Below are 55,173 nucleotides of genomic sequence, written 5' to 3' on the forward strand. Positions count from 1 at the left end.
GGTTGCGGTCCTTGACGTCCGAGTACTTCAGGGGCGCGCTGCCGACGTTCATGCCCAGGAAAATCACGCGGTTTTCTGCCGCCTGGTTGACGCGCAGCTTGGGGTCCGCACGCAGGCGCACGGTGTCCTGGATGGGCAGGTCCTGCACGAAATCGACCTCGCCAGACAGCAATGCGGCCACGCGCGTGGCGGGCGACTTGATCGGCAGGTAGACCAGTTCGTCGATCTCCAGCGGGAACTGGCCGCGGCCCCAGTATTGCGGGAACAGCTTGAGCACGGTGCGCACATCCTGCTCGCGCGAAACCAGCGTGTAGGGGCCCGTGCCATTGACGTGGCGCGTGGCGTAGGTCTCGTCCTTGGCGGAAGCCACCTGCGGTTGTTCCACGTTATGCGCCTTGGCCCATGCGGCGCTGAGGATCTGGATGTTGGTCAGGTTGTCCGGCAACAGCGGGTTGGGGCCGGCGGTCCTGATGCGGATCACGAAGGGCGAGACCTTGGTGACCTCGGTAACGGACACCAGCAGCGACTTCATGTCGGACGTTGCGGACTTGGCGCGCAGGAGCGAGAACACGGCGTCGTCGGCGGTGAACACGCTGCCGTCATGGAACTTCACGCCTTTGCGCAACTGGAATTCCCAAACCGTGGGGTCTTCGGTGCGCTGCCATGAGGTGGCGAGCGTGGGCAGCAGCTTGCCGTCCGCGGTACGGATGATGAGCGGCTCGTAGACCTGATGCAGCAGGTTGTGATTGGGGCCGTTGTTCAGTGCGTGCGGGTCCAGCGTGGAGGCGTCGACGGAGCGTGCCCAACGCACCGTCTCGGCGTGAAGCGCGGGCGCCGCAAGCAGCGTCATGGCAATGCCCGAGGCCAGCAGGGTGGCCAGGGTGACTCGTTTGATCATCGTTTCTCTTCCGTTGTTTATTGTTGTGTTGTGCTGGCGCGCGGGCCTCGCCCCGGCGCGGCGCTCAGGCCGGGGGAAAGCGCGTTGCCAGCAGCGAGAACAGCGCCCGCAATCCCTGCGCTTCGCCGCCGCGCGGACGGCCTGGCCGTTCTTCCTGGTTCCAGGCAAACAGATCTAGGTGTACCCAGGGCGTGCCGTTCGGCACGAAGGCCTCCAGGAACAACGCTGCCGTCAGCGCTCCCGCGAGCGGCGCGGCGCCAGCATTGGCGGTGTCGGCAAAGGTGGACTTCAACATGCCGCGATACGGCTGCCAGAGCGGCAGGCGCCACAGCGGATCCGCCTGCTTGCCGGCTGCGGCCAGCAGTTCCGCGGCAAGCCCGTCGTCGTTACTGAACAGGGCCGGCAGGTCGGGGCCCAGTGCCACCCGGGCGGCGCCGGTCAGCGTGGCGAGGTCGATGGCCAGCGCGGCAGGCTTGTTCCTGTCATGCCGCAACGCATGGTGCAAGGCATCGGCGAGCACCAGGCGGCCTTCGGCGTCGGTGTTCTCGATTTCCACCGTGCTGCCATTGCCGGCCCGCAGGATGTCGCCGGGGCGCAGTGCGCCGGCGCCCACGGCGTTCTCCACCGCCGGCACCACCAGCGTCAGCCGCACCGGCAGCCTGGCCTGCATCACCAGGCGCGCGAGGGCAATGGCATGGGCTGCACCGCCCATGTCCTTCTTCATCCAGCGCATGCCTTGCGCGGGCTTGATGTCCAGGCCGCCCGAATCGAAGCAGACACCCTTGCCGACCAGAACCACGCGCGGCGCGGCAGGGTCGCCCCAGTGCAGCGCGCTCACGCGCGGTGCCTGTTCAGGCGCCGCGGCGCGCCCCACGGCGTGCACCAGCGGAAAGCCGGCGTCCGGAAGCTCGTCACCCACCCATTCCGCGTAGTCCGCATCGTGTTCCAGGGCCAGGGCGCGCACCACGGCCGCCAGTTCGGCCGGGCCGAGCTGGTTGGCTGGCGCATTGACCAGGTTGCGAACCACGCGCACGGCTTCGGCCAGCGGCAGCAGCGCGTCCTGTGCACCTCGTGGCAGCACCAATTGCGCGCCATCGGCCTGCTGTACCGGCTGTTTGTCCCACCCGGGCAGCGCGCCGATGGCCCAGCCCAGCGCTGCCAGCGTGAAGTCGGTGCTGTTCTCTTCGTTCGCGAGGGCATAGCGGCCGGCAGGAAGCTGCCGTGGCAGCGCGGCCAGTTGCCATAGCGGCTGCCCGGCATCGATGCCGACGATGGCGCCGGCCAGGTCGCCGTTCGCATCAGGCAACAGCAGCGTGGTGCCTGGCTCGGCGCCGAAGCGTGTGGCGCGGGCCCAGCGGGCCTGGGCAGGCGGCAGGGAATCGAGCAGTGGTTCGATCTGTTCCGATGTGCACGCGTATAGCGGCAGGGCACCGGCGGCGTCTTCGACAAAAGGGGAAGCGGGCATATCGGATTGGGGCACGCTGGTGCAGTCGGGCACGGCTTGGCGAGATGCCGGAGCCTGCGCAACGATGCATTGGTAGCGGCCGGGAGCGACGAAAAGAGATCTGCTAGGCTACCGCGCCGGCCATGCGCCGCCAACGAAGCTAAACGTGCATCCATATACGCTTCTGCACGTTCGGCGGGATGGCACGGATCGTCGATGCCGATACATAAAGCCGCCCCCATGTATAAAAACCAGTGCAGGGAGGGGCGCTGCCGACATGGGTCCTGGAGCGAAGAGATCGAGGCGCCGACCGTCTGCCGATCCGTAGCCAAGATCTCGCGTCACCCTGACTCCGGCACAGGGCCGCGTCGCCGGGGAGGGCGCGGACAACGCCGCCGTGGCACGGGGCTCCGTAACTCTCCCCGGCGACCGGAGCCCTGGGTCGGCGGGGGACGGCGTCATGGCAATCGCAAACTAAGGCAGATGCTTGCCCGGCAAGGTCGGCTTCACGTAACGCGCGTGCGTTTCGGGCATTCCGGCATCGCGTGCGCGCCTGGCCTTTGCCGATGGCTTCTCCGGCGGATTGCGCCGCGTAAGCCGGCTCTCCGCGCGCGCGTCAAACGCGCCGATATGTACCTGCTCGCCCATGCCCCCTGCCACCTGCTGGGCGGTCGCATTGCTCCCGCCGCTCAATAGCGCCAAAACAGACGCCAGTAGACCCAGTGCCCGGATCTTGCCCATCGATTCTCTCCTCGTGACGCGTCGGCCCCAGCGGCCGCCTGCGCCCGAGAGCATATTGCCAGCACGCGTACGAGGTTGTAATCGTTTGTGAGCACGGGCGGGGACCACGGCGGGCGGCTTTCGACTGCGGCTTCAGCCGGCCGATGCAACACAGCCTGCCTGCAATCCACCCGTGTCCGCTATCGCCGCCGGTAGGTTCCGGGCGTGCTCCGCGTCCATACCTTGAACGCACGATTGAACGCCGTGGCGTCCGCGAAGCCGAGCTGCACGGCAAGCTGGGATACCGGTGTGACAGTGGTGATCAACCGCTCAATGGCGCGCAGGGCCTCTTCGTCGCGCCGCACGGGCGCCTGCAGCGCAGTGGCGTCGAACCATGCGGCGGTGCGCGGCTGGCCAAAGCGGATCGGCGCCGGAAACACCATGGGGTAGATGGCAGCGTAGGCTGGTTCCGGAAAGCTGAAATCGATGCGACGCAGCGGCAGCCGCGACGCGTTCAGCCAGGCCAGCATCTGCCAGAACACCCGGACGAGCATCTCATGCAGAAAGTTCTGCGCACCGATCGCCTTGCGCGCGAAGGACATGCCGAATCCGCAGAGCTCACCATCCTGCACGGCTTCCATGGTCACGTCATGCTGCAGCAGTGTGAACGTGTGCGCGGCACGCCGCAAGGCAACCTGCAAAGAGGGGCACCCCCAGCGTGCTCCGGCCAATCAGCAGGAAGCTGCCGCGCCGGACGGGCAGTGACAGGAAGCCTATGCATTCATCGCCGAGTTTCTCGATCAGCAGCGCGAAGGCCGCAGCGTAGCTGCCTACCGGTATGCGTGGCGCCCCTCCATAATGGAGGGATGCCCGGTGAAGGCGGCTTGCGCACCATACGACGTGGCGCGACGGTCCGACCCGGGACGGTTGCCCGCTTTTTTCCACGTTGGAGCCGCTGCGGCGGTCGCCGGCAAGGTCGGCCCGCCATGCGTTGCACGCCGCCCCGCTCTTGATAAAAGGTACTGCCATGACTGCTCGCCTGCGCGCTTGGATTCCAGTGCTGTCGCTCGCGCTTGCCGCGAATGCATCCGTGGGGGCCGAGCCCGCCACGGATGCGCTCAGCGACACCGAGATCAGCGATGCCTACATCTATCTGCTGGGCCGCCTGCTGGTGACGCGTCAGCAGCAACTCGACTTCCGGGAGGGCTTCCAATGGAACCAGTTCATGCACCGGAAGCCCGGCGCGGTGGACTGGCCCAATCCCAATCTCGACGTGGCCTATTCCGAAGCGTGGCTTGCCGTCGACGACGCGAGCTGCACGGTGGTCGGTGTGCCGCCGGTGAAGAATCGCTACTACACGGTGCAGATCCTGAACGGCTGGGGCGAGACGCTGGCCAATATCAATGAGCGGCTGTTTCCGGCGCGCCCGGCCGGGGATTTCGCAGTGTGCCTGAGGGGCGCGAAGGCGCCGGTTCCGCCCGGCGCGATCCGGATCGATCTGCCGGTCAAGTCCGCGCGCGTGCTGGCGCGCGTGGCGCTGGGCAACGACCCCGATGCCGCGATCGCGCTGCAACGGCAGTTCACGCTGACGCAGACCGGCAAGCCCGCCGTGCCGGCGATTCCTGCCACGCTGATGTTCGAACCGGAGAAACTGCCCGGTGTGGAGGCGTTCGATGCGGCGGCCCTGGCGCTGGACAGCGGCCCCGACTTGAACGCGGGGCTGGAGCCGATGCAGGCGCTCACGCGCCGCGTAGCGGCGGCAGCCGCCGACCCGTCGTCGCGTGCCCGGATCGATCAGGTGATACGGACGCAGGCGCTGCCGGCGTTTGGAAAGGCCGGTACGATCATCGGTCACGGCTCGGTGCATAACGGGTGGGCACGCCCGGGCGTCGTGGGGGAGTACGGCATCGACTACGTGACCCGCGCACTGGTGAACTACGGCGGCATCTGGGCGAATATCAAACCGGAGGTGCTGTACTACCGCGGCGGCAACGATGCCAGCGGCGCGGTTCTGAATGGCGACCACGTCTACACGCTGACCTTCCCCAAGGACGCCCTGCCGTCGCGCTTCGCGAAGTATTTCTGGTCCGTGATCGCGGTGGACAGCGCCCGCTTCCGCGTCTTGCCGAATCCGCAGCAGAAGTACCTGGTCAATGAGCAGTCCGGGCTGAGCTATGGCGCCGATGGCTCGCTGACGCTGTTCTTCGCCGCGGAGAAGCCGGCCAATGCGCCGGCAGGCAACTGGCTGCCGACGCCGCGCGGCACGCAATACCGCCTGACCTTCCGCTACTACGGCCCGCTCGACGGTGTTGCCAACGGCACCTACTATCCGCCGGCGCTCGTCAAGGTCAAATAGCGCACGTGCGAAGCGCGCATCCCACACATCCAGACTGAACACGCGTAAGGACAACCGAGGCGCGTGAAGGGGGACATATGGAAAAGGGAATCGAGCTCGATGGCGCGCTGACCAGGAGGCTCGCGGGCTGGCGTGAGCCCGTTGCTTTCATCGCGATATCCCATGCCTGATTCGCTGTCGAAAATGGCCTGGCGACAAATCGTGTCAGATTTTTCTCTATTTCTCCCGGCAACTCTCTTTTGGACACCGCATCGCTATAGTCGGGCCTGGTGAGCGCTTTGGCGGCGCCAACGACAAGGCAGGAGGAAGAGATGGATGTCACGCCGATTGGTTCACGAGCTGCAACGTCGCGGATAGCACAGCAAGGACGGGCACGACACGAAGCCATCCGCCACCGGGGTATTGCGGAGCTGTTGCTAGGTGTCGTGATGGAATCAACATGCGGTGCAGCGAGCCCGCTCATGCTGACCGTGCATGTCGGCGGGCCATTGCTTGATGGCCGGTTCGACCTCGATGCACGCCTGGTGCATGCGGATGCCCGGCAGCAGCGCTGGCTGGCCGAGCTCAGGCAGGCGGGGATGCTTGTGGGTCGCGCGCACGTTGTGCTGGAGGGCGAGCTACCTTCATCGAGCTATGTGCCATGGCGTAGCGGGATCGGGCCCGCCGCGATAAGGAGTGGCGATGACATTGCGCTGTGCTTGCGGGTAGCGCGACTGGGTGACAGGGATTCACAGTTGCGTGCCGACGGAGAAGCCTTGATTCCACTATGGTCCACCATCCGCTATTTCGGCGACATGGGACAGCCTGCACGGGAGCGGGGATCTCTGACTGTATCGCCAATGTGCGAGCGCCGGCTTGGCGCGCTTGCCCAGTACGAATTCGAAGTGTTCGAGGCCGGGACGCGGGTCGCTACGCTAACCGCCGTCTACGGCCACGAGCATGCCTAGACGCGAGAATCGGTCGGCGCGACCTGCGGTCCTGGCCGCAGCCATTGGTCTTGCCCGGCGCGGGGGGCTTCATGGCTTTTCCATCAGCGATCTCGGTGAAGCGCTCGGGGTGTCCAAGAGTTGCGTCTACCGGCATTTCGAGTCCCGCAACGACATCGTGGCGCAAGCTGTGTTGGCCTATGGGGGGGCGCTTGCAAGCCACGCGACCAGCGCTGCCGCCCGGGCGCCCGCAGGGGTGCGTCGACTGTTAAGCATGCTGGACGTCTGGCTTGGCGAATACGTGCTGCGGGGTGGCTGTCTTATCCTGCGTGCGGGGAGCGAATGCACCAATCGGGCCGAGGACGAAGTCAGCCGCAGCACTGCGCGGGCGGTGACCACGTGGCGTGGTTTGCTTGTGTCGCAACTGAAGGATGCCAGGCGGATTGGCGAGATCGCTCCGGAAGTCGACCCTCAGCGCGTCGTGTTCGAGATCTTCAGTTTTGCCCTGGGTATCCAGCATGACCACCTGTTCCTTGGTGATCCGGTGGCATTCCGGCATGCGGTGCTCAGCAGCATGCTTGGCCGTCATGGCATCCGGATGCCCGGCGAAGCGACATTGCGCATGACCGGTCCGCGTGCCATTGTGCTCAGCTGACCCGCCGGGCTGCCTTGGCGACGGCGGTTCTGCTCATTCCCGCTCGCGCAACGCCAGCAGTTCGCGCTTGGCCGCGGCCAGCACCGCGTCGGATCGCTTCTCGTCGGCCATCACGCGGGACACCACCAGGGCGCCGATCAGCGCGCTGACCGCGAACATTGCCTTGTCGGGATCTTCACCGCCCAGTGCTTCGTCCATCCGGCCGATAAACCGTTCGATGTGGGCCGACATGGCCTCGCGCGCCGGTTCGTCAGCCCGAGCCACATCGCCGGCGAGCGCGGCGATCGCGCAGCCGGTCGTGCGCGAGTCCCGGTGCGTGCGGCTCAGGTAGCTGCGTACCGTCGAGCCGAAGTCTGGCGCCGCCTTGGTGCTCTTCGCTTCGAATGCGGCTTTGCCATCATCCAGCGCGCGCTCCAGCGCTTGTGTCAGCAACGCCGAGCGCGACGCGAAGTGACCATAAAAGCCTCCGTGGGTCAGCTCGGCGCTGCGCATCAGTTTCCCGACGCTGACGGACTCCAGTCCGGCATTCCGGATCTGCTCTGCTGCCTGGCTCAGGATGCGCTCCCTGCTGCGCGCCTTATCCGCCTGGGAGTGGCCCATGATTCATATCCCCGGTTTGTTGTCTTGACATTCTGCATTGTGATGGTCATCCTCCAGAATGACAACCATCATGCAGATTGCGAGCCGCCGCCATGGCAGAATTCGACGCACTCAACGCGGACCTGGACGATTACGAGGTTCCCTTCAAGGGCATCGTCGAGCAGTCGGTCGCCGGCATCTACATCCTGCAGGACGGCCGCTTCCGCTATGTCAACGAGACCTTCGCGCGTATGTGCGGGCTGAGGCGCGAGCGACTGGTCGGCGCCAGGTTGCGCGACGTCGCCCATCCCTCGCAGCGCGTGGCACTGCTGAACCAGTACCAGCGGAGGATCAGGGGATACGCTGCCCCCGAGATGTTCGTCATTCGAAGGACATCGTCGCGAAACCCCGGCTGCTTCGAAATCCACGGCACGCGCGTGATGTTCCACGGGCGCCCGGCCATCGTCGGCGTCGGCATCGACATCACCGAGCGAGAGCGGCAGCGCGCCGAGCTGATCGAGGCCAGCGAGCGCCTGCAGGAACTGGTGGCCAGCGCCAACAGCGTGCGCGAGAACGAGCGCAACCGCGTCGCGCGAGAACTGCACGATGTCATCGGCGGCATGCTGACGGCGATCAAATTCGACCTGTCGCGGCTGTCGCGCGGCATCGAGGCGCTGGACCGCTCGCGCGCGCCGCGCGCAAGGCAGGGCGGGGCGGCGGCGCCAGCGCTAGCCTCGCTGGCGCTCACAGCGGCGCAGACCCTTCAGCTCACGCAGGAAACGATTGAAGCCGTGCGCACGATATCCGAAGGGCTGCGGCCTGGCGCCCTCGACCATCTCGGACTGTGCGACACCCTGTGCCTCGATCTCGGACGCTTTGACAGGCGCTACGGCATTGCCACCCGCTTGCTGACTTCCGGTGCGCCGCGCGCACTGGACCGCTCCCGTGAGATGGGCATCTACCGGATTTTCCAGGAAGCGCTGACCAATGTCGCGCGCCATTCCATGGCCACCGAAGTGACGGTCCGCCTCGACTGGGCGGCGGACCGGCTGGAACTGGAGATTTCGGACAACGGCCTCGGCTTCGACTCCGACCGCACCGCGTCCTGTGGGCATCTTGGCCTGCTGGGCATGCAGGAACGCGCGCGCGAGCTGGACGGCACGCTGGTGCTGGACACCGGCCCCCGCTCCGGCGCGCGCGTGCGGTTGAGCGTGCCGGTTCCGCCTTGCACTGACGAACAAACCAACGAACAAACCGACGAACAAACCAACGAACAAGCAAACGAATACGCCACCAACCCGGCGCATATCGACGGAGAGAGACATGATTCGCCTGCTGCTGATCGACGATCACACCATTTTCCGCCAGGGGCTCAAGCGGCTGCTGGCCGAGCACGATGAGTTTGACGTTGTCGCCGAAGCCGGCGACGCGTCCGAGGCACTTGGCCGCCTGCGCGAGCAGTCGTTCGACGTGGCGCTGCTCGACGTCAACCTGCCGGGGCGCAGCGGCCTGGAGATGCTGCCCTCGCTGCGCGCCGAGCGACCCGCGATGCCGGTGGTGGTGCTGAGCATGTACCCGGCCGAGCAGTACGCGCTGCGTGCCTTCCAGGCCGGGGCGTCGGGCTATGTCACCAAGGACATGGACGCGATGGAGCTGGTCGATTCGATCCGCAACGTGGCCAAGGGCAAGCGCTACATGACGCCCGCCGTGGCCAACTGCCTGCTCGACGGTTTTGGGCGTGTCGCCGACAGCGCGCCGCACCAGCAACTGTCGTCGCGCGAGTACGAGATCATGCTGCTGATCGTGCGCGGCATCCGGCTGACGGAGATCGGGCGTCAGATGTTCCTGAGCGTGAAGACCGTCAGCACCTATCGCTCGCGCGTCCTGAAGAAGCTCGGCGTTGCCAGCAACGCCGAGCTGGCGCGCTATGCCGTCGAGCATCGCCTGATCGACTGATTCCCGAAACCTCCACCACCTTCAGAAAACGCTGACAGCGCGCAGAGCCAGTTCCGACAGCGGGATTCGCGCCTGGCATCCACACTCTCCTTAACGACATGACTCCACCGGAGTCGGAACCGAAGGAGAGAAAGATGGCCACGGACGTGCTGCTGCACCTGGACGACGGCGTGCTGGTCGTGACGATCAGCCGGCCGGCGAAGAAGAACGCGATCACCGCGCAGATGTACCGCGCGCTGGCCGACGCCATCATCGAGGCCGATCGCCGCGATGACGTGCGTGCCGTGCTGCTCCAGGGCGAGGGCGGCAACTTCAGCAGCGGCAATGACATCGGCCTGTTCGTGAACGCACAGGCGTCCGAACACAAGGCGTCGCCCGCTGTCCCTTTCCTGCAGGCGGTCATCGCGCTGCGCAAGCCGATGGTGGCTTGCGTGTGCGGTCACGCGGTCGGCATCGGCGCCACCGTCCTGCTGCATTGCGACTACGTCGTCGCCTCCGACGATGCGCGCATCCGCTTCCCGTTTGTCGATCTCGGCCTGTGCCCGGAATTCGCCTCCACGCTGCTGCTCCAGCAGGTGGTGGGCCGCAACAAGGCCGCCGAATGGCTGCTGCTCGGCGCCACCATCCCCGCCGCCGAAGCGCATCGCGCGGGACTGGTCAATCGCGTCATGCCGCAGCAAGCGGCCGGCGAAGAGGCGCTGCTCGTCGCCAAATGCCTCGCCGCCAAGCCGCGCCAGGCCTTGATGGCGACGCGCGGCCTGGTGCGCGAGGCGACCGAGGCCCTGGTGCAGGACAGCCTCCGGCGGGAGACGGTCACCTTCGACACCCTGCGCCAGTCCCCGGAGGCGCAGGAAATCTTCCGGCGCTTCCTGCAGCGCACGCCGGCCCCGACGCCTGTCCGCGCCTGAGCGGGGCATCCGGACCATTTCCACTTCCAAAAGCCAGTGCCGGGCAAAGCCGCCCGTCAGCAAAGGACCTTCCATGAGCACCCAATACGAAGTCTTCGACGACATCGCGGTCATCACGATCGCCAATCCGCCGGTCAATGGCCTGGGCTACGCCGTGCGCGTGGGCATCATCGCAGGCATCGACCGCGCCGCGGCCGATACCAGCGTCAGGGCCATCGTGCTGACCGGCGCCGGCAAGGCCTTCTCCGGCGGCGCCGACATGCGCGAATTCAATGCGCCGAAGACTGGCGGCGAGCCGGGCCTGAACACGGTGCTGGCGGCGATCGAAAACAGCGCCAAGCCGGTAGTTGCCGCCGTGCACTCGGTGGCAATGGGCGGCGGCCTCGAACTGGCGCTTGCGTGCCACTACCGCGTGGCCGTGCCGAAGGCGCGCATCGCGCTGTCGGAGGTGACCATGGGATTGTTGCCTGGCGCCGGCGGCACGCAGCGGCTGCCGCGGCTGATCGGCCTGGAGGCGGCCACCAACATGATCGTGCACGGCACGTCGATCCCGTCCGAGGCGCTGGCCGACTCCGGGCTGTTCGACCGGTTTGCGCAAGGCGACGTGGTTGCTGCCGCGCTCGCTTTCGCGCGGGAGGTCTCCGCGCGTCCGGGGCCGCATCCGCGCGTGCGCGACCTCGCGGTCCGCCATCCCAATCCCGAGGGCTACCTGGCGGTGGCGCGTGCTGCCATTGCCGCCCGCTACAAGAACCTGCCGGCGCCGTTGCGCTGCCTCGACGCCATCGAGGCAAGCTTCACGCTGCCCTTCGACGAAGGCCTGGCGCTCGAACGCCGCTTCTTTCTCGAACTGATGAATGGCGCCGTGTCGAAGTCGCTGCGCCACGCCTTCTTCTCGGAACGCGCGGCGGCCAAGCTGGCGGACGTGCCGGACTCGGTGGCCGAGCGGACGATCGGCAAGGTGGCCGTCGTCGGCGCCGGGCTGATGGGTAGCGGCATCGCGATGAACTTCCTCGGCGCCGGCCTGCGGGTCGTGCTGCTGGATGTGTCGGAAGAGGCGGTGCAGAAGGGCGCCGCCACCATCCGCCGCAACTACGAGGCGAGCGTAAAGAAGGGCAAGCTGGCCGCGGAGGCCGTCGAAGCGCGCATGGCGCTGCTGCAGCCGACCGTCGACCTGGGCCGGGTCGGCGATTGCGACCTCGTGATCGAGGCGGTCTACGAAGACATGGACGTCAAGCTGCGCACCTTCCGCGCGCTCGATGAAGTGGCCCGCCCCGGCGCGATCCTGGCCACCAATACCTCGACGCTCGACGTCGACCGCATCGCCGCCGAAACCGCTCGCCCGCAGGACGTGGTGGGCCTGCACTTCTTCAGCCCCGCCAACGTGATGCGCCTGCTGGAAGTGGTGCGCGGCGCGCAGACCGCGCCTGATGTGCTGCAGACCGCGATGCGCCTGGCCCGCCGGATCGGCAAGGTGGCGGTGGTGTCCGGCGTGTGCGACGGCTTTATCGGCAACCGCATGCTGGCGAAATACACGCGGCGCGCCGGCGAGCTGCTGGAGCAGGGTGCGCTGCCCGAACAGGTCGACCGCGCCATCGAGGAATTCGGGCTCGCCATGGGGCCGTTCCGGATGGCCGACCTTGCCGGCAACGACATCGGCTGGGCTATCCGCAAGCGCCGCTATGCCGAAGCCCCGTCGCTGCCGCGCTTCGCGCTGGGCGACCAGCTGTGCGAGGCGGGCCATTTTGGCCAGAAGACCGGGGCAGGCTGGTACGACTACGAGGCCGGCCAGCGCAAGGCACTGCCGTCGGCGCGCACGCGCGCCATGCTGGAGGCGTACTGGCAGCAGCACGGCGTGACGCCGAAGCGCTTTAGCAACGAGGAGATCGTCGACCGGCTGATCTACGCGCTGGTGAATGAAGGTGCCGCGATCCTTGAGGAAGGCATCGCCGCGCGCGCATCCGATATCGACGCCGTCTACCTGCACGGCTATGGCTTCCCGGCCTGGCGCGGCGGCCCGATGTTCTACGCCGATACGGTCGGCGTGACCAATGTCCGCCGCACGCTGCGCGCGCTGTCTGCGCAAGACACGAGCTGGACGCCGGCCGCGCTGGTCGATCAGATCGCTGACGAAGGCGGCGCCTTCAACGCCTGAATTCCCCAACCCAACGGAAAACCATCATGAATGAGGCTGTCATCGTTTCGACCGCCCGCACCGGCCTGGCAAAGAGCTGGAAGGGCGCCTTCAACATGACCCATGGCGCCACGCTCGGCGCGCATGCGGTGCGCCATGCGGTGGCTCGCTCGGGCCTGGACCCGGCCGAGTTCGAGGACTGCGTGATCGGCGGGACCTTCGGCGAAGGCACCACCGGCGGCAATATCGCCCGCGCCATTGCCCTGCGAGCGGGCCTGCCGGTGACGACGGGCGGGGTCAGCGTCAACCGTTTCTGTTCGTCCGGCCTGCAGACCATTGCGATGGCCGCGCAGCGCGTGATCCTGGAAGGCGCGCCGGCCATCGTGGCGGGCGGCGTCGAATCGATCTCGTGCGTGCAGAACCAGGCCAACACGCACATGCGGCGCGATCCGTGGCTGGTCGAGCACAAGCCGGAGTTGTACTGGAACATGCTGCAGACCGCCGAGCAGGTCGCCAAGCGCTACGGCATCAGCAAGGAGGCGCAGGACGCCTACGGCGCGCGCAGCCAGCAGCGCGCCGCGGCGGCGCAGGCCGCCGGCAGGTTCGACCACGAGATCGTGCCGATGACGACCACCATGGGCGTGGTCGACGCAGGCGGCCGTGTCACCACCCGCGAAGTCACGATCTCGCACGATGAAGGCATCCGCGCCGATACCACGCTGGAGGCGGTGTCGCGCATCCGTCCCGCGCTGCCGGGTGGCGTCGTCACGGCGGGCAATGCGAGCCAGTTCTCCGACGGCGCGTCGGCCTGCGTGGTGATGAACGCAAGGCTGGCGCAGCAGCGGGGCATCGAGCCGCTGGGCCTGTTCCGCGGCTTCGCGGTCGCCGGCTGCGAGCCGGACGAGATGGGCATCGGTCCTGTCTTTGCCGTACCGCGCCTGCTGGAGCGCGCCGGCGTGAAACTGGAAGACATCGACCTGTGGGAGCTGAACGAGGCGTTCGCCTGCCAGGTGCTCTATTGCCGCGACAAGCTCGGCATTCCTGATGAGCGTCTCAATGTCAACGGCGGCGCGATCGCGGTCGGCCATCCCTATGGCGTCAGCGGTTCACGGCTGACGGGCCATGCGCTGATCGAGGGCAAGCGCCGCGGCGCGAAGTATGTCGTGGTGACCATGTGTATTGGCGGCGGGCAGGGTGCCGCCGGTTTGTTCGAAGTGCTCTGACGAAATCCATCCATCAACAAGGAGACGGCAATGACTGCTGTGGCAAATCTTTTCGACCTGAAGGGCCGCACCGCCCTCGTCACCGGCGGGTCCAGCGGCCTGGGCCTGCAGATCGCCGAGGCGCTCGGCACGCAGGGCGCGCGCGTGGTGATCTCGGCGCGCAAGGCGGATGCGCTGGAGTCTGCCCAGGCACACCTGGCCAGCCTGGGCGTGGACGCAAGCTGGATCGCCGCGGACAACGCCGCCGAGGACGATATCGAGCGCCTCGCCGTTGAGGCGATGGCACGCCTGGGCAAGGTCGACATCCTGGTCAACAACGCCGGCGCCACGTGGGGCGCGACCACCGCCGACCATCCGCTGGCCGCCTGGGACAAGGTCATGAACCTGAATGTGCGGGCGATCTTCCTGCTGACGCAGAAGATCGGCAAGCTGTCGATGATCCCGAACCGCTACGGCCGCGTGATCAACCTGGCCTCGATTGCCGGACTCAAGGGTAACGGCCCCAAGGGCCAGCCGACCATCGCCTACAACACCAGCAAGGGCGCCGTCGTCAATTTCACGCGCGCGCTCGCCGGCGAATGGGGCCCGCACGGCATCACCGTCAATGCGCTCGCACCGGGATTCTTCCCGTCGAAGATGACAAAGGGAACGATCGAGAAGCTCGGCGTCGAGAAGCTGTCGGAGCGCGCGCCCCTGCAGCGCATCGGTGATGACGACGACCTCAAGGGCGCAGCCCTGCTGTTTGCCAGCGACGCCGGCAAGCACATTACCGGCCAGATTCTCGCCGTCGACGGCGGCCTGACCGCCGTCTGAAGCTGTCCAGCCGCAATCCAATCCAACGCAAGCGAAGGAAACCATCATGAGCAACGCAGCAGCGACGCCCGAAGTCCGCATGACGATCGAGGACCATATCGCCATCATCTCGCTCGACAACGCCGGCAAGAAGAACGCCATCACCCCGGAACTGATGCAGCAGCTCTCGCAGCGGCTGACCGAGTTCGACAATGACGACAACCTGTGGGTGGCGGTGCTCGACCCGGCGGGCGAGCACACCACGGCCGGCCTCGACATGCCGAAGTTCTTCGGCCCGACCGCCACGGCCAAGCCGATTCCCGACGACCAGGTCGATCCCTTCGGCCTCAGGAAGCGCTGCCGCAAGCCGGTGATCTCGGTGGTCCACGGCATCACCTACACCATCGGCATCGAGCAGATGCTGGCTTCGGACATCGTGATCGCCGCCGATACGGCACGTTTCTGCCAGATGGAATCGAAGCGCGGCATCGCCCCGCTCGGTGGCGCGCACTACCGTTACCTCACGCGCACGGGCTGGGGCAATGCGATGTACCACCTGTTCCTCTGCGATGAATTCTCTGCCGAAGAGGCTTACCGCTGCGGTTTTGTCCAGGAAGTCCATCCGTACGGACGGCACCGCGAGCGCGCCATGGAAATCGCGCGGGCAATCAGCAAGGTCGCGCCGATCGGCCTGCGCGCGACCAAGGCGGCCGCGCTGACCTATATCGAACACGGCGAGCAGGCAGCCATCGCGGTCATCCCGCAGGTGCGCGAGGAGGTCTTCGCATCGGAAGACTTCAGGGAAGGGATCCAGTCCTTCGTCGAGCGTCGCGAGGCCCGCTTCACGGGGCGCTGAGAGGCGGCCGAATCTCCTTCACCACGGACACGGAAACCACCATGCAAACCTTCACGTCGATCGAAGCCCTGAAAGCGTTCCAGGGCAAGGAGGCCGGGCCAGGAAACTGGCACCAGGTCACGCAGCACGAGGTGAACCTGTTCGCCGAGGCCACCGGCGACCACCAGTGGATCCATGTCGATCCAGAGCGGGCCAGGCGTGAGTCGCCGTTTGGTGGCCCCGTTGCCCACGGATTGCTGACGCTGTCGTTGCTGCCGATGCTGATGGCGCAGGTGACGGGCTTCGAGGGCGTGCGGGCGCGGGTCAACTACGGCCTGAACCGCGTCCGCTTTACCGCGCCCGTGCCGGTCGGCGCGAAGGTGCGCGTCCGCGCGGTCCTGCAAGCGGTGGATGACGAAGGCGACGGTGGCGTGAAGGTGACGTGGAACGTCACGTTCGAGATGGAAGGATCGGCCAGGCCGGTCTGCATCGCGGAATCGCTGGCCAAGCTTTACTTCTAGGCAACTCCCGCACCGACGCGCCATGCCACCCGGCGCCGCGCGACGCATGCCGTCGCGCGGCGTGGCTTCCTTCGCCCTGGCGATGGCGGCCCCCCCAAGAAAGAAAAAGACTGGAGACAACAAGATGATCACTACTGCATGCGGCGGCGGCCGCGCGCGGATTGCGGCCGTGGCGCTGCTGATGCTCGGCGCGGCGCCCGCAGGCGGCGCGCTTGCGCAAGGCCGCACGCCCGCCTCGCTGATCGTTCCCTACCCGGCGGGCAGTTCGTTCGACATTGTCGCGCGGCGGATTCAGCCGGACCTCGGCACGCGCCTGGGCCGTACGGTGGTTGTCGAGAATTTCGGCGGTGCGTCAGGGTCGCTTGGCGCACAGCGCTTACTTAAGGCCGACAGCGAAACACTGACCATGGTCGTGGCGTCGCCGAACGAACTGACGCTGCCGCCGCTGGCGATGACGAGCGTGCGCTACAAGCCGGAAGACTTCCGCATGGTCGCGCTGCTGACGTCGGGCGTGCTGGCCGTGATGGCGAGGCCCAACTACCCGGCGAACAGCCTGGGAGAACTGGCCGGGAAGGCCCGCCTGCCCGGGGCGCAGCCGCTGTCGTTTGCCAGCACGGGCGTGGGTTCGATCTTTCACATGGTTGGCGTCGATTTCGGCAGGCGCCTCGGTATCCCGGTCAACCACGTGCCTTACAAGGGCGGTGCGCCAGCGGTGCAGGACGTGATGAGCGGGCAGGTGGACATCACCTTCATGCCGTTGATTCCTGCCTACATCCAGGCCGCCAAAGCGGGAAAGATCAAGGTGCTGGGCGTCCTGTCCGCGGACCGGCACGCCGCGCTGCCGGAGGTTCCGTCCGTCGACGACATCGCGGCATTGCGCGGCTTCCACTATTCGATGTGGACCGGGCTCTTCGTGTCCGCCAGGCTGCCACGGACCACCGCCGATGCCATCGGAAAGGCGGCCAACGACATCGTGGGCCAGGCGGCATTCCGCGATTGGGTGGCGGAGCGAGGCAATTTGCCAGGGACCGCGATGGATCTCGACCAGGCCGCCTCGTACTACCGCCAGGAGTCCGGCCGCTTCGCGCGCCTGGCACGCGACATCAACCTTGAACGCGAATGAGCACTGCAACGGAGTCATCCATGACCGCCCCCATGCCTGAGTACTGGACCGACGAGGTCCTGTTTAGCGAAGCCGACGTGGCCTGCTTCGAGCGCGTCCCGCTCGCCGAGCGCAAGCTGCCGGCCTCTACCTACGAGATGCTGATGGACGGCTGCGCCGTCGAGCCGTCGAAGGTCGCCATCCACTATTTCACCGACGGCGCGCGTCCTCTTGAGAGCGCGCGGCAGGTCACCTATGCCGAGCTGCGCGACAAGGTGCACCAGACGGCCAACCTGCTGGGCGACCTCGGCGTGGGCAAGGACGATGTCGTATCGGTGCTGTTGCCGGCCATCCCCGAATCGCAGTTCGTGCTGTGGGGCGCGCAGGCCGCCGGCATCGTCAACCCGGCCAACTGGATGCTGGAGCCCGACATCCTGGTGCAGATGTTCCGCTCGGCCGGGACCAAGGTACTGGTCGCCTACGGCGGCGAGGACAACGCCGAGATCTGGGCCAAGGCCGAGGCGGTTGCCCATGGCTTGCCGTCGCTGGCGGCGGTGATCCGCGTGGGCGGGACCGGGACTGCCCCGGCGGCGGTCGCAGGCATACCCGTGATCGACTTCGCCCTGGCCGTGGAGCGCTATCCCGCCGACCGGCTGCTGTCGGGGCGCGTCTTCTCGCCCGACGACACCGCCTCCCTCTTTCACACCGGCGGCACCACGGGCGCGCCCAAGCTGGCGCGCCACCTGCACCGCAACCAGGTGTTCTGGGTGTGGGCGTCGAAATACCTGACGGGGTTCGATTCGGCCGAGGTGCGGCTGGTCGGCGTGCCGATCTTTCACGTCGCCGGCGCCGTGGTCGGCTGCTTCGGCCCGCTGGCCAAGGGCGCGACCGTGATCCTGATGACCGCGGCGGGCTTCCGTCATCCGTCGGTGCTGCCCAATATCTGGCACATCGTCGAGGTCATGCGGGCCAACATGCTGACGCTGGTGCCGACGCTGGTCAACCAGGTGCTGTCGATCCCGCTCAACGGCGCGGACATCTCGACGCTCACCTACGTCGCCTCCTCGACGGCGCCGCTGTCGACGACTGTCGCGCAAGCCTTCTACCGGATGACCGGCCTGCGCATCCGTGAGAGCTGGGGCATGACCGAGACCACCGCGGTCACCTGCGTCACGCCGCCGGGCGAGCAGGTCAAGGTCGGCAGCTCGGGGGTGCGGCTGCCGTACCAGCAGGTGCGCATCGTGCAGCCGGACGGCGACGTGGCGCGCGACTGCGCGCCGGGCGAGTGCGGGCTGGTCATCGCGCGCGGGCCCTCGGTCTTTCCCGGCTACCTCGGGCAAGAGCAGGCGGCACGCTGGTTCGACGGCGACTGGCTCGACACCGGCGACCTGGGCTACCTCGACGCCGACGGCTGGCTGTGGATCACCGGCCGCGCCAAGGACCTGATCATTCGCGGCGGCCACAATATCGATCCGAAGATGGTCGAAGAAGTCCTGTTCGGCCATCCGGCGATCCAGGACGCCGCCGTGGTCGGTGCGCCGGACGCGCATGCCGGCGAGGTGCCGGTCGCCTACGTAGTGCTGAAGCCGCAGGCAAGCGCTTCGGCCCAGACCGTGCTGCAGTACGCCACCGAGCACATGCCCGAGCGTGCGGCGGTGCCCCGGCACTGCTTCGTGCTGCCGGAAATGCCGAAGACATCGGTCGGGAAGATCCAGAAGAACCTGCTGCGGGTCGACGCCATCGAGCGGATGTTCCGGGCCGCGCTCGACGGCATCGGCCGCGGTGCGGACGCCTCGGTGCAAGCTACCGACCGCGGCAGCCGCGGCTTCTTTGTCGAGATCCGCGTGCCGGCGCGCGAGGCGGACGATGCCGTGCTGGCCGACGCATTGCGTAGTTTCACCATCCCCTATGCGGTCCGAGCCGCCGAAGGAGCCTGACCATGAGCCGATCCATTGACCGAAGGACGGCGGGCAAGTGGCTGCTTGCCGGCGCCGCCACGGCCGCCGCGACGAGCCTGCCGCGCGCGCTGCTGGCCCAGTCGGCCTTTCCATCGAAGACGCTGCAGTTGGTGGTGCCGTATCCGGCCGGCGGCACCACCGATGTGGTGGCGCGCACGCTGGCGCATGGCATGTCGGGCCAGAAGACGCCCCCGGTGATCGTCGAGAACCGCCCCGGCGGCTCCAGCTCGATCGGCACCGGCTTCGTGGCGCGCGCGCAGGCGGACGGCCACACGCTGCTGGTGACGACGGGCAGCACCGTGACGTTGCTGCCGCACACGCAGGGACTGCCGTTCGACCCGCTGAAGGCGCTGATCCCGGTTGCGGAACTGGGCCGCACGCCGCTGTTCCTCTACGCCAATCCCGGCATCCCGGCGAAGGACCTGAAGGGGCTGGTCGCGTGGATGAAGGCCAATCCCGGGAAGATCACCTACGGCTCGTACGGGCAAGGCACGCAAGGGCATTTCGGCGGCGTGATCCTCGGCAAGTCCGCGGGGGTCGACATGCTGCACGTGCCGTTCCAGGGCGGCGCGCCGGCGATGCAGGCCCTGATCGGCGGCCATGTCCAACTCATGATCGACGCCTACCAGCCGGCAATGGAGCAGGTAAAGGCGGGCAAGGTGCTGGCCCTCGCGGTGTCCAGCCCCGAACGCAGCCCGTATGCGCCGGAGGTTCCGACCTTCCGCGAGCTGGGCCTGCCCCAGGTCGAGGCCATCAGCGGGTTCTTCGGCATGTTCGCGCCGGCGGGGACGAAGCCGGAGACGGTCACGGCGCTGAGCCGGCTCGTCTCCGGCATCACGGCTTCCGAGGCCTATCGCCAGAGTCTGGCGAAGCTGGGCGTGCTGCCGCCGCAAGCCCTGACCCCGGCGCAGATGGACCGGTCGGTCCAGCAGACCAACGCGGAGTGGGCGAAGTTTGTCCGGGATATCGGCTATCGCCGGGGCGACGCCTGAGCGCCGGCAATCGCCATCCATCGCCATCCATCGCCATCCATTGCATTCACGAACAAGGAATTGCTGTGTCCACAACATACAAAGCTCCCGTCGACGACTATGTCTTCCTGCTGCATGACGTGATCGCGCCGGTCGCGCCGCATGCACTGGGCGACCTCGCGCGCGACGATACACGCGAGGTGCTCGGGCAGGCCGCCCGCTTCTTCGAGGAAGTCTGGGCGCCGCTGGACGGCCCGGCCGACGAGCAGGGCTGCCGTTTCGAAAACGGCGCGGTACGGACGCCGGACGGCTATCCGGCCGGATACGCCGCGCTGTGCGAGGCGGGCTGGAACCGGGTGTCGGCGCCCGAGGCACTCGGCGGTGCCGGACTGCCGGAGACCATCGGACAGGCGGTGCGCGAGTTCTCCGCGTCGGCCTGTAATTCGCTGGGCCTCTATGCGGGCCTGACGGCCGGCGCGCATGCCACGATCCGCCGCACCGGCGAGCCCTGGATGCTGCAGCACGTCGTGCCTGCGATGGTCGAGGGACGCTGGGCGGGCACGATGTGCCTGACCGAGCCGCATTGCGGCACTGACCTGCGCCTGATGAAGACGCGCGCGGTGCCGCAGCCGGACGGCAGCTGGCGGCTGAGTGGCACCAAGATCTTTATCTCGGGCGGCGACCAGGACCTGACCGAGAATGTCATCCACCTGGTGCTGGCGAAGGTGCCGGACGAGAGCGGCCATATCCGTGACGACCTTTCGACGGTCCGGCTGTTCCTTGTTCCCAAGCGCGTGGTGGACCCCGACACCGGCACGCTGGGCGGCCCCAACGGCGTCGTCGTGGCCGGCATCGAACACAAGATGGGCCTGAAGGGCAGCGCCACCTGCACGATGTCGTTCGAGCACGCGCTGGCGTATCCGCTGCAGGAGTCGAGCCAGCCTGCGGGGACGCAGCGCAAGTCGTCCGCCGGCATGAGCGGCATGTTCGACATGATGAACTCGGCGCGCCTCGGCACCGGGCTGCAGGCATTGTCGTCGGCGACCCGCGCCTATGGCCATGCCGCCGACTACGCCCGCGAGCGGCTGGCCGGCCGGGCGGCCAAGGCCGAAGACCGCAGCGGCGGCGCCGCCGACCCGATCGTGGTCCATCCGGACGTGCGCCGGCTGCTGCTGAAGCAGGCAGCTTTCCTCGAATCCGCCCGCGCCCTGGGATTGCTCGTCAGGACGCTGCTCGACGAGCCGGACGAAGCGCTGCGCGGCAGCCGCAACGCGATCGGCAGCCTGCTGACGCCGGTGGTCAAGGCGTTCTTCAGTGACCGTTCCTTCGAGTCGGCCAACGACGCCATGCAACTGATGGGCGGGCACGGCTATATCCGCGACAACGGGGTCGAACAACTGGTGCGCGACTGCCGCATCTTCCAGCTCTACGAAGGCGCCAACGGCGTGCAGGCCCTGGACCTGGTGCTGCGCAAGCTGCCCGCCGGCGGTGGCCGCGCGCTCGCTGACTTCCTCGAACTGGTCGAGGGCACGGCGTCGGAAGCGGGGCAGCGCGAGCCGCTTCGCCCGCATGCCGATGCGCTGCGGCAAGCCGTGCAGGACATCCGCGCCTGCGCCACTTGGTTCGCTGACCCGGCGCGCGACCCGTACGACGCCGGCGCGTCCTCCAGCGATTTCCTCACGATGATGGGCATCGTCGCCTGCGCCTGGACGTGGCTGCGGATAGCGGATGTGGCGCTCGGCCTCATGCCCGCGGCGGCAAACAAGCCATTCCTCACGCGCAAGCTGGAACTCGCCCGCTACTGGTTCGCGCGCGAACTGCCGCTGGTTCCGGCCTTGCGGCAGCGCGTGGAAACCGGCGCGGCCTGCCTGATGGCGTTGCCGGCCGACCAGTTCTGACCAGCATTCGCTCTCACCCATTCATTCAAAGGAGATTCGCCAATGAAAACGCAGATCACCGAATTGTTCGGCATCGCGCATCCGATCATCCAGGGCGGCATGCACTACGTCGGGTTCGCGGAGCTGGCTGCCGCGGTGTCCAATGCGGGCGGGCTGGGCATCATCACCGCGCTGACGCAGCCGAGTCCGCAGGCCCTGGCGCAAGAGATCCGGCGTTGCCGGGAACTGACCGACAAGCCGTTCGGCGTCAACCTGACCTTCCTGCCCGCGCGCAATCCGCCCGATTACCCCGGCTACGTGCGCGCGATCATCGATGGCGGCGTCAAGGTCGTCGAGACCGCCGGCAACAACCCGCAGAAATGGCTGCCGATGCTGCACGAAGCCGGGATCAAGGTGATCCACAAATGCACGTCGGTGCGGCATGCATTGAAGGCCGAGAGCATCGGCTGCGACGCGGTCAGCGTGGACGGCTTTGAATGTGGCGGCCATCCCGGCGAGGACGACGTTCCCAACTTCATCCTGCTGCCCCGCGCCGCGGACGAGCTCAAGGTGCCGTTCGTTGCCTCGGGCGGCATGGCCGATGGCCGCTCGCTGGTGGCGGCGCTGGCAATGGGTGCCGGCGGCATCAATATGGGCACGCGCTTCGTCGCAACCCACGAGGCGCCGGTACACCAGAAAGTGAAGCAGGCCATCGTCGCGGCGACCGAACTCGATACGCGGCTCGTGATGCGGCCGCTGCGCAATACCGAGCGCGTGCTGAACAACGCCGGGGTCGAGCGCCTGCTGGAGAAGGAAAGGCGGCTCGGGGCCGACATCGCCTTCTCGGACATCGCCGAGGAGGTGGGTGGCGTCTATCCGCGTGTCATGAAAGACGGCGACCTCGACGCGGGCGCCTGGTCGTGCGGCATGGTCGCCGGCTTGATTCATGACATACCCACGGTCGGAGAACTGATCGACCGAATCATGCGCCAGGCGGAAGACATCGTTGCAAAGCGACTGCAGGGGATGCTGTCGCTTGCATGAATACTGAACATACCAGCAGGGGGAAAGGCAATGCGTGGAATTGTTGCGAAGATCAAAGTCCAGGAAGGCCGGGAGGCCGAGTTCGAAGCGCTGGCGGCCGACCTGGTCGCCGCATCGCGCGGTGAAGCAGGCTGCCTGTCATATGAGCTGTGGCGCTCGGATGAAGACCGCGTCTATGTCTTTATCGAGCGCTATGCCGACGAGGCTGCGGCCCAGGCCCACGTCAAGGCCGATCACTATCGCCGCATCGGTCGGCAGATGGGCGCGTTCATGGATGGTGCGCCGACTGTGTTCAGGCTCGCGGCGGTGGAATCCGGTGCCGGCACATCCTGACGGCGGCGCACCACGCCTCTGACGAGATGGCCTCGTTGCGCGCATGGCAGGGTCGAGGTCTCCAGGCGACCTCATGTGATGTGACGGGTCCGGGGTCAGGCGCTGACGGCAGCGGGGGAATGCGCGATGGGCTCTTGTGAGCGCGGTCCGCCATCGGCCATCCGTCCCGCGCCGAGGATCAGGTCGCGCGAGATCGCCTCGGTGCGCGTCACACCGCACAGTTGCATCGTTCGCATGTACTCGTCCTGCAGGATCGCCAATGCGCGGTGCGCACCCTCCTCGCCCGCCGCGGCCACGCCGTAGAGCGTGGCGCGGCCCACGAGCACGGCTTGCGCACCAAGCGCGCGCGCCTTGAGGACGTCGCTGCCGCGCCTGACGCCACCGTCCAGCAGCACCGGCACGCGGCCCTTCAGTGCCTGGACCACCGGAGGCAATGCATCGATCGATGCCTGCACGCCGTCTAGCTGGCGCCCGCCATGATTGGACACGACGATCGCATCGGCGCCCAGCGCCGCCGCGCGCAATGCATCGTCGGGACGAAGAATGCCTTTGACGATCAGCTTGCGCGGCCAGCGGTCCCGCAGCGCGGCCAGCGCATCCCAGTCGAATGCGGGATCGTAGTTTCGGCCGACCGACGATGCCACGGCGCTGGCGCTCCGGGCTTCCGCCTCCAGGCCCTGCAGGTTTTCCATCACGGGCATGCCGTGGGTCAGCAGACGCATTGCCCAGCGTGGGCGCGTCGCGAAGTCCAGGAGGTTTCGCGGCGTGAAACGGAACGGCACGCGGAAGTCGTTGCGGAAGTCCCGCTCGCGCTTGCCGCCCACGGGCAGGTCCACCGTAATGACCAGCGCCTCGTAGCCGGCCGCATGGGCGCGGTCCATCCAGGCATGCAGGAACGGCTTGTTGCGCAGGATGTAGGCCTGGAACCAGAGCCGTCCCGGCGCCGCGTCGGCAATCCGTTCGATCGAGGCCGTGGCAGTGCTCGACAAGGTATATGGCACACCGGCCGCCGCGGCCGCACGGGCGATGGCCACGTCGCCGCCGTGCCGGCCAAAGCCGACCGCACCCGTAGGTGCGATGGCCAGTGGCATCGCCGCCGGGGCGCCCAGCACCGTGGCGCCGGTGTCGACCGAAGACACGTCGACCAGCGTGTGCGGGGCCAGGCGAATGCGCCGGAACGCGGCCACGTTGTCATCGAGGGTGATTTCGTCTTCGGCGCCGCCATCGAAGAAATCGAAGATGGCGCGCGGCAGATACCTGCGCGCCGCCGCCCGCAGGTCCGCAATCGAATGGGCGTTCATCGTGGTGCTCACTCTGCCTTGATGCCGGCCGACTGGATCACGCGCTGCCACCTCTGCTGGTCCTGTTTCAGGAATGCGGCGAACTGGGCCGGCGTGTCGCCAACGGGGATCGCGCCAAGGCTGCGCAGGCGCTCCTTCACCGCGGGCTTGGCCAGCGCCTTGACCATCGCATCATGAAGCTTGTCGACGGCCTCCTTGGGCGTGCCGGCCGGCGCGAGCAGTCCCACCCACGGTGCCGTCTCCTCGAAGCCCGGAAAGCCGGATTCGGCCATCGTCGGCGCATCGGGGAACTCGGGCAGCCGCCTGGCGGTGCCGACAGCCAGTACGCGCAGGCGCTTCTGGTTCACGTATTCGGCAATGCCGATGATCGGGTAGAAGGTGAACGATACGCGACCGGCCATGACTTCGGTCAGCGCGGGACCATTGCCACGGAACGGTACATGGGTCATATGCACTTTCGCCGTCGTCCCCAGCAGTTCCGCGGCCAGGTGTCCCGAGCCGCCGTTTCCGGCCGAACCGAAACTCACGGCGCCGTCGCCGGACTTGGCTGCCTTGATCAGCTCGGGCAGCGTGTGATACGGGGAATTCGCCGCCGTGACGGCCACCAGCGGCAGCATCGCCGCGTTCGATACGGGCACGAAGTCCTTGAGCGGGTCGTAGCCGGCGCGCTCCTTCATCAGCAGCGCGTTGACGTTGTGCGATAGCGAGGCGAACAGCACCGTGTAGCCGTCGGCGTCGGCGGCCTTGACTTCCTTGGTGGCGATCAGCGAGTTGGCGCCGGTCTTGTTATCGACCAATACCGATGTCCCAAGCGTGGTGCTCATGTCCTGCGCCAGCACGCGCGCAATGACGTCGGTCGGGCCGCCGGCCGCGAAGCCCACGACCATGCGGATCGGCTTTGACGGATAGGTGGCGGTGGCTGCGGCGACTGCGGGCGCGGTGCCGAGCAGTGCGCCGGCTGCCACGAGCGTGGCGGCCATTCGTTGCCAGGCAGTGATGTGCGGGGGGCATTTCATGGTTGTCTCCTTGAGTGTCGTGCGGGCGGCGTCTGGTGCGCCGGCTTGCTGCTGTTCTGCTGTTGCTATTGCTGTTGCTGCGTCAGGCGATGCCGTGCTCCAGCACGCCCACGCCCGATACCGACAGGCGCAGCCTGTCGCCGGCGCGCAGGTAGCGCGGAGGATCTCGGAAGGCACCGCTGCCGGCCGGCGTGCCGGTGGCCACCACGTCGCCTGGCTCCAGCGTCATGAAGCGCGACAGGTAGGCAATCAGCGTGTTGACGGGAAACAGCATGTCGGCGGTATGGCCATGTTGCATGCGCTCGCCGTTGATCCAGGCTTCTACCGTGAGCGCCTGGGGATCGGGTACCTCGTCGCGTGTGACCAGCCACGGGCCCATCGGCGCGAAGCCGTCGTGGCTCTTGGCAAACGTGGTCTGCGGCGGCGACACATCGAACTGGAACTCGCGCGCGCTCATGTCGTTGAGCACGGTGTAGCCGGCGATGACCGACGGCGCCTCATGCGCCTCGATATGCCTTGCATGCACGCCGATGACGACGGCCAGCTCGGCTTCGAAATCGAGCTTGGTCACGTCTGGCGGGCACGGAATTGCCGTGCCCGGTGCCGCAACGCTCGAGGGCAGCTTGGCGATGATGCGCGGCTTCTCGAACGGCGCCACGCCCGTTTCCTTCGCGTGGTCGGCATAGTTGCGACCGATGGCGACGATCTTGCCGGGACGCGGAACCGGCGCCAGCAGCGTCACGGCATCCAGGGGAATCATCGCGGCGTGGCCGGCTTCGCGCATGGCTTGCACATGCAGGGCCAGCGCGGCCAGCGCCGGGGGACCGGCCTGCAGGAGCCGCAGCATGCCGCCGGCCGCCGGTTCGATGCCAGCGGCGGCGCAGCGTAGCGTGACGGCTTGCGTGACAGGCGTCTGCCTGACCCAGTCGGCCACCGGGAGCAGGCGGTCGTCCCCGGTCACGACGCCGATGCCAGGCCTGCCGTCTTGCAGGTATGTCGCGAGCTTCATGCCGTGGCCTCCGGGAAAAAGCGGTTCGCCATGACCTGGCAACGCTTGATCAGCCGGCGCTCGTCGGAGCGGTAGTCGGCCACGGCATTGTGGATCGTGCCCATGTTGTCCCACATCAGCACATCGCCGACGGTCCAGCGGTGGCGGTAGCGGTACTTGTCCTGCAACTGGTGCGCGAACAGGTAAGCCAGCATCTCGTCGCTTTGCTGCGGCGGCAGCTCATTGATACGTACCGAATAGCCCGGGTTGGCATAGAGCACCTTGCGCCCCGTGATCGGGTGGGTCAAGAACACCGGATGCGACACCGGTGGCTTCGCGGCGCGTTGCGCCTCGGTCAGCGGCGGGCGCTGGCTGCCTTTCTCGCGCCGCATCATTTCCCAGAACTTGTTGAAATCATGCAGCACGGTCATGCCATCGAGCCGCGTCTTGATGTCGGCCGGCAGATCGTCGTATGCGGCGTGCATGTTGCAGAACTCGGTGCAGCCGAGTGGCTCGCCATCGCGGTGCGGAATCTCGATGCCATAGAGGATGTTGCAGAACGCGATCATGCGGCTGTACGACATGTCGGTATGCCAGTCCTGTCCCGCATCGGCGAGCCCGATCGGCGTGTCGTCCTCGACAATGTTCGACAGGATCATGACCTCGGGGATGCCGGGTTCCTGGTACTTGCCGGCCACGTTGATCTCGAGCTTGCCGAAGCGGTCGCTGAAGGCCTTCAGGCTGGCGGCATCGAGCGACTGGTTCGGGAAGCTGACCACGCCGTAGCGTCCGAGCACCTGTTCGACCTGCGTCTGGCCGGCGTCGGTCAGCGGCAGGGACAGGTCCAGGCCTTCGATGCGGGCGCCGAAGCCGTCGGCGTTGGGCACGATATTCATGAGGTGTGTCTCCGTGTTGGGGCTGATGCGGGGGCTTGTGCGGGGGCCTGTGTGGCAAGACGCCTTACCAGGCGGCCATCAGGATCGAAAGAACGTCGTCGGGGCGTGCCACCGGACGCGGGTTGAAGGCCAGCCCGCGCTCGCCCATCACGTGATGCGCGACGGCGGGCAGGGCGTCGCGGGCGATGCCGAGGTCACGCAGGCGCGAGGGCACGCCGGTGTCTGCCTGCAGGGCCGTCAGGCAAGCCGGCAGGTCGATGCCGCCGAGCGCTTGCGCGGCGGCATCGGTTTCGGCCTGCGCTGCCGGCGCATTGAAGCGCACCGCGTGGGGCAGGATCACCGCATTCGCCGCGCCATGCGGCACGCCGAACGTGGCGCCGAGCACATGGCAGATTGCGTGATGGAGACAGCTTCGCGCACTGGCGAGCACCATGCCGGACATATGTGCGGCCAGCAGCAGTTCCGCGCGCGCCGCTTCGCTCTGCGCGTCGCGTGCCAGTTCTCGCATCGCGCTGCCGAAGCGGCGTGTGGCGTCGAGCGCCAGCACGGAAGCGATCGGTGAACGTGCCGTCGAGTAGAGACCTTCGATGCAATGGGCCAGCCCGTTCATCGCCGTGCTCAGCAGCAGCGCTGCCGGGATATCACGCGTAGCCGCCGGGTCGGCCAGCACGACGCGGCTGGCGATCTGCGCGTCCCAGAACAGCAGCTTGGTGCCGGCATCGGTGCGGATGCCGAAGGACGGTGTCACTTCGGCGCCCGAGGCGGTGACCGGTATCGAGACGATCGGCAGCTTCGGCGCCAGCAGCGCGGGCATGATCACCTGGCGCGGCGGTATGAAACGGCTGGCGTGCCGGGCCAGCTCGCCGCCCTCGGCCAGCAGCAGCGTCACTGCCTTGGCCGTGTCGCTGACGCTGCCGCCCCCGACGGCCACGACACCATCGATCTGTGCGCTGCGGGCGGCAACGGCAATACGGGTCGCCGTCTGAACCGACGAATGCGCCGGGATGTCGCTGACCGAAAGCGCGGCCCCATCCTGCAACAGATCCTGCACGGTGGCATACAGCGCCGATGTGGCGGTGCGCGGGCTGGTCAGCAACAGGGGCCGCTTTACGCCGAGGCGGTCAAGCTCTTCACGTAGCGCATGGACGGCGCCGGCGCGCAGCACCAGGCGCGTGCGCAGGGACTGATGGGCGAATTCGTGCGCGTTCATGGCGTCAGGCCGCCGCAACGAAGCGGAATTCGGGGGTGATGGTCAGCGCCACCAGCGTGGCATCGTCCGCGCCGAGCCGGATCGTGGCCTGCACCGCGTACAGCTGTGACGGGCCGTCGATCGTCACCAGGCCGTCCTGCGGATGGCCGTTGTCGAAGCGATAGACCGCCATGTACCCGCCCACCTCGGCGACGTGGTCGTCATGCTTGTGCACGAAAACGTTGCTCAGTACATGGCGGATGCGTTGCGTCGTCGAGCGGGTTTGCATCGCTTCGGCCATCGCCATGTGGCCGCGCAGCGCCACCCCTTGCCGGTGCCAGACGCCGTCCGGATCGAACAGGGCGAGCAGGCCGTCATAGTCCGACTGGTCGAGACAGTGGAAGAAACGGTGCAGCAGTTGCTGGCAAAGGGGCAGCAGGGCGTGGGAGGGCGCCATTGATTGTTTTCGCGTTGGAAGCAAGCGAAAGTGCCTGCATCTGTGCCAAGACTACCGACCCTGCTTGCGCCCGGGAAGCACATGGACGAGAATTTGTTGTTTCCGGACTGGAAACAACGAGGCAATATGGACCGGTTGCGCTGTATCGAGGTCTTTCTGGAAGTGGCCAGGGGCCGAAGTTTCTCGGCGGCCGCCGAGCGGCTGGGCATGTCCAAGGGGAATGTGACCAAGCATGTGGCCTGGCTGGAAACGTCGCTGGGCGCAAGGCTGCTGACGCGCACCACCAAGAGCGTGGCGCTGACCGATGCCGGACTGTCCCTGCTCGAAGCAGGGGCGGACCTGCTCGAGCGATACGACCAGGCACAGGCCGCGATCGAGGGATCGATCACATCGCCGCGCGGTGCCTTGCGGGTGGGGACGCCGCCTTCGTTCGGCGCGTTCCACCTGGTGCCACTGCTGACGGAGTTCTCGGTGCTGCACCCCGACGTGCAGGTGATCCTGCACCTGGACGATGGACGGGCCGACCTGGTCAAGGATGGACTCGACCTCTCCGTTCGCATCGCGCCATCGCTACGCGACACGAGCTATGTCGCGCAAAAGCTCGCCGTGGTGCCGCAGATCCTGGTGGCGTCGGACCGCTATCTCGCCGCGCGCGGCTATCCCGCCACGCCGCAGGACCTCCTCGCGCACGATTGCCTGGTGCATGCGCTGAAATCGCCGACCAATACCTGGGCGTTCAATGGGCCGGAGGGCAATACGTCAGTGCGCGTAACCGGCACGATCCGCGCGAACTTTGGCGAAGCGCTGCGGCATGCGGCCATCCTCGGGCACGGCATCGCCATGCACCCGACCTATATGGTCAACGACGACCTGCGCGAAGGGCGGCTGCGACATGTCATGCCGGCCTACCAGCCCACCGTGCTGGACATCTTCGCGGTGTTTCCAAGCCGCCAGCACATGCCGACCCGCGTGAGGGTGTTCATCGATTTCCTGAAGGCGCGCTTCAGCGATGTGTCGGGGTGGCGCTGAACCTGCGCGCCTGGGCGTGCCGCCGTCTTGAAGCAACCACGGTTCGCGAGGCCAGCACGCTTCAGGCGGCCGCGCCTGGCGGGGCATGGCCTGCCAGGAATCGGTCCAGTTGGCCAGCGAACGCCTTGCTATCCTGTTGGGCGTACGGTGCCGGACCGCCGGTATCGACACCCGAGCCGCGGAGCTGGTCCATCACCTCGCGCATGGTCAGGCGTTCCTGGATATTCTCACGGGTAAACCAGCTTCCGCGCGGGTCGAGCACATAGGCACCCTTGTCGAGGGCGGCGGCGGCAAGCGGTATATCCGCCGTAATCACGAGGTCACCATGGCCGGCCAGCTCGACGATGCGCTCATCGGCGGCGTCGATGCCCGCCGGCACTTGCAGTGCCTTGATAAAGCGCGAAGGCGGCGTGCGCAAATACCGGTTCGCCACCAGCGTGACGCACACTTCGACACGCTGCGCGGCCCGATACAGCATTTCCTTGACGACAAGCGGGCAGGCGTCGGCGTCAACCAGTACTTGCATCGCGGGATTCCAATTGAGGGAGGGAACGCTCATATTACTGCCTGCGCGCGTCATATCGAGGACGCCGACAAGATGGAGTTCCAATGGAACAGAACGGCGCAGCGCTCGCGGGCACGATAGACCTCGGTGACCTGACAGTCAATCGGCTGGGCTTCGGCGCAATGCGTCTGTGTGGCGATTCGGCCTGGGGAAGACCAAGGGATCGGGATCAGGCCCATCGAGTCCTGCGTCGAGCGATCGAGCTTGGCGTGAACTTCATTGACACTGCGGATAGCTACGGTCCGGAGGCCAATGAGTCATTGATCGCGCAGGCCTTGTATCCCTATCCTCCGGACCTGGTCATCGGTACGAAAGGTGGCTTGGTGCGACCGGCTCGTCGAACCTGGGTCCGGGACGGACGCCCCGACCATTTGCGGACTGCGGTTGACGGCAGCTTGCAGCGCTTGCGGCTGGAGCGCATCGATTTGTATCAGCTCCACGCCCCCGATCCGAACGTGCCATTTGCCGAGTCGGTAGGCGCCCTGGCCGATCTGCAGCGCACAGGAAAAATCCGCCATATCGGTATTTCGAACGTTACCGTCGCGCAGCTCAGTCTGGCACGCAGCATCACGCCCATCGTGTCGGTCCAGAACGCGTACAACCTGAGAGACCAGACCAGCGAGGACGTCCTCACCGCATGCGAGCGCCTCGGGATTGCCTTTCTGCCCTGGTATCCGCTGGGTGGCAAGCGAGGGCTACGGGCGCTCAAGGTGAAGCAGGTCGCCACGCGTCGCGGGCTCACGCACGCCGCATTGTCTATTGCGTGGCTGCTCGCCAAGTCACCCGTCATGCTGCCCATCCCCGGCACGCAATCCATCAGTCACCTTGAGGAAAATGTGAACGCAGCAGGCCTCAGGCTGGCGCCAGAAGACTGCGACGATTTGAGATGAAGTGGCGCTGAAGGTTGCGAGTGGTCGCGCGTGGCGTCATGCCGAAGGGGCCCGGGCTAACCTGCGCCCGTATGTGAGGCCCATATGTGCGGCCTAAGGGGGGCTGTAGTGGCCGAATCCTTGCGTGCCGCTACGTGGAGGCGCACGCTGGCGATGCGCGGATTGCCGGCGGCACGCCACACCTTCGCCCGGGCGCCAGGCCCGGCGACAATGTCCGGCAGCTGGCGCCGCGGCGAGTTTTCTACCGCGGCTTGTAAAGCCTGCCGGCGCTGCCGGGCCCCCGGCAGGGGGCAAGGGCTTGCCGCCCGCCCGCGATCCCATTGCCGCAGACCATGACGGGAGCCAGCCATGATAGCCACACTCCGACATACCCTGTGCCGCCTGCTCGGCGCCTGCAGCCTTTTCCTTGCCGCATGCGGCGGTGGCGGCGACGGTGCGGTGAGTGTCAGCGGCGGCGGAACCGGCACGCTCTCGGTCGTCATATCGGGGCTGCCGGCCGGGATTCCCGCCAATGTGACGGTCACCGGCCCCGGCGGCTACCGGCAGACGCTGGGCGTATCGACGACCCTGGCGAACCTGGTGGCGGGCACCTATACCGTGACCGCAGCCAACGTCCTGACGAGTTCCGCGTCGTACCGGCCACAATTGCCCGTCCAGACGATTGCGGTGGCGCCAGGCACCGCGCCGGTGGCCGGCGTGATCTACGGTCCGCCCGTGGATCTCCGGCTGGCCCTGAACGAAGTGGCAGGCGGCCTCCAGTCGCCGGTATTCCTGACGGCGCCGGGCGGCGACGCGCGGGTCTTCGTGGTCGAACGTCCCGGACGCATCCGTATCGTGCGCAACGGCGCGCTGTCCGCCACGCCATTCCTGGATATCGGCGCGCTGACCACCAACGATGGCGAGCGCGGCCTGCTTTCCATGGCATTCGATCCGGGCTATGCCACCAATGGGCGTTTCTATGTCTACTACACTGATCTGAACGGTGCCATCACCATCGCCCGCTACGGCGTCTCCGCCGGCAACCCGGACCTCGCCGATGCGGCCGGTACTGTGGTGCTGGCGATCCCGCACAGCGCTTTCAACAATCACAATGGCGGCCAGCTCGCGTTCGGGCCGGACGGCATGCTCTATATCGGCACCGGGGACGGTGGTGGGACGGGCGATCCATCGGGCAATGCCCAGAACCCGAATGTGCTGCTCGGCAAGATGCTGCGCATCGATGTCAGTGGCGCGGGCGGGCAGCCGTACACCATGCCGTCGACCAATCCGTTCGCCGGTGGGGCCGGCGGTCGCGGCGAGATCTGGGCGCTGGGGCTGCGCAACCCCTGGCGGTTCTCGTTCGATACGACGGGGCTGATCTATATCGCCGATGTGGGACAGGACCAGCGCGAAGAGATCGACGTGGCCCCTGCCTCCAGCGCCGGGCTGAACTACGGCTGGAATCGTACCGAGGGCGTCCTGTGCGAGGGAGCGAAGCCCTGCAACACGGCGGGCCTGACGCTGCCGGTGTCCGACTACGCGCACAGCGCCGGCGACTGTGCGATCGTCGGCGGCTATGTGTATCGCGGCAGCGCGATTCCGGAGTTGCAGGGACGCTATTTCTATTCCGACCTCTGCGCCGGCAAATTGCTCAGCCTCATGTACCGCGACGGCGCTGTGACCGAGCAAGTCGACTGGCAGGTCACGGCCGGCGGCAGCGTGCTCTCGTTCGGCCAGGATGCCGCGCAGGAGTTGTATGTGCTGGCCGATCCGGCCACCTCGGCCACCAGTGGCAAGGTGTATCGGGTCGAGCGGGCCGCGGCGACGCCGTGACCGCCGCGCCGCCGGTGTCGTCGCGACCAAAGCGAAGCGGACCACGCGCCGCCCCGCGCGCGCAAGGCGGCCCGGCGCCCGGCCGGCTCCCCGGGGCGCATCCGGCATTTCCTGCATTGCATAGTTCAGGCCACGATGAACCATCGTGATGCGCGCGGGTAGCACACTAGGCCAAAGCTGCCGTGACACCGGCGCTTGCCGCGCGACGCGTGCAAGCACGTCCGCGGCATGCGCCCGACGCCAACTTCGCTCCCTTGCCCCCATGCATCCATCCATGCCGTCCGATCCCCTCGCCGCCGTGACCGCTCCTGATCCCGCGGCCTACTATCGCGCCCTCGCCGCGCAGCGACCGTTCTATCGCGACGAAGCGCTCGGGCTGTGGGTCGCGGCTGGCGCGGCGGAGGTCGCGGCGGTGCTGGCGCATCCCGCCTGCCGTGTACGTCCGCCAGCGCAGCCGGTGCCGCCGGCGCTGGTGGGCAGCGCTGCCGGCGTGCTGTTCGGTGGCCTCGTGCGCATGAACGATGCCGCATGGCAGGCGCCGCTCAAGGATGTGCTGCGCAAGCATCTGGCTGGCCTGGATCCGGGCGGCATGCGCGCCCGCGTGGCGGCGCTCGCGCAGGCGCTGCCGTTCGATGCCGCGCAGGCAGGAGCCGCGGTCAACCACTGGATGTTCGCGCTGCCGGTGCTGGCGGTGGCCGATGCGCTGGGCATGGCGGTGGCCGGCGCGCCCGGCGAGGGCGCAGCGGTCGCCGGACAGGTGGCGGCCTTCGCGCGCGCGCTGTCGCCGCTGGCGACGCCGCAGGAGATTGCCGGCGGCAGCGATGCCGCGCAATCGCTGCAGGCCTGGATGCGCACGCAGTTGCCGGGCGCCGGTCGCCCGCTCGATGCGCTGGTGCGAGACGCGCAGGCCGCCGGCATTGCCCGGGATGTCATCGCGGCCAACGCCATCGGCCTGCTGATCCAGTCGTGCGAGGCCACTGCCGGGCTGGTCGGCAATATGCTGCTGTGGCTGGGACGCCGGCATGCCGGCGAGGCGGCGCAAGCCGCGGACCTGCGCGAGCTCGCCGCGCGCGTCTTGCGCGAAGATCCGCCGGTGCAGAACACGCGCCGCTTTCTCGCCGCCGATGCACGCCTGTGCGGCGCGGACCTCAAGGCCGGCGACGCCGTGCTGGTGGTGCTGGCCGCCGCATCGCTGGACGACAGCGTGGATGCGGGCTCGCCGCCCTGGACCTTCGGCCGCGGCCGCCACGCCTGCCCCGGCGACGCGCTCGCCACGGCGGTGGCGCAGGCCGTGGTGGAAGTGCTGCTGGCACGCGGCGCGCGCCCGGCGGCGCTGGCGCGCGCATCGCGCTACCGGCCTTCGCTCAACGCGCGCATTCCGCAATTCCTCTGACCCGGCCGCGCCGGGCCCGAACAACCCCCAAGCACACGCCACGCCATGATCGCAGTCATCTTCGAAGTCATACCGGCCGAAGGCCGGATGGACACCTACCTGAGCATCGCCGCGCAATTGCGCCCCACGCTGGAGGCCATCGACGGCTTCATTTCGGTGGAGCGCTTCCAGAGCCTGAGCGACCCCGGCAAGTTGCTGTCCTTGTCGTTCTTCCGCGACGAAGCCGCGGTCAAGGCCTGGCGCAATACCGAGGAGCACCGCCACGCGCAGTCGGCCGGGCGTGGCGGGGTGTTCGCGGGTTACCGCCTGCGCGTGGCGCAGGTGCTGCGCGACTACGGGCTCGACGAGCGCGACCAGGCGCCGGCGGACAGCCGCGCCGTGCATGCGCCCCTGCCGCGATGAGGCGCCCGGCTTGCATCGCGACCCGGCTCAGGACTGCGCCCAGCTCCGCAGGTTGTCGACGGTGGCCGTGACGCCGCCGCAGACCACCACCAGCACGTTCCTGAACGGCTCCAGTTCCGGCGCGCGCTCATAGGCCAGGGCCAGGCTGGCGCCGCACGCAGGTTCGACCAGGATGCGGTGGTCATCGAGAAAACGCTCGCACGCCGCGAGCGCCGAGCGGTCAGACACGACGGCACTGCGCACAGGATAGGCTTGCGTCAGCGAGAACGCCCGCTCGCAGACCTGCTTGGCGCCAAGCGAGGTGGCGATGCTGGTGATCGCTTCCAGCGTGACGCGCTTGCCGGCCTGCATCGATTGCGCCAGGGAGTCGGCGCCCCGGGTTTCCACCGCAATGACCGGCACGTCGCCCCACTGGTTGCGCTGCAGGCCTTCGATCACGCCGGACATGAGCCCGCCGCCGCCCACGGACAACACCACCGCGTCCGGCTTGAACGCCGTGCGCGCGATCTCGTCGACCAGGGTCGCGTGGCCGGCCCAGAGCAGGGGATCGTCGAAGGGGTGCAGGAATGCCTCCGTTTCGCCGATCATCGACAGCGCCAGCGTATTGGCCTCGTTCCAGCTGGCACCATGGACGATCACCTCGGCATTCTGCTGGCGGATCAGGTCCTTCGCGCGCGCCGTGGTGGATTCCGGAACCACCACCGTGACCGGGATCGAGAGGCAGCGCCCGGCGTAGGCAACGGCGATCCCGGCATTGCCGCCGGACGAGGAAATGAAGCGGCGCTTGCCGCGGCGCGCGTGTTCCTCGCAGGCGGCACCGATGCCGCGCAGCTTGAACGAGCCGGCAGGTTGCAAGGACTCGAGCTTGAGCCAGACGGAACGGCCCGCGGCCTGGCTCAAGGGAAAGGATTCGAGTAACGGGGTTTCGATATGCAGGGGCATCAGGAACGGTCCTGTGAAATCGGGGAATCGGGTCGGGTAGCGCCCGGCCCGGCTCGATATGGTATCGAAACGCGGCCGGCCACACACGAGATGCAGGTCAGATGCGGGTCACAGATGGGCCGTGGCCAGGCGCGCGGCGAGTCCGAGGAATACGATGCCGGCGAACCAGTTCAGCGCGCGTTGCGCGCGTGGCGAACGCAGCAGCAGGGCACCGAACATCGCCGAGAAGTAGGCGATCACCGAAAACACCAGCAGCGTGGCGACGATGAAGACCAGCCCCAGCAGCAGGATCTGCAGCGCGATGTGTCCATGGGCCGGCGCGACGAACTGCGGCAGGAACGCAAGGAAGAAGATGACCACCTTGGGGTTGGTGAGGTTCATCACCACCCCGCGCCGGTACATATGCCCGGCTCCCGTGCTGTCCGCGCCGCCGTCGGCCATGGCGCCGACCGGCGCGCGGAACGCTTGCCACGCGAGGTAAGCCAGGTACAGGGCGCCGACGATCTTCAGCGCCGCGAACGCGACCTCGGAAGCCGCGAACAGCGCGGCCAGGCCAAACGCCACCGCGGCGGTGTGCACCAGGAGCCCGGTGCACAGGCCAAGCACCACGACCATGCCCGCGCGCGGACCGCGCATCGCCGATTGCAGCAGCACGAAGACGTTATCCGGGCCGGGCGTGAGTCCAAGTATCACCGAGATGCCGAAGAACGGCAGCAGCGTTTCGATCGGGGGCATGTCTGGGACTCCTTTCGTTTCGTGTGTGAGGATTGCGCGTGAGCAACGCATATGTGGCCGGCATCAGCAAGCATGCGGCCGGGGCGTCGCGCCGGTGCCGAAGAACGACACGGGAATCGGACCACGGCTTTCGCGCATCATGAAGCTCCTCGAAACTGGCGGCGGCACTTGCGGGCTGGCGGGCCTTGGGTGCCGTCATCGATACGGGTACTGTAGGAGTCCGCACCCGCACCGCAAATGACCGCCGGTTTCATTAGCTTGCTCCATCGTCTCGATCGGAGGAGCACGCCGTGGCCGGGGCGCCCGGACGGGTGCGCATGCGGCCCGTGATGCACCCGTGCGCCTACTTCCCGGCGCCGCGCAGCAGCCTGCCTACCCGCGACAGGAGCCGGCTACCCACGGTGGTCGCCTCGGCGGCATGGCGCGCCGGCGTGGCGGGCGAGGCCTGCGCCTGTGTTTCCATGGCCTGCAGCGTCCAGCATGCGACCGCCGTGAATGCGCCCTGCTCGAGGGCGCGGCGGTCCGGGCGCGGTGTCTTCATTTCTGTTGCTCCTTGTTCGCCGCGGAAGCGGCCGGATAGTAATGGTGAAGCGCGTTCTCGAACGTCGCGCGGCTGAAGCCGCCCAGGTGCGTGCCCAGCAGATGCCCGCGCGCGTCATAGAAGAGCGTGGTCGGGTACCCGGTCACGCCCACGGCCTTGGCGACCTCGAGGTTGGCGTCGAACAGCAGGTTCCCGATCCGGACCTGGCTGTCCTCCAGGTAGCCCTGCACGAGCGGGCGCGGCTCGCCCTGGTTCACGAACACGATGTGCACCCAGGCATTGTCCGCCTGCGCCCTGGCCAGCACTGGCATCTCGGCACGGCATGGCGGGCACCAGGTCGCCCACAGGTTCACCACCATCGGCTTGCCGTCCGATCTTGCCAGCGGCTGGAACTGGCCCGCACTGTTGGCGAGCGAAACGGCGGGGACCATCTGCGGCGGGGCCGACAGGCTTGCCGCCGCGGTGGCGGCGCTCCAGGCGACCGTGCCCGCGGCCGCCGCGGCCAGCAGCGCCAGGCGCTGCGGCCTGCGCCGCAGGAGATACCAGGCGAGCATGCCCGCGCCGGCGAGTGCACCCGCGGGCAGGTCGAAGCCCAGGTCGCGGATGTCGAGCATGTCGGGAAGCTTGCCGCCATAGGCGGGCAGGTAGCGCATGACGAAGACCAGCCGCGCTGCCGCCAGCCCGACCAGCACGATGCGCAATATCGCGCCTTCGATGCTGTCCCGGTCCTTGGCGAGGCGGCGCCCGACCATCACTGCGGTGGCGACGCCAAGCGCCAGGATCAACGGTGCGACAGGGAGCACCAGGGGGCCGATCTTCATATTGCCTTCAAAGTCATGAGTGGAATGTCGGGTCGCCCGCCGCCTCGCGGCACACCGGTGCGGCAAGGCGCGCAGCGACACGCACGCAGTGTAGGGCGGCGGCAGTCGCGGGTGAACGCCCGCAAGGCTCACGAGTTTGCCCGATCGTCTCAGGTGCCGGTCGCCGGTGCCTGGCAAATGTGGACGACCCGCCGTGCGGGTGGCGCCGACATGGTCGGCGTGCGCGCAAAGGACCTGACAGGAACCGCTGGCGGGCCGCATACTACGGCGCATCTCCGCAACCCGTGGAAGAGAGGTCTCATGGCAGATCGCCGATGACACGCCGCCGGGCAAGCAGCGGCGCCACGCTCTGGAATACGCTGAGCAAGATCGCCACGCGCAATGTGCGGCGCGCGCAGCGCACCGTCACGCGCAGCGCCATCAAGTCGGCGGTCAGGCAGGGCGAAGCCATGAGCCAGGCCGCGCAGCGCGTGCTGAGCGGCGTCGCCTCGCCGGCGCCGGCGCCGGTCAGCCGCGGTGGCGGGCGCTGGGAGGAGGGCAGCGGGGGGCTGGGGCCGCTGGTGCAGCGCCGCTACCGCTTGTTCATCCCGTCCGGCGTGAGCGCGTCGCGGCCGGCACCCTTGCTGGTGTTGCTGCACGGCTGCGGCCAGGACTCGTCCAGCTTTGCCGCCTGCACGCGCGCCGCCGTGCTGGCGCGCAGCGCCCGCTGCGTGGTGCTGATGCCGGAGCAATCCTCCCACGCCAATGCGCAGCGCTGCTGGAACTGGTTCCGTTCGGCTGCGCGCGTGGCGGCGGAAGCCAGCCTGCTGATGGCCATCGTCGACCAGGTCTGCCAGCGGCGCCTGGTGCGCGCCGACCAGGTCTTCGCGCTGGGTTTGTCGGCGGGCGGCGCCATGGCGCAGACGCTGGGGTTGCGCTATCCGGACCGCTTCGCCGCGGTGGGCTCGCATTCCGGCGCGGTCGCGCTCAGCGCGGGCAATGCCGCGCAGGCGGCGCGGGTCATGCATGGCAAGGGCCATCCCGACATGCACGCCGCACGGTCGTCGCTGGCCGGCCGCCGCCCGCCACCCCTGCTGCTGCTGCACGGCGATGCCGATCACGTGGTGCATTTCGACAATGCGCTCGCGGCGGCCGCGCTATGGCAGCAACTGCTGCCGAAGGCGCCGGCGCTGGCCGCGCCGCGGCGCATCCAGCGCGGCCAGCGCCGGCCCTTCACCGTGTTCGCGTGGTCGGACGAGGGGCGGCCCTATCTCCGGCTGGTACGTATCGAGGGACTCGGGCACGCGTGGAGCGGCGGCGCGTCCGGCCAGGCCTTCAGCGATCCGTCCGGGCCCGACGCCTTGCGTATCGCCTGGCAGTTCTTCATGCAGTGCCTGGCGGCGCGGGGGCGGGTTCGTCCGGCTGCTGCCGGGCGAGCGGCGCTTGCATGACGACATCGCTTTCCGGGTAAGCCACGCAAGGCAGGATATAGCCCTCGTCGCGCTCGTCGAAGCTGACGCCGGGCCATTCGATGCGGTAGGCCACGTGTCCCGCGGAAAGCTGGCACAGGCAGGCGCGGCAGGTTCCGTTGCGGCAGGAACTGGGCAGCCGCAAGCCGGCCTGCAACGCGGACTGCAGCAGGGTTTGCGTGCCCGGCGCGGCGAACTCGTGGCCGAGCGGCTCCACGCGCGCCCGGAACACCGGTGCCTGCGTCATCGGCGGGCCTTCGCTCACGGCTGGTCCTCGCCGTGGCCGGCGTCGGGAAAGCGCGCGCGTCCGTGGGTGGCGTCGCGCAGCGCGACGCGCGCTGCGTCCACCTCGCTGGCCGGCAGGCGAATGGTGAGCCGGGCGGCGGCACCATGCTCGCCGTGCGCGAGCACGTGGCCGGCCTGTTCGATCCAGCGGCGCACGCGCGCCTCGTCGGCGTAGTCCACTTCCACCACCAGCGCGGCATAGGCAATGCGCTCGATGCGCTGCGCGTCCCTGAGCGCCACCGCGATGGCATCCGTATAGGCCCGCACCAGGCCGCCCGCCCCGAGCTTGATGCCGCCGTAGTAGCGCACCACGGCCGCCAGCACGCCTTCGAGTTCATGGTGGCGCAGGACCTCCAGGATGGGCCTGCCCGCGGTGCCGGACGGCTCGCCGTCATCGGACATTCCAGAATGTCCGCCGGCCAGCAGGGCCCAGCAGACATGGGTGGCGGTGGCATGCTCGGTGCGCAGGCGCTGCAGTTCGGCCATGGCCGCTTCGCGGTCGGCCACGGGGATGGCGTAGCCGATGAAGCGGCTCTTGCGGATTTCCAGTTCGGCCTGGAGGGGCGAGGCGAGGGTGTAGGTCGGCACGGATAAGGCCGCGCCATGCGGCGCGACGGCGGGCGGAAAGCTAAGGGACTGGGCTGCGGACTGCGAGCGTGCGTCAGTGTACCGCAGCGCGCGGGCCGGCCCTGTGCGCTGCCCGGTCGCGCCGCGGCAACGCGGGGCGGCGCCTGGATGTCTGCAAAGTAAGGCACTTTCAACATGCTGTCACAAATGGTTCATAGCATGCGACTCGGCCTGATCGCTGCGTGACGGTCCTCACCAATGCGCGGCATGGTGGCGCCACCGGCGCCGCCCATTCACTCACATAACAAACGGGAAAGAAGAATGCTCGACAAACCGGATGCTTCCCGCCGCAAGGCGCTCAAACTCCTGGCTGGCGCACCGATGTTGCCGCTGGGCATCGGCGCGACTGCCCTGCTGGTAGGTTGCGGCGGCGAGAGCGACGCAGTCGCCGCTCCGGCACCGGCACCCACGCCGGCCACGCCCGCGAGCTTCACCACCGCCGAGTTCACCGGCATGGCCGCGCCGAACCTGGCCAATCCGGCCGCGATGGCGACCACCACGGTCGGCTCAAGCCTGAAGGTGTCGTTCAGCGACGGCAGCAGCCAGGTCTACAAGCTGGCCTACCAGCCGTTCTTCATCACCGGAGACCAGGTGCCCGACGGCAACGGCGGCAAGATCCTGGCGGGCGGCTACTTCGACATCAACAACCAGCCGATCATCGACAAGTCGGTGGCCGGCAAGGAGCGCCAGTTCTTCTCCGACGCGCCCGACGGCACCTCGCTGCTGAAGATCGACGGCGCCAAGGTGGCGGGCGTAAAGGGCAACACGGTATTTGCCGTGGTCCAGTTCGAATACACCACGCGCAACCAGCTCGGCACCGATACCTACGGCCAACTGCCTTCGCCGATCGGCGTGCTGACGCTGGACCAGGACCCGGCCACCGGCAAGCTCACGCTGGTGAAGTACCACAACGTGGACACGTCGCCGGCCAACGGGCTGTGGATCACCTGCGGCGCCAGCCTGTCGCCGTGGAACACCCACCTTTCGAGCGAAGAGTACGAGCCGGATGCGTTCACCGCGGCCGCCAGCGCGCAGTTCCAGAAGTACAGCGAAAACCTGCTCGGCTACGCCGGCGCGCTGGCCAATCCGTACTTCTATGGCCACCTGCCCGAAGTCACGGTCAACCCGGACGGCACCGCCAGCATCAAGAAGCACTATTGCCTGGGCCGCATCTCGCACGAGCTGGTGCAGGTGATGCCGGACAACCGCACCGTGCTGATGGGCGACGACGCCACCAACAGCGGCCTGTTCATGTTCGTGGCGGACAAGGAGAAGGACCTCTCCGCCGGCACGTTGTACGTGGCCAAGGTAGGCACCGGCTTCTCCATCGATCCCGCCCAGCCGGGCGCCGACCTGACCTGGGTCAAGCTCGGCCATGCCACCAGCGCCGAAATCGAGGCCCTGGCCAAGTCGCACCGCCCGACGGACATCATGGACGTCAGCCTGACCGATCCGCTCCTGGCCGATCCGCTGAACACCGGCTACACCAAGATCTTCACGGGCGGCACCGCCAACTGGATCAAGATCAAGCCGGGCAAGGAAAAGGTCGCCGCGTTCCTGGAAACCCACCGCTATGCCTACCTGGCCGGCGGCAGCATGGGCTTTACCAAGATGGAAGGCACCACCGTCAACATCAAGGACAAGGTCGCCTACTCCGCGCTGCAGAACATCCAGGACTCGATGGTCAAGAACAACACGGCCAAGGGATGGAATGCGCAGAGCAATATCTCGGTCGATGTGGCGCTCAAGGCCGGCGGCGTGATGCAGCACAAGCTGGCCGGCGGCCAGAAGGACCTGGACGGCGCCGCGATCAACAGCGAATGGGTGCCGGTGCATACCCAGGCGCTGATCGTGGGCAAGGATATCGCCGCGGACGCGCTGGGCAATACGGCAGATCCGGAGACGATCGCCAACCCGGATAACCTGAAGTTCTCGGAAAAGCTGCGCACGCTGTTCATCGGCGAGGACAGCGGCCAGCACGTCAACAACTTCCTTTGGGCCTACAACGTAGACACCAAGAAGCTGAACCGCGTGCTGTCCACCCCGTCGGGTGCCGAGTCGACCGGCCTGCATGCGGTCGACGAGATCAACGGCTGGACCTATGTCATGAACAACTTCCAGCACGCCGGCGACTGGGGCGGCCTGCACGCCAAGGTGCAGGCCACGCTGGATCCGCTGGTGCGCGCCAACTACAAGGACCGCTTCGGCGCGGCCGTCGGTTACCTGACGGCAGACGCTACCAGCGTCAAGACCGCCAAGGCCTGAGCGCACTGACGCCGCGGCCGCCGGGCCGCGGCTTGCGGGTTGCCCGAAACGCCCCTGGCGAGAGATCGCCGGGGGCGTTTTGTCTTGTGCCGCGGCGCCTGCCTGCTACGCTTGCGGCAAACCGCCATGGGAAGCCCGCGCCCGGCCTTCCTGTGCGGACCCCGCAAAACAGGAGAAACAGCATGCCCAAGCAAGACGAGCCACTGCACGCACGCCGCATGGCGCCGGCCACCGACCGCAACCGCGACGCCATCCTGGATGTGCTGCGCCGCGTCCTGCCGTCCGGCGGCCTGGTGCTGGAGATCGCCAGCGGCACCGGCCAGCACGCCGCTTACTTCGCGGCTGCGCTGCCGGCGCTGACCTGGCAGCCGAGCGACCCGGAGCCGGCCGCGCGCGCCTCGATCGAGGGCTGGACCGCGCATGCCGGACTGGCCAACGTGTTGCCGCCGCTGGCACTGGACGTGCGCCGGCAGCCCTGGGGCATCGAAGCCGCGCAGGCGCTGGTCTGCATCAACATGGTCCATATCGCGCCGTGGGCGGCGGCCGAAGCGCTGTTCGCCGGCGCCGCGCGCCTGCTGCCGGCGGGCGGCGTGCTTTACCTCTATGGCCCCTATCGCCGCAATGGCGAACACACGGCCCCGAGCAATGCCGCCTTCGACGCGCAATTGCGCAGCGCGGACGCGCAATGGGGCGTGCGCGATATGGAAGATATAGTCGTGCTCGGGGAGGCGGCGGGCCTGCGCATGGACGATCCAATCCCGATGCCGGCGAACAATTTCAGCCTGGTATTTCGCAAATAAGGGATTGCCGGGAATGCGCTGCCGTGACCGCGGCTACGGCGAAAGGACTTCGCAAGCGGAAAAGGCGCGATAAGAAAGCCGGCAATGCCAGCGAAGACGCCGTGCGCCAATCAGGTGGCGGAAAGCGGAAGTCGGCGGGGAAAGCAGGGAGTAAGCGGCAGGGAGTAAACCGCGGGGAATTCAACTGAGGATTTCCGGCTGGCCGTGCAAGGCACCAGCCGGTTTGCACAAACGTGGTGCGGCGGAACGAAACGCGGCGCATGGCGCGGGACGCGGCACGGATACGCCGTGCGCATCACCGGGCCGCCTGCCGCGCCGGCCCTTGCGCGATTTACTTCGCTGCGACGGGTGCTGCTTCTGCTTCGGTCTTCACGGGAGCGGCCTTCTTGGGCGCTGCCGGCTTCTTTGCGACGGGCTTCTTTGCTGCCTTCGGCGCTGCTGCGGCCTTCGGTGCTGCTGCTGCCTTCGGTGCTGCGGCTGCCTTCGGCGCTGCCGGCTTCTTGGCGGCTGCCGGCTTGGCGGCGGCCTTCACCACCGGCTTCTTCGCTGCCGGCTTGGCCTTGGCCTTTGCCTTTTGCGCAGCCAGCTTTTCCTTGGCGGCTTGCTTCTCGGCCAGCACAGCGCTCTTGGCTGCTGCGGCGGCTTGCACGATTTCACGCTTGGCGGTTTCGATGGCCTTCTTCGAATCTGCGCGCAGCTTCAGCAGGGCCTTCTTGGCGGCTGCCAGTTCGCGGGCCAGGACGCTGGCTTTCTTCGCGGGCACAGCTGCCTTCTTTGCGGCGGCCGGCTTTGCCTTGGCTGCTGCGTTGGTCTTTACGATTTTCTTGGTGGTCACGGCCATGATTATTTACCCGTTAGTTTGTAGAGCGCGGAGTATAACCTTTCGCGCGACACGACTAGCACACGATCCATTAAGTGCGTGTGTTTTCTGTCGGAAAAGTGTGCGCGAATACAACATCTCTATCCGGCATTGGCGCATGGCGCGCGCTGCGAATATGGCCGACGTATTGGCTTTTTCGATGTTCCGCGTGTTTCAGCGGGTATTGATTTTTACCTGAATGCCGTCGGGCAGCACCGTGATCGCGCCGGGCTCGATGTCCTTGCCGGCAATGTGCAATTGTTCCGGCGTGAAGGTGTAAAGCGGGTAGTCGCGCAGCACTTGCTGCGCCACCACGGCGCCGATCGCGTTCAATTGTTCGCCGTATTGCGCCGGCATGCCGCTGACCTGGACGCGCTCGACGGCGGGATTGTCGAGCAGCACCGCGCGCCTGGCCGGATCGTAGCGCAGGCCGCTGCTGACCGACAAAGTGCCATTGATCGGCGGCGCGGGCAGCAGCGTGTTGCTGACCTGGGCGTCCATCTGCGTGCTCACGCGGTTGTTGGCATCGTCGAGCACCAGGCGCGGATTGGTCAGTTGCACGTCGACCACCTGGCCGTAGCGCAGCCGCGCGGGAAAGCGCTTGTCCACGGCGTCCTGCAGTTCCTGCCGCGAGAATGTGTAGTCGCCCGTCCAGACGTTGTAGCCGGCCCAGGCGCTGGCGCCGCCGAGCAGGGCGAGTGCGCCGCAGAGGGCGATGCGGCCGGCGGCGCGGGCGGCGCCGGTGGCGCGCATGGTTCGGATGGCGGTCGGCTTGGTCGGCATGCTGCGGTTTCTCCGGGTTTGGCCTGCGGCGCTGGCGCTCGCATCGGCCATCAGGCTCAGCTTTCAGACGCGGTGGCGGCGGCATCGTTCCACCGCGCGGCGCTCAATAGTGCGGCGGGATCTCGTGCTGCGATCCGTTGTCCGGCCCGCCGGGGCCGCTCGCGCGCATGTGCTGGTAGAGCGCCTGGAGCTGCTCCTGGAGCAGGTCGATCTGGCGCTGCTGGCGTGCCACGGCGAGGTTCAGCGTTTCGAGCAGGTCGTCCTGGAAGGCGACCTTGATCTCGAGTTCGGTCAGGCGGGATTCCATGGCGTGTTCTCCATTGTTCAGATTTCGTCGCGGGCTTGCGGCCGCGCATTGTAAGACAGCCCAGGCGGCGTTTCGCGCCGCTTGCCGGGCCGCGCGGCCCGGTGTAACGTTAGGCCTTCCGCCGGCCCGCACGGGTCGCATGCACTGATCCATCATGATTTCAGCCACGCACCACACGCTTGCCGTCGACGCCACCCTGGCGGGCGCTGAGCTGCCGTGCGCGGCTCTCGCCGCTTCTCCTCCGCCCGTCACCTCCCCGCCGCGCGCGCGGGCCGGCGTTGCACCGCCGCCCCCGTTCACGCCGGGCTGATCCGCAGCCCGTCTTTTTCCATCTTCGGCTTTTTTCCGGCGGCGTGCCACGGCGCGCGCATGTCTTCCTGCGCCCGCGCACGTGAGCCTGGCGCCGGCTGGCCGAAGTTTCAGGATGAACTCCGGATGCTTTCCGGCGTTTTCGTGACAGGTGAATTTCATGGCTTTGAACAAAACCGCGCTGGCCGCGCATGGCTCGACCGCGCTCTTCGTGCTGCTCTGGAGCAGCGGTGCAATCTTCGCGCGGCTCGGGCTCGAGTACGCAACCGCCTTTGCCCTGCTGGCCGCGCGCTTCGCGCTCGCGCTGCTGGTGCTGCTGGCGCTGGCCGCATGGCGGCGGCGCTGGCTGCCCGAGCCGGGCACGCGCATGCGCGTGATGGCCGCCGGCCTGCTGCTGACCGGCGCCTATTCGATCTGCTATCTGCTCGCGCTGGCGCGCGGCGTGACGCCAGGCGTGCTGGCCACCGTGCTGGGCGCGCAGCCGATCCTGACCCTGTTGCTGGTGGAGCGACGTTTTTCCCTGCGCCGGCTGGCCGGCCTGGCGGCGGCGCTGTGCGGGCTGGTGACGGTGGTGTCGGAAAGCATCGGGCAGGCGCGCCTCTCACCGCTGGGCATGGGCTTCGCGCTGGCGGCGCTGGCGTGCATGACGATCGGCGCGATCCTGCAGAAGTCCATCCGCCAGGCGCCGCTGGATGTGCTGCCGCTGCAATACGGCGCCGGTCTCGCGCTATGCCTGCTGTTCGTACCGTTCCAGCCGCTGGCGGTGACGCCGGCGGCGGGCTTCATCGTTTCGCTGGCGTGGCTTGCGCTGGTGATCTCGGTGGGCGCCACGCTGCTGCTGTACCGGCTGATCCAGGCTGGCAACCTGGTCAGCGTGACCAGCCTCTTCTACCTGGTGCCCGGCGTGACGGCATGGATGGACTACCTGTTCCTGGGCAACCGGCTCGCGGCGTCGAGCATCGCCGGCATGGCTGCCATCGTGATCGGACTGGTGCTGGTCTTCGGGCGGGCGGGCACGCGCTAGCTCCGCGGTGCGGCGCGCCGGGCCGGCGCGCCGGCACCGGTCAAGCGTGGGCCAGTGCCGCGGCTGCGTGCTGCGCCGGCAGCACCAGCTCGGGCACGCCCTGCAGCAGCGGCGCGGTGGTCGCGCCGGCCTCGAAGCGCGAGGGCGCTTCGCGGGCCAGGCGACGCAGGCGTTGCAGGCGGGCTTCGAGACCGGCATCGGGCTGGGTGTCCAGGCACAGCGTGGACGGGCAGGCCACGCCGAGCAGGTTCAGCGCCTGCTTGAAATTGGCCGGCGTCAGGCCATCGGCGGGATTCACCGCCACTGCGTGCGCGCGCAGGTGCGCGAACCGTTCGTCCTGCAGCGAAGCCGTGTCGCAGGTCAGGATGGCGAAGGCCTGCGGCGCCGGCCGGCTGGCGAAGTAGGCCGCGATGCGCGCGGCGTGGCCGCCAGGCACGTCGGGGGTCATGCCTTCGACCTGCAGGTCGAGCTGCTGCAGGATCGCCGCGGGCACGCCGCGGCGCCATGCCTCCGATACCACCACGCGGGCGCCGGCCAGGCCGAACAGGCGGCGCACGAAGCCAAGTGCGACCGGGTCGAAGAAGCGGACGTCGCGCAGGGTGCCAGTATCGGGAATCCCGCCCAGCCGGGCCTCGGAGCGGCCCGAATAAAGGACACCGGGGACGTCAAGCATGATGAGGCGTTCAGACATGATTTCCTGTTTTGGTTGCAGCGCCGTCGTTGGCACGTTTGAAGATTACGACGCAACCAAAAAAATCTGCAGTGCCGTATGCGGCCTAAGTTGCAACATATCTGTAACTTGAGATGCGACTTCGTAAATTTCATCCGTTCGCCCAGGCGAGTTGTTTCGCGGCGAAACAGATTTGGCCGGGGCGACGGGGAAAAAGGCGCCGCAAGATGGAGCGGGACGCCGGCCCGGACGACGCGGGCGGCGTCCCGCGCGCTCAGAGATTGATCAGCAGGTAGGCCACTGCGACAGCGCCGATGGCGCAAAGGGTCTTGCGATAGATCGATGACATGGGCTGTTTTTTCCTGGTTGCACGTCGTGACTGCACGTTGGACAAGGCGCGCGCGCGCCCGCTGGCAAAGTGCCGTGCGGGGAGGTCAGGACAGCGTGGGCGAATCCTGCATTCCCCGCACGGCGAGGAAAAGCACGGCGGCATGACCCTTGCTGTTGTCCGCGCACGCGAACGCCGGCGCGGCTTGCGCGGCAGGCCGGCAGGCAGCGCGATGGCGCGGGACGGTGGTGGCGACGGGCATGGGGCTTGGGATCGGGGCGGCGGCCGGGCAGCCACGATGGCTGGCGCCGGACCGGTCCTTATGCCATGGCGGGTGCGCAAAGTCCAGCCGGGCCGGTGCCTGCAGGGCGTCTCGCGCGCCTGGGTTGCCGGCTGGCTTGCCTAGAATGAACAGCGCCCTGCCACCTAACGGGAGATCCCATGCATCTCGAAGGTTCCTGTCATTGCGGCGCGGTCGGTTTCAGCCTGGAGTCCGACTCGCCCTATCCCTTCATGCATTGCCACTGCTCGATCTGCCGCAAGACGGCGGGCGGCGGAGGCTATGCCATCAACCTCGGCGGCGACGCCGCCACGCTGAAGGTCCGGGGCAGGAAGCATGTCGGGATCTATCACGCCGTGATGCGCGAGCCCGGCAAGCGCGCCCGCCGCTCCCGCGCGCAGCGGCATTTCTGCCTCAAGTGCGGCAGCGCGCTGTGGCTGTGGGATCCGGGGTGGCCGGAACTGGTGCACCCGCATGCGTCGGCCATCGATACGCCCCTGCCAAGGCCGCCGGAGGTGGTGGAAGCCGCGCTGGATTTCGCGGCGCCCTGGGTGGACGTACCCAGGGGGCGCGCCCACGTGCACTGCGGCACCTGGCCGTCGGAGTCGCTGGCCGAGTGGCACCGGCGCAAAGGCTTGCAGCGCTAGGGGTCCCGGTGTCCCGGTGCCCCGGCGGCGCGCGCCACCCTCAGCCGCGGACCAGCATGATGGCGGCGGTGGCGATCAGGCACAGCGAGAACAGCGCGCGCAGGCGCCGCTCGGGCATGCGGTGGGCGAGCGCCACGCCCCAGGAGATGGTCAGCATGCCGCCCAGCGAAAGCGGGATACCGCTGGCCCAGTCCACATGGCCGGCATTGGCATAGGCGGCCAGCGCCACCACGGCACCCGGCGTGACCAGGGCCAGCGCCAGTCCTTGCGCCGCCGCTTGCCGGAAGCCGAACAGGCCGACCAGCGCGGGTGCGGCCACCACGCCGCCGCCCACGCTGAAAAAGCCCGAGAACGCGCCGCCCACCGCGCCCAGCGCCGGAATCCAGCGTGGCGACAGGCGCGCCCGCTGCGCGGTGGCCGCGCGCCCGGGCTGCAGGCGCCAGAGGAAATACAGCGCCAGCGCGATCATGAAGCAGGCAAAGACGCGCCGCAGCAGCACCGCGTCCATGGCGGTGGCGAGCCGGGCCGAGGCATAGGTGGCAAGTACCGCCGACAGCCCGAGCACCGCCGCCGTGCGCAGTGCGATATCGGCGCGGCGGCGGTATTGCCAGAAGCCGATCATCACGTTGGGGGCGATCATCACCAGCGCGGTGCCTTGGGCGAGTTGCTGGTCCATGCCGTACAGCAGGCCCAGCGCCGGAATGGCGATCAGCCCGCCGCCGATGCCGAACAGCCCGCCCACCGCGCCCAGCACTCCGCCCAGGCCGAAAATGATCAGGGAGGACAGCAACAAATGGTCAGGCATGGAAGAAGGCGGAGAAAAGAGATGGGGCGCAAGGCTGGCAATGCGGGAACAAGGGCGGGAACAAGGCCGGGAACAAGGCCGGGAACAACCGCGGCAACAAGGGCGCGCGGCGCGCCTGGCCGGGGAAGCCGGCTGTCCCGGCCTAACGTGCCCGGGATAGCGTGTGCAGCGCAGCAGGCGAAGCGCCCGGATGCGGTGTGGCAACAGGTCGCGTGGCGTCCCTCGTCGCAAAAGCTGCCTGCCGTCACGGAAGTGCGTAATGATACGGGCGTTTGACCAGGGCCGCCGCGCCCGCGCAGTTTGTCGGGAAAGCGCCTTCTTCGTCAGGGTTTTCCCTTGAAACTGGACCGTTCGTACGTTTACACGGTTTTTTGTTGCATTTATGAAAGCCGTTTGTAATGCGTTTCGGTTTGAATGCGCACGGGACGTTGCGGCCGCTCCGGATGCGGCACGTACACTACGCGTTCCGTGGAGATACATGAAAGTTCGCCGTCCCGGTGCACCGAATAGTCGCCATGGTCGTTTACCGCACACTGAGTCGAACCGAGCCTGATTTATCGTGTCTTTTTCTTTTCCTCGTTTCTTGCTGGCCAGCCTGCTGAGTGCCGTCGCCGGTGCCGCCGTGGCCGGCACGAATGTGCCCCCGAGTGCACCGCTGCCGGCCGACGGCCCCTGCGTGGCGCCACTCGCGAAGGCGCCGCTCACCATCGCGCAAGTGCGCCTCGATACCGTGCGCTGCAACCGCGACATCATCGCCGCGCGCCGTGGCGAGGAGGCCAGCCAGGCCGATATCCAGATCGCCTCGCAACGGCCCAACCCGGTGCTGAGCCTGGGCGTGGCCAATATCAACCCGCACCAGGGCTTCAATTCCGGCGGCCCGCGCAACAAGACCGTGGATTCCACGCTGCGCGTGGACCAGGTGATCGAGACCGCCAACAAGGGCAACCTGCGCGTGGAAGGCGCGCGTGCTTCGAGCCGCGCCGCCGGCGAGGTGCTGCAGGCCGTCGTCACCCAGCAGTCGAGCGCCGCCGAGCAGGCGTTCTACGAGGCACTGGTCAGCCAGGAGCGCGTGGCGGTGCTCAACGAGACCCTGTCGCTCTACGGCCGCACCCAGCAGGCCAACGAGACGCGCCTGAAGGCCGGCGACGTGTCCCGCGCCGATGTGACCAAGCTGCAACTCGACGTGCTGCGCTCCCAGGCCGACCTGCGCGCCGCCATGGCCGACCACGCCAGCGACAAGGCCGCGCTGGCCCAGGCCATCGGTGTGCCCGGCACGCTGGTCGACAACCGCCTGGTGGCGGACTGGCCCGCGCTCGACGTGCCGGTGCCCGAGCCCGATGCCGATACCGTCCAGCGCCGTCCCGACGTGACCGCGGCCGAAGCCCGCCTGGCGGCCGCGGCCAGCGCGCGTGACCTGGCGCGCGCCGGGCGCGTGCCGGACGTCACGGTGGGCGCGCAGGCCGAGCATTATCCGGTTTCGGAAGCCAACCAGACCGGCAGCGGCAACAGCTTCGGTGTGTTCCTGTCGATCCCGCTGTTCGTGCGCCACAGCTTCGGCGGCGAGGCGCGCCGCGCCGAGGTGGACTATTACGCCGCGCTGGACGACCGCAACCGCGTGCTGCTCGAGGCGCAGAACGAACTGGAGCGCTCGCGCAACCAGCTTGAGGCCGCGCGCCTGTCGCTCAAGCAGATGGTCCAGAGCGTGGTGCCCGCCGCCGAAAGCGTGGCCGGCAGCGCCGAGTTCGCCTATGCCAAGGGTGCCACCAGCGTGCTGGACCTGCTCGACTCGCGCCGCGCGCTGCGCCAGACGCGCCTGGACGCAGTCAACGCGCAAGGCGATTACGCCAAATCCCTGTCGGCCTATCGTGCCGCCCTGCAGTCCTCATCCAATGCCCAGGCTCGTACCGATGTGCCGCGCCCCTAATCAAGTGTCCGCTCCGATGTCTGCTTTGATGTCCGCTTCGATGTCTCCGATGACTGCTACGCCTGCTTCGACTACCCCCGCGCGCCACGGCCTGCGCGCGCGCCTCGCGGCGCTTTCGCTGGTGACGCTGGCGCTGGCCGCCTGCGGCAAGCAGGAAGCCCCTGCGCCCAGCGACGAGCCCAAGGTCGCCGGCAACACCGTCGAATTCCCGGCCTCCGTGAAGGCCCTGCCGGGCATCGCCGGCGAAAGCGTCAAGCGCGGCGGCGAACGCATGCTGAGCCTGCCCGGCCGCCTGGTGTGGAACGAGGACCGCACCGTGCGCGTGTCGACGCCGTTCGCCGGCCGCGTGACCGAAGTGATGGCTCAGGCGGGCACCAGCGTGAAGGCGGGCCAGGCGCTGGCCATGCTGACCTCCACCGATTTCGGCGTGGCCCAGTCCGACGCGCGCAAGGCCGCCGTCGACGCCGCCTACGCCGGCAAGGCGCTGGCGCGCCAGCGCGAGCTGTACGACGCCGGCGTGGTAGCGCAGAAGGACCTCGAGCAGACCCAGGCCGACGCCGCGCGCGCCAGCGCCGACCTTGCCCGCACCCAGGCCACGCTGCGCCAGTACGGCTCGCCCGCGGCAGGCGGCGGCATGGCGCGCTTTGCCCTGCGCACGCCGATCGACGGCCTGCTGGTGGAGCGCAATATCAATGTCGGCATGGAGCTGCGTCCCGACCAGCCGCCCAGCGCGCCGCTGTTCCTGGTCACCGACCCGAGCGAGCTGTGGGCGCAGGTGGACGCGACCGAGGCCGATCTCGCGCTGTTCAAGCCCGGCGTGAGCGTGCGCCTGGTGTCCAGCGCTTATCCCGGCGAGACCTTCACCGGCAAGGTGATCAAGGTCGCCGACTACGTCGACCCCGCCGCGCGCAGCGTCAAGGTGCGCCTGACCGTGCCCAACCAGGACCGTCGCCTGAAGGCGGAAATGTTCGTGACCGCCAAGCTGCAAGCCGCTTCGTTCGAGGGCATCGGCGTGCCGTCCAAGGCAGTGTTCCTGGCCGACAACCGCAACTACGTGTTCGTGCGCACGGCGCAGAACCGCTTCGAGCGCCGCCAGATCAAGCTGGGCGTGACGCTGCCCGGTACCGCCGAGGTGGTGGACGGACTCAAGGAAGGCGATGTGGTGGTGACCGAGGGCAATCTTTACCTGCAGGACATCCTGCGCGACGCCACCGCGGTCAACGCGGCCCTGGGCGGCGCGGCCAGCAACGCCGGCGCGAAGCAGTAAGGAAGACCGCCACATGATTTCGCGTATCGTCCATTTCGCGCTGCACCAGAAGCTGTTCGTCTGGCTCGGCCTTGCCATCTTCATCGGGGGTGGCCTGGCGGCCTTCAAGAACCTGCCGATCGAAGCCTTCCCGGATGTCTCCGACATCCAGGTCAACGTCATCACGCTGTACCCGGGCCGCGCCGCCGAGGAAATCGAGCGCCAGGTCACCATCCCGATCGAGACCGCGCTGGCCGGCACGCCGAATTCCGTGCGGGTGTTTTCGCACACCCAGTTCGGCCTGTCCTTCCTGATGGTCACCTTCAATGACAAGGCCACCGACGTGGTGGCCCGCCAGCAGGTGATCGAGCGCCTGCGCGGCGTGGACCTGCCCGACGGCGTGCACCCGGAACTGGCGCCACTGTCCACCGCGATCGGCGAAATCTTCCGCTTTCGCCTGACCGGCAAGGGCTATAGCGCGCAGGAGCTGCGCACGCTGCAGGACTGGGTGGTGGAGAAGAACCTGCGCCAGGTGCCTGGCGTGGCGGACCTGGTCACCATCGGCGGCACCATCAAGCAGTACGAGGTGAACCCCAACCTGGCGAAGATGCGCGATTCCAAGATCTCGCTGTCGCAACTCTTCGCCGCCCTGCAGCGCGCCAACGCCAACGCCGGCGGCGGCGCCGTGGCGCACGGCCGCCAGCAGTACCTGCTGCGCTCGCTCGGCAGCTTCTATACCTCGGCCGACATCGCCAACGTGGTGGTGGCCGAGAACAACGGCACGCCGATCCTGGTCAAGGACATCGCCGAGGTGAGGATCGGCGCCGCGCCGCCCCAGGGCCTGATGGGCCAGGACGACGAGGACGACATCGTCTCGGGCATCGTGGTGATGCGCAAGGGCGAGAATCCCTCGCTGGTGCTGGAAGGGCTCAAGAAAAGGATCGACCTGCTGGACAGCACGATCCTGCCCAAGGGCGTGAAGATCGTGCCCTACTACGACCGCTCCACGCTGATCGACAAGACGCTGCACACCGTGTTCGGCAACCTGGTCGAGGGCGCGCTGCTGGTGATGGCCGTGCTCTACCTGTTCCTGGCCAATGTGCGCGCCGCGGCCATCGTGGCGCTGGTGATCCCGCTGGCGCTGCTGTCCACCTTCATCGGCCTGACCTGGGTGGGCATCCCCGCCAACCTGCTGTCGCTCGGCGCAATGGACTTCGGTATCATCGTCGACGGCGCGGTGATCGTGGTGGAGAACATCTTCAAGCGCCTCGGCGAGCTCAAGGAAGCGCAGATCAAGGACAGCCGCGCGCGCATGCACGCCATCCTGCAGGCCACTACCGAGGTGGGCCGCCCGACCGTGTTCTCGATGATCATCATCATCGCCGCGCACATCCCCATCTTCACGCTGCAGCGCCACGAGGGCAAGATCTTCGCGCCGATGGCCTACACCGTGACGGGCGCGCTGATCGGTTCGCTGATCATCTCGCTGACGCTGGTGCCGCTGCTGTGCCACCTGCTGCTGACCAAGAACATCGCGCACGACGACAACTTCGTGGTCCGCCACAGCAAGCGCATCTATGAACCGATGCTGGCCTGGGCGCTGGACCACAAGCGCACCGTGGTGGGCATCGCGCTGGGCCTGCTGGTGGCCACCGTCGGCGTGGGCAAATTCCTCGGCAGCGAGTTCCTTCCCGAGCTGGACGAAGGCTCGATGTGGGTCAGCTTCGACCTGCCGGCCTCGGTCTCGCTCGACGAGGCACGCGACCAGGCCCGCCGCCTGCGCACCGTGATCCGCAAGACGCCCGAGGTCAACACCACCATCTCCAAGGTGGGCCGCCCCGACGACGGCACCGATCCCAAGCTGATCAACACCGTCGAGATCCTGGTCGACCTGAAGAACGACAAGCAGTGGCGCGCCGGCTACGACAAGCGCAAGATCATCAACGAGATCAACGCCAACCTGCGCCAGCTGCCCGGCATCGAGCCCAACTTCTCGCAGCCGGTGCGCGACAACATCCTCGAGAGCATCTCCCAGATCAAGGGCCAGATCGTGATCAAGGTGCAGAGCGACAGCCTCGAGCACAACAAGCGCGTGGCCGACCAGATCCTCGCCAACGTGCAGTCGGTCAAGGGCGTGATGCGCGCCTTCATCGACCGCGACGGCGAACTGCCGCAGTACGTGCTGGACTTCGACCGTGCCCAGGCCGCCCGCTACGGCATCAACGTGGCCGACGTGCAGGACCTGATGGAGACCGCGCTGGCCGGCAAGGCCGCCACCGAACTGTGGGAAGGCGAGAAGCACTTCAGCGTGGCCGTGCGCCTGAAGCCGGGCGAGCGCGAGCTGCCCAACCTGCCGAACA

53 protein-coding genes (2 of these 53 only partly in view) are annotated in these 55,173 nt (G+C 67.7%); 30 read left to right on the forward strand and 23 right to left on the reverse strand.

Going from position 1 to position 55,173, the window contains the following annotated elements; translation table 11 throughout:
• The 4 genes from AC1DKV_RS06945 to AC1DKV_RS06960 all read right to left on the reverse strand — a co-directional run.
• A protein-coding gene (locus AC1DKV_RS06945; protein ID WP_441611898.1) for an ABC transporter substrate-binding protein crosses the window boundary here: on the reverse strand, positions 1 to 898 show its 5' portion. The gene continues 701 nt to the left of window position 1, outside the view; only the first 898 of its 1,599 coding nucleotides appear in the window; it begins with the start codon at positions 896 to 898; the stop codon falls past the left edge of the window.
• A 64-nt stretch (positions 899 to 962) separates the two neighbouring features.
• Positions 963 to 2,363, reverse strand: a complete 1,401-nt coding sequence (locus tag AC1DKV_RS06950) for a leucyl aminopeptidase family protein (RefSeq protein WP_441611899.1) — start codon at positions 2,361 to 2,363, stop codon at positions 963 to 965.
• A gap of 453 nt (positions 2,364 to 2,816) precedes the next feature.
• Positions 2,817 to 3,083 (reverse strand): hypothetical protein, encoded by a 267-nt coding sequence (locus AC1DKV_RS06955; RefSeq protein ID WP_441611900.1) that lies wholly within the window; start codon positions 3,081 to 3,083, stop codon positions 2,817 to 2,819.
• Between the two features lie 179 nt (positions 3,084 to 3,262).
• Positions 3,263 to 3,793 carry an AraC family transcriptional regulator gene (locus tag AC1DKV_RS06960; protein ID WP_441611901.1) on the reverse strand — a complete coding sequence of 177 codons (531 nt, stop codon included), beginning with the start codon at positions 3,791 to 3,793 and terminating at the stop codon, positions 3,263 to 3,265.
• Between the two features lie 260 nt (positions 3,794 to 4,053).
• Between AC1DKV_RS06960 and AC1DKV_RS06965 the strand changes: the two genes are divergently transcribed.
• The 3 genes from AC1DKV_RS06965 to AC1DKV_RS06975 all read left to right on the forward strand — a co-directional run bounded on the left by AC1DKV_RS06965 (position 4,054) and on the right by AC1DKV_RS06975 (position 6,999).
• Positions 4,054 to 5,418, forward strand: a complete 1,365-nt coding sequence (locus AC1DKV_RS06965) for a DUF1214 domain-containing protein (protein WP_441611902.1) — start codon at positions 4,054 to 4,056, stop codon at positions 5,416 to 5,418.
• Between the two features lie 311 nt (positions 5,419 to 5,729).
• Complete coding sequence (locus AC1DKV_RS06970) at positions 5,730 to 6,365, forward strand: hypothetical protein (protein ID WP_441643117.1); 636 nt, start codon at positions 5,730 to 5,732, stop codon at positions 6,363 to 6,365.
• Positions 6,358 to 6,999: a TetR/AcrR family transcriptional regulator gene (locus AC1DKV_RS06975; protein ID WP_441611904.1), complete on the forward strand. Its 642-nt coding sequence runs from the start codon at positions 6,358 to 6,360 to the stop codon at positions 6,997 to 6,999. The genes AC1DKV_RS06970 and AC1DKV_RS06975 overlap by 8 nt, the downstream gene beginning before the upstream one ends.
• Before the next feature lie 33 nt (positions 7,000 to 7,032).
• Here the strand turns inward: AC1DKV_RS06975 and AC1DKV_RS06980 are convergent, their stop codons facing one another.
• A complete protein-coding gene (locus tag AC1DKV_RS06980; protein WP_441611905.1) occupies positions 7,033 to 7,599 on the reverse strand; it encodes a TetR/AcrR family transcriptional regulator in 567 nt (188 codons plus the stop codon).
• Positions 7,600 to 7,691: 92 nt separating this feature from the next.
• Here AC1DKV_RS06980 and AC1DKV_RS06985 point away from each other — a divergent pair, with 92 nt between their 5' ends.
• From AC1DKV_RS06985 to AC1DKV_RS07050, 14 genes are all read left to right on the forward strand, one after another.
• The gene (locus AC1DKV_RS06985) at positions 7,692 to 8,978 is read left to right on the forward strand and encodes a PAS domain-containing sensor histidine kinase (protein ID WP_441611906.1); all 1,287 of its coding nucleotides are present in this window, start codon (positions 7,692 to 7,694) and stop codon (positions 8,976 to 8,978) included.
• Positions 8,902 to 9,534 (forward strand): response regulator, encoded by a 633-nt coding sequence (locus AC1DKV_RS06990; protein WP_441611907.1) that lies wholly within the window; start codon positions 8,902 to 8,904, stop codon positions 9,532 to 9,534. The genes AC1DKV_RS06985 and AC1DKV_RS06990 overlap by 77 nt, the downstream gene beginning before the upstream one ends.
• Positions 9,535 to 9,680: 146 nt before the next feature.
• Positions 9,681 to 10,442, forward strand: a complete 762-nt coding sequence (locus tag AC1DKV_RS06995; protein ID WP_441611908.1) for an enoyl-CoA hydratase-related protein — start codon at positions 9,681 to 9,683, stop codon at positions 10,440 to 10,442.
• Positions 10,443 to 10,515: 73 nt separating this feature from the next.
• A complete protein-coding gene (locus tag AC1DKV_RS07000) occupies positions 10,516 to 12,594 on the forward strand; it encodes a 3-hydroxyacyl-CoA dehydrogenase NAD-binding domain-containing protein (RefSeq protein WP_441611909.1) in 2,079 nt (692 codons plus the stop codon).
• A 26-nt stretch (positions 12,595 to 12,620) separates the two neighbouring features.
• Entirely contained in the window at positions 12,621 to 13,796 is a 1,176-nt protein-coding gene (locus AC1DKV_RS07005; RefSeq protein WP_441611910.1) for an acetyl-CoA C-acyltransferase, read from the forward strand.
• Between the two features lie 30 nt (positions 13,797 to 13,826).
• Positions 13,827 to 14,609, forward strand: coding sequence for an SDR family oxidoreductase (locus AC1DKV_RS07010; RefSeq protein ID WP_441611911.1), 783 nt, complete (start codon positions 13,827 to 13,829; stop codon positions 14,607 to 14,609).
• Positions 14,610 to 14,655: 46 nt separating this feature from the next.
• Positions 14,656 to 15,444, forward strand: a complete 789-nt coding sequence (locus AC1DKV_RS07015) for a crotonase/enoyl-CoA hydratase family protein (RefSeq protein WP_441611912.1) — start codon at positions 14,656 to 14,658, stop codon at positions 15,442 to 15,444.
• Positions 15,445 to 15,485: 41 nt separating this feature from the next.
• Positions 15,486 to 15,944: a MaoC family dehydratase gene (locus tag AC1DKV_RS07020; protein ID WP_441611913.1), complete on the forward strand. Its 459-nt coding sequence runs from the start codon at positions 15,486 to 15,488 to the stop codon at positions 15,942 to 15,944.
• A 124-nt stretch (positions 15,945 to 16,068) separates the two neighbouring features.
• Positions 16,069 to 17,067, forward strand: a complete 999-nt coding sequence (locus AC1DKV_RS07025; protein ID WP_441611914.1) for a tripartite tricarboxylate transporter substrate binding protein — start codon at positions 16,069 to 16,071, stop codon at positions 17,065 to 17,067.
• 20 nt (positions 17,068 to 17,087) lie between these two features.
• Positions 17,088 to 18,983 carry an acyl-CoA synthetase gene (locus AC1DKV_RS07030; RefSeq protein ID WP_441611915.1) on the forward strand — a complete coding sequence of 632 codons (1,896 nt, stop codon included), beginning with the start codon at positions 17,088 to 17,090 and terminating at the stop codon, positions 18,981 to 18,983.
• Between the two features lie 2 nt (positions 18,984 to 18,985).
• Positions 18,986 to 19,996 carry a Bug family tripartite tricarboxylate transporter substrate binding protein gene (locus AC1DKV_RS07035; RefSeq protein ID WP_441611916.1) on the forward strand — a complete coding sequence of 337 codons (1,011 nt, stop codon included), beginning with the start codon at positions 18,986 to 18,988 and terminating at the stop codon, positions 19,994 to 19,996.
• A 65-nt stretch (positions 19,997 to 20,061) separates the two neighbouring features.
• On the forward strand, positions 20,062 to 21,873 hold the full coding sequence (locus AC1DKV_RS07040) for an acyl-CoA dehydrogenase C-terminal domain-containing protein (protein WP_441611917.1): 1,812 nt from the start codon (positions 20,062 to 20,064) through the stop codon (positions 21,871 to 21,873).
• A gap of 42 nt (positions 21,874 to 21,915) precedes the next feature.
• On the forward strand, positions 21,916 to 22,896 hold the full coding sequence (locus tag AC1DKV_RS07045) for an NAD(P)H-dependent flavin oxidoreductase (protein WP_441611918.1): 981 nt from the start codon (positions 21,916 to 21,918) through the stop codon (positions 22,894 to 22,896).
• Positions 22,897 to 22,926: 30 nt separating this feature from the next.
• Positions 22,927 to 23,229, forward strand: coding sequence for a putative quinol monooxygenase (locus AC1DKV_RS07050; RefSeq protein ID WP_441611919.1), 303 nt, complete (start codon positions 22,927 to 22,929; stop codon positions 23,227 to 23,229).
• A gap of 95 nt (positions 23,230 to 23,324) precedes the next feature.
• Here the strand turns inward: AC1DKV_RS07050 and AC1DKV_RS07055 are convergent, their stop codons facing one another.
• The 6 genes from AC1DKV_RS07055 to AC1DKV_RS07080 all read right to left on the reverse strand — a co-directional run bounded on the left by AC1DKV_RS07055 (position 23,325) and on the right by AC1DKV_RS07080 (position 29,076).
• A complete protein-coding gene (locus AC1DKV_RS07055) occupies positions 23,325 to 24,530 on the reverse strand; it encodes an alpha-hydroxy acid oxidase (RefSeq protein WP_441611920.1) in 1,206 nt (401 codons plus the stop codon).
• Positions 24,531 to 24,538: 8 nt separating this feature from the next.
• Entirely contained in the window at positions 24,539 to 25,546 is a 1,008-nt protein-coding gene (locus AC1DKV_RS07060) for a tripartite tricarboxylate transporter substrate binding protein (protein ID WP_441611921.1), read from the reverse strand.
• 82 nt (positions 25,547 to 25,628) lie between these two features.
• The gene (locus AC1DKV_RS07065) at positions 25,629 to 26,555 is read right to left on the reverse strand and encodes a fumarylacetoacetate hydrolase family protein (RefSeq protein ID WP_441611922.1); all 927 of its coding nucleotides are present in this window, start codon (positions 26,553 to 26,555) and stop codon (positions 25,629 to 25,631) included.
• Positions 26,552 to 27,430, reverse strand: coding sequence for a TauD/TfdA dioxygenase family protein (locus AC1DKV_RS07070; RefSeq protein WP_441611923.1), 879 nt, complete (start codon positions 27,428 to 27,430; stop codon positions 26,552 to 26,554). The genes AC1DKV_RS07065 and AC1DKV_RS07070 overlap by 4 nt, the downstream gene beginning before the upstream one ends.
• A 64-nt stretch (positions 27,431 to 27,494) precedes the next feature.
• Positions 27,495 to 28,640: an iron-containing alcohol dehydrogenase family protein gene (locus AC1DKV_RS07075; RefSeq protein ID WP_441611924.1), complete on the reverse strand. Its 1,146-nt coding sequence runs from the start codon at positions 28,638 to 28,640 to the stop codon at positions 27,495 to 27,497.
• A 4-nt stretch (positions 28,641 to 28,644) separates the two neighbouring features.
• Positions 28,645 to 29,076, reverse strand: a complete 432-nt coding sequence (locus tag AC1DKV_RS07080; RefSeq protein ID WP_441611925.1) for a nuclear transport factor 2 family protein — start codon at positions 29,074 to 29,076, stop codon at positions 28,645 to 28,647.
• An 81-nt stretch (positions 29,077 to 29,157) separates the two neighbouring features.
• Here AC1DKV_RS07080 and AC1DKV_RS07085 point away from each other — a divergent pair, with 81 nt between their 5' ends.
• Positions 29,158 to 30,105, forward strand: a complete 948-nt coding sequence (locus AC1DKV_RS07085; protein ID WP_441611926.1) for a LysR family transcriptional regulator — start codon at positions 29,158 to 29,160, stop codon at positions 30,103 to 30,105.
• A 61-nt stretch (positions 30,106 to 30,166) separates the two neighbouring features.
• Here AC1DKV_RS07085 and AC1DKV_RS07090 read toward each other — a convergent pair whose 3' ends face one another.
• On the reverse strand, positions 30,167 to 30,631 hold the full coding sequence (locus AC1DKV_RS07090) for a YaiI/YqxD family protein (RefSeq protein ID WP_441612263.1): 465 nt from the start codon (positions 30,629 to 30,631) through the stop codon (positions 30,167 to 30,169).
• An 83-nt stretch (positions 30,632 to 30,714) separates the two neighbouring features.
• Here AC1DKV_RS07090 and AC1DKV_RS07095 point away from each other — a divergent pair, with 83 nt between their 5' ends.
• The 4 genes from AC1DKV_RS07095 (at position 30,715) to AC1DKV_RS07110 (ending at position 35,167) form a co-directional block, all read left to right on the forward strand.
• The gene (locus tag AC1DKV_RS07095; RefSeq protein WP_441611927.1) at positions 30,715 to 31,560 is read left to right on the forward strand and encodes an aldo/keto reductase; all 846 of its coding nucleotides are present in this window, start codon (positions 30,715 to 30,717) and stop codon (positions 31,558 to 31,560) included.
• Positions 31,561 to 31,908: 348 nt separating this feature from the next.
• Entirely contained in the window at positions 31,909 to 33,372 is a 1,464-nt protein-coding gene (locus AC1DKV_RS07100) for a PQQ-dependent sugar dehydrogenase (RefSeq protein ID WP_441611928.1), read from the forward strand.
• A 274-nt stretch (positions 33,373 to 33,646) separates the two neighbouring features.
• Entirely contained in the window at positions 33,647 to 34,765 is a 1,119-nt protein-coding gene (locus AC1DKV_RS07105; protein ID WP_441611929.1) for a cytochrome P450 family protein, read from the forward strand.
• A 45-nt stretch (positions 34,766 to 34,810) separates the two neighbouring features.
• Positions 34,811 to 35,167, forward strand: coding sequence for an antibiotic biosynthesis monooxygenase family protein (locus AC1DKV_RS07110; protein WP_441611930.1), 357 nt, complete (start codon positions 34,811 to 34,813; stop codon positions 35,165 to 35,167).
• A gap of 27 nt (positions 35,168 to 35,194) precedes the next feature.
• On the opposite strand, the gene AC1DKV_RS07115 is transcribed toward AC1DKV_RS07110, so the two are convergent.
• The 4 genes from AC1DKV_RS07115 to AC1DKV_RS07130 all read right to left on the reverse strand — a co-directional run bounded on the left by AC1DKV_RS07115 (position 35,195) and on the right by AC1DKV_RS07130 (position 38,206).
• A complete protein-coding gene (locus tag AC1DKV_RS07115) occupies positions 35,195 to 36,109 on the reverse strand; it encodes a serine/threonine dehydratase family protein (protein WP_441611931.1) in 915 nt (304 codons plus the stop codon).
• A gap of 108 nt (positions 36,110 to 36,217) precedes the next feature.
• On the reverse strand, positions 36,218 to 36,844 hold the full coding sequence (locus tag AC1DKV_RS07120; RefSeq protein WP_441611932.1) for a LysE family translocator: 627 nt from the start codon (positions 36,842 to 36,844) through the stop codon (positions 36,218 to 36,220).
• A gap of 343 nt (positions 36,845 to 37,187) precedes the next feature.
• Complete coding sequence (locus tag AC1DKV_RS07125; protein WP_441611933.1) at positions 37,188 to 37,385, reverse strand: hypothetical protein; 198 nt, start codon at positions 37,383 to 37,385, stop codon at positions 37,188 to 37,190.
• Positions 37,382 to 38,206, reverse strand: a complete 825-nt coding sequence (locus AC1DKV_RS07130) for a prolipoprotein diacylglyceryl transferase family protein (protein WP_441611934.1) — start codon at positions 38,204 to 38,206, stop codon at positions 37,382 to 37,384. Before AC1DKV_RS07130 ends, AC1DKV_RS07125 begins: the two co-directional genes overlap by 4 nt.
• A 314-nt stretch (positions 38,207 to 38,520) precedes the next feature.
• Between AC1DKV_RS07130 and AC1DKV_RS07135 the strand changes: the two genes are divergently transcribed.
• Positions 38,521 to 39,636 carry an extracellular catalytic domain type 1 short-chain-length polyhydroxyalkanoate depolymerase gene (locus AC1DKV_RS07135; protein ID WP_441611935.1) on the forward strand — a complete coding sequence of 372 codons (1,116 nt, stop codon included), beginning with the start codon at positions 38,521 to 38,523 and terminating at the stop codon, positions 39,634 to 39,636.
• On the opposite strand, the gene AC1DKV_RS07140 is transcribed toward AC1DKV_RS07135, so the two are convergent.
• Both AC1DKV_RS07140 and AC1DKV_RS07145 read right to left on the reverse strand, forming a co-directional pair.
• A complete protein-coding gene (locus AC1DKV_RS07140) occupies positions 39,569 to 39,919 on the reverse strand; it encodes a 2Fe-2S iron-sulfur cluster-binding protein (protein ID WP_441611936.1) in 351 nt (116 codons plus the stop codon). The genes AC1DKV_RS07135 and AC1DKV_RS07140 overlap by 68 nt on opposite strands.
• On the reverse strand, positions 39,916 to 40,527 hold the full coding sequence (locus tag AC1DKV_RS07145) for an IMPACT family protein (RefSeq protein ID WP_441611937.1): 612 nt from the start codon (positions 40,525 to 40,527) through the stop codon (positions 39,916 to 39,918). The genes AC1DKV_RS07140 and AC1DKV_RS07145 overlap by 4 nt, the downstream gene beginning before the upstream one ends.
• Positions 40,528 to 40,827: 300 nt before the next feature.
• On the opposite strand from AC1DKV_RS07145, the gene AC1DKV_RS07150 reads away from it, so the two are divergent.
• Positions 40,828 to 42,831, forward strand: coding sequence for a PhoX family protein (locus AC1DKV_RS07150; RefSeq protein WP_441611938.1), 2,004 nt, complete (start codon positions 40,828 to 40,830; stop codon positions 42,829 to 42,831).
• A gap of 182 nt (positions 42,832 to 43,013) precedes the next feature.
• Positions 43,014 to 43,631 carry a DUF938 domain-containing protein gene (locus AC1DKV_RS07155; protein ID WP_441611939.1) on the forward strand — a complete coding sequence of 206 codons (618 nt, stop codon included), beginning with the start codon at positions 43,014 to 43,016 and terminating at the stop codon, positions 43,629 to 43,631.
• 331 nt (positions 43,632 to 43,962) lie between these two features.
• On the opposite strand, the gene AC1DKV_RS07160 is transcribed toward AC1DKV_RS07155, so the two are convergent.
• The 3 genes from AC1DKV_RS07160 to AC1DKV_RS07170 form a co-directional block, all read right to left on the reverse strand.
• Positions 43,963 to 44,472: a fumarate hydratase gene (locus AC1DKV_RS07160; protein ID WP_441611940.1), complete on the reverse strand. Its 510-nt coding sequence runs from the start codon at positions 44,470 to 44,472 to the stop codon at positions 43,963 to 43,965.
• A 192-nt stretch (positions 44,473 to 44,664) separates the two neighbouring features.
• Positions 44,665 to 45,243 (reverse strand): DUF1439 domain-containing protein, encoded by a 579-nt coding sequence (locus AC1DKV_RS07165; RefSeq protein WP_441612264.1) that lies wholly within the window; start codon positions 45,241 to 45,243, stop codon positions 44,665 to 44,667.
• 133 nt (positions 45,244 to 45,376) lie between these two features.
• Positions 45,377 to 45,580 (reverse strand): SlyX family protein, encoded by a 204-nt coding sequence (locus AC1DKV_RS07170; protein WP_477137515.1) that lies wholly within the window; start codon positions 45,578 to 45,580, stop codon positions 45,377 to 45,379.
• Between the two features lie 469 nt (positions 45,581 to 46,049).
• Between AC1DKV_RS07170 and AC1DKV_RS07175 the strand changes: the two genes are divergently transcribed.
• Positions 46,050 to 46,913 (forward strand): DMT family transporter, encoded by an 864-nt coding sequence (locus AC1DKV_RS07175; RefSeq protein ID WP_441611942.1) that lies wholly within the window; start codon positions 46,050 to 46,052, stop codon positions 46,911 to 46,913.
• 40 nt (positions 46,914 to 46,953) lie between these two features.
• On the opposite strand, the gene AC1DKV_RS07180 is transcribed toward AC1DKV_RS07175, so the two are convergent.
• Complete coding sequence (locus AC1DKV_RS07180; RefSeq protein WP_441611943.1) at positions 46,954 to 47,604, reverse strand: HAD domain-containing protein; 651 nt, start codon at positions 47,602 to 47,604, stop codon at positions 46,954 to 46,956.
• 748 nt (positions 47,605 to 48,352) lie between these two features.
• Between AC1DKV_RS07180 and AC1DKV_RS07185 the strand changes: the two genes are divergently transcribed.
• Positions 48,353 to 48,838: a GFA family protein gene (locus AC1DKV_RS07185; RefSeq protein WP_441611945.1), complete on the forward strand. Its 486-nt coding sequence runs from the start codon at positions 48,353 to 48,355 to the stop codon at positions 48,836 to 48,838.
• Positions 48,839 to 48,878: 40 nt separating this feature from the next.
• On the opposite strand, the gene AC1DKV_RS07190 is transcribed toward AC1DKV_RS07185, so the two are convergent.
• Positions 48,879 to 49,643, reverse strand: a complete 765-nt coding sequence (locus AC1DKV_RS07190) for a sulfite exporter TauE/SafE family protein (RefSeq protein ID WP_441611946.1) — start codon at positions 49,641 to 49,643, stop codon at positions 48,879 to 48,881.
• A gap of 559 nt (positions 49,644 to 50,202) precedes the next feature.
• On the opposite strand from AC1DKV_RS07190, the gene AC1DKV_RS07195 reads away from it, so the two are divergent.
• The 3 genes in view from AC1DKV_RS07195 to AC1DKV_RS07205 are tightly spaced (at most 49 nt apart) and all read left to right on the forward strand, a layout consistent with a single transcriptional unit that may run on beyond the window.
• Positions 50,203 to 51,567 (forward strand): TolC family protein, encoded by a 1,365-nt coding sequence (locus AC1DKV_RS07195; RefSeq protein ID WP_441611947.1) that lies wholly within the window; start codon positions 50,203 to 50,205, stop codon positions 51,565 to 51,567.
• Between the two features lie 49 nt (positions 51,568 to 51,616).
• A complete protein-coding gene (locus AC1DKV_RS07200) occupies positions 51,617 to 52,834 on the forward strand; it encodes an efflux RND transporter periplasmic adaptor subunit (protein ID WP_441611948.1) in 1,218 nt (405 codons plus the stop codon).
• Positions 52,835 to 52,847: 13 nt separating this feature from the next.
• Positions 52,848 to 55,173, forward strand: the 5' portion of a protein-coding gene (locus AC1DKV_RS07205; RefSeq protein WP_441611950.1) for an efflux RND transporter permease subunit. It continues 797 nt past the right edge of the window; 2,326 of the gene's 3,123 nt are visible here — the first part of the coding sequence; its start codon is at positions 52,848 to 52,850; the stop codon falls past the right edge of the window.

This window comes from Cupriavidus sp. 05T41 (genome assembly GCF_056396525.1).

What these genes read in the sequence shown, in the direction of transcription:
- AC1DKV_RS07065 (WP_441611922.1), bottom strand. Translation starts at nt 26,555, where the DNA reads ATGAAGCTCGCGACATACCTGCAAGACGGCAGGCCTGGCATCGGCGTC.
- AC1DKV_RS07050 (WP_441611919.1), top strand. Translation starts at nt 22,927, where the DNA reads ATGCGTGGAATTGTTGCGAAGATCAAAGTCCAGGAAGGCCGGGAGGCC.
- AC1DKV_RS07005 (WP_441611910.1), top strand. Translation starts at nt 12,621, where the DNA reads ATGAATGAGGCTGTCATCGTTTCGACCGCCCGCACCGGCCTGGCAAAG.
- AC1DKV_RS07180 (WP_441611943.1), bottom strand. Translation starts at nt 47,604, where the DNA reads ATGTCTGAACGCCTCATCATGCTTGACGTCCCCGGTGTCCTTTATTCG.
- AC1DKV_RS07070 (WP_441611923.1), bottom strand. Translation starts at nt 27,430, where the DNA reads ATGAATATCGTGCCCAACGCCGACGGCTTCGGCGCCCGCATCGAAGGC.
- AC1DKV_RS06990 (WP_441611907.1), top strand. Translation starts at nt 8,902, where the DNA reads ATGATTCGCCTGCTGCTGATCGACGATCACACCATTTTCCGCCAGGGG.
- AC1DKV_RS07150 (WP_441611938.1), top strand. Translation starts at nt 40,828, where the DNA reads ATGCTCGACAAACCGGATGCTTCCCGCCGCAAGGCGCTCAAACTCCTG.
- AC1DKV_RS07130 (WP_441611934.1), bottom strand. Translation starts at nt 38,206, where the DNA reads ATGAAGATCGGCCCCCTGGTGCTCCCTGTCGCACCGTTGATCCTGGCG.
- AC1DKV_RS07190 (WP_441611946.1), bottom strand. Translation starts at nt 49,643, where the DNA reads ATGCCTGACCATTTGTTGCTGTCCTCCCTGATCATTTTCGGCCTGGGC.
- AC1DKV_RS07045 (WP_441611918.1), top strand. Translation starts at nt 21,916, where the DNA reads ATGAAAACGCAGATCACCGAATTGTTCGGCATCGCGCATCCGATCATC.
- AC1DKV_RS07055 (WP_441611920.1), bottom strand. Translation starts at nt 24,530, where the DNA reads ATGAACGCCCATTCGATTGCGGACCTGCGGGCGGCGGCGCGCAGGTAT.
- AC1DKV_RS07000 (WP_441611909.1), top strand. Translation starts at nt 10,516, where the DNA reads ATGAGCACCCAATACGAAGTCTTCGACGACATCGCGGTCATCACGATC.
- AC1DKV_RS07185 (WP_441611945.1), top strand. Translation starts at nt 48,353, where the DNA reads ATGCATCTCGAAGGTTCCTGTCATTGCGGCGCGGTCGGTTTCAGCCTG.
- AC1DKV_RS07155 (WP_441611939.1), top strand. Translation starts at nt 43,014, where the DNA reads ATGCCCAAGCAAGACGAGCCACTGCACGCACGCCGCATGGCGCCGGCC.
- AC1DKV_RS07020 (WP_441611913.1), top strand. Translation starts at nt 15,486, where the DNA reads ATGCAAACCTTCACGTCGATCGAAGCCCTGAAAGCGTTCCAGGGCAAG.
- AC1DKV_RS07100 (WP_441611928.1), top strand. Translation starts at nt 31,909, where the DNA reads ATGATAGCCACACTCCGACATACCCTGTGCCGCCTGCTCGGCGCCTGC.
- AC1DKV_RS07030 (WP_441611915.1), top strand. Translation starts at nt 17,088, where the DNA reads ATGACCGCCCCCATGCCTGAGTACTGGACCGACGAGGTCCTGTTTAGC.
- AC1DKV_RS07105 (WP_441611929.1), top strand. Translation starts at nt 33,647, where the DNA reads ATGCCGTCCGATCCCCTCGCCGCCGTGACCGCTCCTGATCCCGCGGCC.
- AC1DKV_RS07010 (WP_441611911.1), top strand. Translation starts at nt 13,827, where the DNA reads ATGACTGCTGTGGCAAATCTTTTCGACCTGAAGGGCCGCACCGCCCTC.
- AC1DKV_RS07075 (WP_441611924.1), bottom strand. Translation starts at nt 28,640, where the DNA reads ATGAACGCGCACGAATTCGCCCATCAGTCCCTGCGCACGCGCCTGGTG.
- AC1DKV_RS07080 (WP_441611925.1), bottom strand. Translation starts at nt 29,076, where the DNA reads ATGGCGCCCTCCCACGCCCTGCTGCCCCTTTGCCAGCAACTGCTGCAC.
- AC1DKV_RS07025 (WP_441611914.1), top strand. Translation starts at nt 16,069, where the DNA reads ATGATCACTACTGCATGCGGCGGCGGCCGCGCGCGGATTGCGGCCGTG.
- AC1DKV_RS06985 (WP_441611906.1), top strand. Translation starts at nt 7,692, where the DNA reads ATGGCAGAATTCGACGCACTCAACGCGGACCTGGACGATTACGAGGTT.
- AC1DKV_RS07160 (WP_441611940.1), bottom strand. Translation starts at nt 44,472, where the DNA reads ATGGCCGTGACCACCAAGAAAATCGTAAAGACCAACGCAGCAGCCAAG.
- AC1DKV_RS06950 (WP_441611899.1), bottom strand. Translation starts at nt 2,363, where the DNA reads ATGCCCGCTTCCCCTTTTGTCGAAGACGCCGCCGGTGCCCTGCCGCTA.
- AC1DKV_RS07170 (WP_477137515.1), bottom strand. Translation starts at nt 45,580, where the DNA reads ATGGAATCCCGCCTGACCGAACTCGAGATCAAGGTCGCCTTCCAGGAC.
- AC1DKV_RS06955 (WP_441611900.1), bottom strand. Translation starts at nt 3,083, where the DNA reads ATGGGCAAGATCCGGGCACTGGGTCTACTGGCGTCTGTTTTGGCGCTA.
- AC1DKV_RS07085 (WP_441611926.1), top strand. Translation starts at nt 29,158, where the DNA reads ATGGACGAGAATTTGTTGTTTCCGGACTGGAAACAACGAGGCAATATG.
- AC1DKV_RS07015 (WP_441611912.1), top strand. Translation starts at nt 14,656, where the DNA reads ATGAGCAACGCAGCAGCGACGCCCGAAGTCCGCATGACGATCGAGGAC.
- AC1DKV_RS07060 (WP_441611921.1), bottom strand. Translation starts at nt 25,546, where the DNA reads ATGAAATGCCCCCCGCACATCACTGCCTGGCAACGAATGGCCGCCACG.
- AC1DKV_RS06980 (WP_441611905.1), bottom strand. Translation starts at nt 7,599, where the DNA reads ATGGGCCACTCCCAGGCGGATAAGGCGCGCAGCAGGGAGCGCATCCTG.
- AC1DKV_RS07095 (WP_441611927.1), top strand. Translation starts at nt 30,715, where the DNA reads ATGGAACAGAACGGCGCAGCGCTCGCGGGCACGATAGACCTCGGTGAC.
- AC1DKV_RS07035 (WP_441611916.1), top strand. Translation starts at nt 18,986, where the DNA reads ATGAGCCGATCCATTGACCGAAGGACGGCGGGCAAGTGGCTGCTTGCC.
- AC1DKV_RS07175 (WP_441611942.1), top strand. Translation starts at nt 46,050, where the DNA reads ATGGCTTTGAACAAAACCGCGCTGGCCGCGCATGGCTCGACCGCGCTC.
- AC1DKV_RS07200 (WP_441611948.1), top strand. Translation starts at nt 51,617, where the DNA reads ATGACTGCTACGCCTGCTTCGACTACCCCCGCGCGCCACGGCCTGCGC.
- AC1DKV_RS07110 (WP_441611930.1), top strand. Translation starts at nt 34,811, where the DNA reads ATGATCGCAGTCATCTTCGAAGTCATACCGGCCGAAGGCCGGATGGAC.
- AC1DKV_RS06975 (WP_441611904.1), top strand. Translation starts at nt 6,358, where the DNA reads ATGCCTAGACGCGAGAATCGGTCGGCGCGACCTGCGGTCCTGGCCGCA.
- AC1DKV_RS07125 (WP_441611933.1), bottom strand. Translation starts at nt 37,385, where the DNA reads ATGAAGACACCGCGCCCGGACCGCCGCGCCCTCGAGCAGGGCGCATTC.
- AC1DKV_RS07115 (WP_441611931.1), bottom strand. Translation starts at nt 36,109, where the DNA reads ATGCCCCTGCATATCGAAACCCCGTTACTCGAATCCTTTCCCTTGAGC.
- AC1DKV_RS07135 (WP_441611935.1), top strand. Translation starts at nt 38,521, where the DNA reads ATGACACGCCGCCGGGCAAGCAGCGGCGCCACGCTCTGGAATACGCTG.
- AC1DKV_RS07090 (WP_441612263.1), bottom strand. Translation starts at nt 30,631, where the DNA reads ATGCAAGTACTGGTTGACGCCGACGCCTGCCCGCTTGTCGTCAAGGAA.
- AC1DKV_RS07165 (WP_441612264.1), bottom strand. Translation starts at nt 45,243, where the DNA reads ATGCGCGCCACCGGCGCCGCCCGCGCCGCCGGCCGCATCGCCCTCTGC.
- AC1DKV_RS07120 (WP_441611932.1), bottom strand. Translation starts at nt 36,844, where the DNA reads ATGCCCCCGATCGAAACGCTGCTGCCGTTCTTCGGCATCTCGGTGATA.
- AC1DKV_RS06970 (WP_441643117.1), top strand. Translation starts at nt 5,730, where the DNA reads ATGGATGTCACGCCGATTGGTTCACGAGCTGCAACGTCGCGGATAGCA.